This window comes from Geobacillus sp. LYN3 (assembly GCF_003064505.1).
Classification (GTDB): domain Bacteria; phylum Bacillota; class Bacilli; order Bacillales; family Anoxybacillaceae; genus Parageobacillus_B; species Parageobacillus_B toebii.
The window spans coordinates 1-48,437 of sequence record NZ_QCWL01000001.1; the positions used below are offsets into that span (position 1 = coordinate 1).

Sequence of the window (48,437 nt, forward strand, 5' to 3'; positions counted from 1 at the left end):
CTAGCCTAATTGGCTGCCGCGTTCGGCTGGTTGACAGCAGCCCTGCGGATGTTTTCCGCAGCCACGTTGTCGGCAGGGGCAGCGTACCCACAAGCTCGACAACAAAACTGATCCCTTGACGGTCTGTTTTCTTTGGCCACATGTCCGCAAACCGGACAGGTGCGGGAAGTATTTTTTGGATGAACTTATACCACCGGCACGCCAGCGATCGCCGCTTTATACTCAATAAACTTTCTCAACTGATAAAAAGACCAAGAAGAGTGTTGACGACGCTGTTGCTTTTTAACCGTTTTCTCGGTGCGTTGGCGGATGCCCTTTAAATCTTCAAGGGCAATGCCGCATCCGAGTGCCTTTGCCTTTTCAACAATCTTCTTGCTAATGCAGTGGTTCACATCACGGGCAAATAGTTTTTCCTTCTTGGAACGCTTTTTAAGCAGGCGTTTCGCTGACTTGGTGCCTTTCTTTTGGAGTTTGGCGCGAAGTTTCGCATGGCGGCGGCGCAGCCCGTTGACCTTCGAGCCGGAAAATACCTCACCGGTGCTATCGACGGCGATATTCATGATGCCAAGGTCCACACCGATAAATCCGTTTTCGGAATTGGGCTGGCCTTCGGGAACGTCCACCACGAGCAGTAAATAAAAAATACCGTTTTGAAGGACTAAATCGGCTTGACCCCGAACACGGTTGCCGCACAGCAAACCTTGATGGTAGCGGCTAATGACCATAGGGATTTCCATTCTTCCTTGCAAGGTAAGGATGGAAGCATACTCTAACCCTTTAAAGGACAGGATTCTTTCATCATACACGATGGCACCGGTTTCTTTAAAGTTATGCAAGGTTTTTTNATCGCATATTTATCAAAATTTGGGGGCTAGAAGTTCAATTTATCTCGAAGAATTTTTACTCCTCAGAGCTGAGTTTTTTTTATCCAAACGATAGCTTTCCGACACTTTGCCGATGGCACGAACGGTCATTTGGGCAGAGAGGCCAAATTTTTCCCTGACGTCATAGTAGCAAAGCCGCTGGATTTTCGTTTTGGAAAAGGTTCTGGAGCGAAAAGCAATCTCGCTAATATAGTTGCATGCTTGGTTAAACCGTTTCATTGTTTCCAGCAGCGCATGAAACTGTTCAAGAGTTGGCATTAATTTAATCTTGAGAGTGCAGAGCATTCTTGATTCACCTACCTTTCTAAATCCAGTGTACTTATGTTGAACGAAAAATTCAATATATACTAAAAATATAACCCCCGCCTTCCTTCCACAGCTAAAGCAGTGGGCTTCCGGCGGATGTTCTCGTGATTTTTATTAAAGGGCTTCTTCTTGATTCGTTTCAACGAAACGGATATTTCTTCAAAAAGAAAAAAAGGGACTTTTTTACAGCCCCCTGTGATGAAACAGTGCAAGTGCGCCTTTATTAAGCCTATTCGCTTGCCATTGGGAGAGCCGCCTTTATTCCTTCTGATTGCGGAGATCGTCCCGAACGGTTCTTTCCCATAGTTCAACCCCGGAATAATAAGCGGCACGGCTGATAAAATGCGCTGCAACTGGAGAGGTCATAAAAATGAAGACAATTGCTAATAAAAGACGGGAATTAAAATGACCTTCCTGGATGAAAAAATGAAAACACGTGCCAAGTAAAATAAACATAATCCCAAGTGTGGTGCTTTTACTGATAGCATGGCTTCTTGTATACACATCTGGCAGCCGAATCGCGCCGATAGCTGAAATTAACACTAAAATAGCACCAACAACCACGAAGAAAATAACAACTGCATCAGCGATCCCTTTCACGTTCGATGACCACACCTTTCTGTAAAAATTTTGCGAACGCCACCGTTCCAAGGAAAGCTAAAATACCAATTAACAAAATCACTTCAAGAAACGCACTCGTTTCTAATATGATGGAGAAAATCGCTACAATTCCTGCCAAACAAATTCCCATTGCATCAAGTGCAATCACTCGGTCAGCAACGCTCGGCCCTTTCACAACCCGATAAAGAAAACAAAACATGGCAATGGACAGGATAACGAGCGCAATATTAAAAATAACCGTCATTTGCTCACCTCCAGAATCGTCTTTTCAAACGATTCTTTTATTTGTTTAATCGTCTCCTCGACATTAGGAGCATCAAGTGCGTGGACATAGAGCGTATTACCGTCTTCCGACACATCTACAACGAGCGTTCCGGGAGTTAACGTAATTAAGTTAGATAGCACCGTGATTTCCCAGTCTTTTTTTACCTCAAGCGGCAGCGCGAAAATACACGGTTGAATATTCATTGACGGGGCTAATATCACTTTTAGGACAGCGATATTCGACAACAACAGTTCTTTCAAAAAGATAAGAATAAGCTTGCATATCACAAGAAAAGGGATGACATAGAAACGAGAGTGAAAATATCTTCTTAACATGAAAATAATCAGTAAACCAAGAATGTACCCGACAATGAAGGTGGAAGCATTAAACGAAGCGGAAAGAAACATCCAGACAAATGCTAATAAAACATTCAGCAATATTTGTAATGCCATTCGTCTCTACTCCTTTAACACCGACTCGATATAAATCGCTGGATCCGCTAGCACCGATATGGCTTGTGACACGAACGGACGAACAAATTCAATTCCGACTCCATATAAAACCGTCAATCCTAGCAACATAGCGATAGGAATATAAAGTGTGCGAATTTCTTTTGCTTCATATCCTTTTTGTTCGCCCCAACATCCATAAACAAAAATTTTCATAATAGAATAGAGCACGAACAAACTCGACAGCAAAATAACGAGAGCAGAAAGAAGCTGGCCGTCAGCAAAACTGGAGCGAACAATAAGCGCTTTTCCTATAAAGCCGCTGAACGGCGGGATGCCTGCAAGCGCGAGAGCAGAAAGAAACACCATCCATCCTAACAGCGGATAGGTTTTCATTAATCCACTAAATTGATTCAACTGATTCGTTCCCGTAACATACGCAATCGCTCCAATAATCAAAAACATCGTTGTTTTCATCACCATATCTTGCAGTAAATAAAAGACAGTACCTTCCAAACTTTCGTTCGTCATCAGTGAAATCCCAAACGTCATGACACCGACCGCCGCAATAATGTTATAAATAACGATTTGCCGCAAATCACGATAAGCAATTGCCCCGATGACTCCGACAACAATTGTTCCAATGGACAACCATGCTAAAATAGTGTGCGTATAACCTACATCATGATGAAAAATAAGAGTAAATGTACGTAAAATTGAATATACTCCTACTTTCGTAAGAAGGCCGCCGAAAAGAGCCAAAACAGCGGATGGCGGAGCGGAATACGACCCTGGAAGCCAGAAATAAAACGGGAAAATCGCTCCTTTTAACCCGAAAACGATAAGAAACAAAATAGCAATCACCGTTAAAATAGACTGATTTTCCACCTCGGCTACACGAACAGAAAGGTGGGCCATGTTTAACGTTCCAGTTACAGCGTATAAATATCCCACAGCAATAACGAATAGAGCGGATGAAAAAACATTGACGAGCATATACTTAATCGTTTCCCGCAACTGTATTTTCGTTCCTCCCAATACAAGAAGAACATACGAAGATATAAGCATCACTTCGTAAAAAACAAACAAGTTAAAAATATCTCCGGTTGTAAACGCACCATTAATACCAACAAGCAAAAAATAGAAGAACGAATAGTAATAAAATGATTCGCGGCTGCGGCCAATGGTGGCAAAAGAATAAAGCAAGCAGGCAAACGCAATGATGCTTGTCGTCAATACAAGCATGGCAGACAGCATATCCGATACAAGCGTAATACCGAATGGAGCAGGCCAGTTTCCGATATCCAACGTTTGTATTCCTTCCGTATGAACACGGCGTACTAGCATGATGCTAGCGAATATCATTCCTAATGCTCCAAAAACGGATATCGCTTTTTGAGCAGAAATATTCTTCGCGAAAAAAATTAGGACAATAGCAGTAACTAATGGAATGATTATTGGCAATATCAGTAAATTAATCATCTTCTTCCTTTCCCCTCATTTTTTCAATATTATCCGTTCCAATCTCTTGATATGAACGATAAGCGAGAACTAGAAAAAAGGCAGTTACACCAAAGCTGATCACAATCGCTGTCAAAATGAGCGCTTGTGGTATTGGATCCACATATTGTTTCGCCTGTTCTTCTAATAGAGGCGGGGCCCCAGCCTTTAATCCCCCCATTGTTAACAACAGTAAATGTGCTCCATGACTTAGTAAACCGGTTCCGATAATAATTCGGAGCAAACTTTTACTCAATATGAGATAAGTAGCCCCGGCAAACAAACAGCCAATGACAATGATCATGACAATTTCCATTAATCGCTCTCTCCTATCGTTTCAATAATGGTCATCGTAGTTCCGATAACGACAAGATATACGCCTAAGTCGAAAAGAACAGCGGTATGCAGCGATGTTTGGCCTAACAGCGGGAGATGAAAGTGATGGTGAGCATGGGTTAAAAAGGGGACATTAAAAACAAGTCCCCCTATTCCCGTACCGACAGCAAATAAAAGCCCAACACCGATTAAAATTTTATAATCAACCGGAATCATTGATCGAACTGTCTTTATATCAAACGTCAAAAGCAACAACACGATGGCGCCGGAAGTCATTAGCCCGGCAATAAATCCCCCGCCTGGATGATAATGCCCCGCAAAAAAGAGATGAATGGAAAATAAGATGATAATAAACGTCACGACACAGGTCAACGTCCGCAAAATAACGTCGTTCGTTTTCACTATTTCTCTCCTTTCGACATTCGTAGTTTGACCATCACGTAAATGCCCAAAGCTGCAATACCGAGCACACATATTTCAAACATCGTATCAAAACCCCGGAAATCAACTAAAATGACATTGACCATATTTTTTCCCGCGGCTTTTTCATACGTATTTTCCACATAATATTGGGCAATGGTGTCGAAATTTTTTTGGCTATAGGAAAGTAAAGCGATCAAGCTAACTATCACTCCGACCCCTATGGAAATGAGGGCATTTCCCAATCTAAAACGAATCCCTTTTTCATGACGGCTGAGCTGTGGCAGGTGATAAAAGCAAAGCAAAAATAGCGAGACGGAAATCGTTTCAATGACTAACTGCGTCAACGCTAAATCCGGTGCACGGAACAATACGAAGAAAAGAGTGACCGTATAGCCGACGGAACCAAGTGCAATAATGGCGGTTAAACGTGATTTAGCCATGATAGTAGTGATGGTTCCAGCGATGATAATTAGTGATAATACAAGTTCATGAGCCCCTACTGGTGCCAAATGATCAGTTGAAATATGCCATTTTCCTTTCACCAAGATGGAGAAAGCGAGCAACGCAATGAAAGCGGAGAGAATATACACAAAGTAAGTACGGATATAGCCTGTCATATAGCTTTCGGTTAACGTGTACGATCCTCTCTCCATTCCATCTACCATACGGTCATACAGATGATTAAGAGAAAGACGCTTCGGAAATTTTTGATATAGACTTTTCCATCTTGGAAATGTCTTGTACAACATTGTCCCAAGTACAATAACGCCAATCGTCATCCATAGCTCAATGGTCCATCCGTGCCAGTGGCTAATGTGCAGCGCCGATCCTTCCGTGCGAAATGGACCGGTTAAAATCGCATCAGCAGCTGGAGCGATGAGCGTATGTGACAACATGTTTGGGAAAAGTCCAAATACGATGACGAGAAGCGCGAGAACAACCGGAGCAATAAGCATTCCTAACGGCGCTTCGTGCGGTTTCTTCGGCAATTGTTCAGGCTGATAGGAGCCGAAAAACGTTCTGCCGAGTAACAAAAAGCTGTACAAGAACGTAAAAACGCTAGCAATCCATGCAATAACCGGGAATAAAATTCCCCATGTATCAAGCGAAAAAATGTCCGCCTGCAGCACCCGAACCATTGCCGTAAAAAACATTTCTTTGCTTAAAAATCCATTAAACGGTGGCATTCCCGCCATCGATAGCGCACCAATCAACGCAACTGTAAATGTGATTGGCATCACCGTCATTAAACCGCCGAGACGACGAACATCTCTCGTCCCTGTTTCATGGTCAACAATGCCTACGACCATAAACAAGCTTCCTTTAAACGTCGCATGGTTAATCAAATGGAACACTGCCGCCACCGTCGCGATTATATATATATTGTCATCAATAGTATCGTAATGAAACGAGAGCGCTCCAACACCAAGCAGCGACATGATTAAGCCGAGCTGGCTAACGGTAGAATACGCTAATATACCTTTGAGATCCGTCTGCCGTGGAGCGTGAAACGACGCCCAAAACAGTGTCAAAATTCCTATTCCGCCAACTAGCCAAATCCATAACGGCGATACGGCGAATATTGGCGTTAAGCGCGCAACTAAGTAAATCCCTGCTTTCACCATCGTTGCGGAATGCAAGTATGCACTTACTGGCGTTGGCGCTTCCATGGCATCAGGAAGCCAAATATAAAACGGAAACTGCGCAGATTTTGTAAAAGCCCCTAACAAAATTAGCAATAACGCCGGCACAAACAGCGAATGGCCTGCCAGCTCAGAAGATTGGGCAGCTAATTCGCGTATGCTATACGTTCCTCCCATGACGGACAGCAGCAAAAAGCCCCCAAGCAAGGCAAGTCCGCCAAAAATCGTAATCAACATCGATTTCTGCGCCCCGTAACGGGAGCGTTCACGCTCATTCCAATAGCCAATTAATAAGAAAGAAGAAAGCGAAGTTAATTCCCAAAACAAATACAGCACCATTAAATTATCGGAAAGAACGACGCCGAGCATCGCTCCCATAAATAAAAGCAAATATACATAAAAATGATGAAGCTTTTCTTTTTCTTTTGATAAATAATAAACCGAATATAAAATAACAAGGGAACCAATTCCTGTAATTAAGAGTGCGAATAATAAACCTAACCCGTCTACATAAGCAGTAAAATCCAATCCTAGAGAGGGAATCCAAGGTACGGTTTCTATTTGTGTGCCATATTTCTCTGTAATCGAAATATACTGAATAAAGTAGATAAATAAGATGATAGGCAAAGGCAAAATAAACAAACCGGTATGAATAGGGCGAACATACTTATACAGAAACGGAACAAAAATAGCTAATAAAAATGGAGATATAATTGCCCAATGCAACATCGACACCGCTTAATCCTCCTAACTTATATTACTTTAGCTGCCTCACCGCCATATTTTATATACAATAACCTTTTGCTAACTATTTGAAGTGAGGCCAATGCAGCAAACATGCCTATTTTAATTATAAGAAATAGTGAAATGTGCTTCTGACTACTATTCTGCCTTGCATGTTGTCGATATACACTACCATTCATCTTTCCCCATTCCATAAATGGTCGTTCGTTATCATGTCTATATTATTTACGTTTTTCCTTATGAATGAATTGCGTTTTATTTTATGATAACATTTGAATGTCTTTTTGTTCAATTCAGCTTGCTCTCATTGACTAAACCAGTGGGGGTTGTCCAACAGCGATACACGTTTCCCCTTTTTGCCCCTTCATGAAGCGACGCGATTTTCTCTTAACCATGTTATAATTGACGAAACAACTCCCATTTCATTGCTCTAAGGTTGGCAAAAAATAAAAAACTCTTCCATTTTTCATTCCGTTCTCCCGCAATGCACATATAGTAATATAGATTATTCACTAATAAGGGGGAACACCACCATGTTTTATGCCTCATTTCCCTTATCCTATCCGATAAGTCCGATAAGGCAGTATCCGCCTGTTAATCCAACTTTTGTATAAAGTCTCCATTGAGATGATTTGTTATGTGCATACTGAAAAAATATTATAGTTGACATAAAAAACATTGTTCGGTACGATTTTGTTAACCGATAAATAAAAGGAGGTTTACATATGAAAGAAACACGCCCAAAATGGCGAGCTATTGACTTAACATTAGTCGGCATGTTTGCAGCATTAATGGCAATTGGAGCAAATATTACGTCGTGGGCGCCATTTCTAGTTATCGGCGGTGTTCCGATTACATTACAAACGTTTTTTTGCGTGCTTGCTGGCGCAATTTTAGGGCGAAGATTGGGAGCAGTAGCAATGATTGTTTATATGCTCATTGGGCTATTCGGCGCTCCTGTGTTTGCACAGTTTGGCGGAGGATTTGGCAGCGTTGCCAGACCAACGTTTGGATTTATTATATCGTTCATTTTTGCTGCTTATGTAACAGGATGGATGATTGAACGGGGAAACGGAAATCCGTCCGTTGTTCGATTTATCGCTGCTACGCTCGCTGGTATGGCCATTAACTATCTGATCGGCACCAACTGGATGTATGTCGCTTATAAATTTTGGGCGGAAGCGCCTAAAGGATTTTCCTATGCTTTGGCATGGAGTTGGATGATCGTCCCGCTTCCAAAAGACATTATTTTATCCGTGATCGCTGGCATCCTTTCACCGCGAATTTATATGTCTGTCCGTAAATCCGCCTCATACCATCAACGCGTGGCATAGAGTAACGCTCCCATAAAAACTTTTCATAAAAAAAACGTGCATGTGAATACATGCACGTTTTTTAAAAAAACAATCTAAAGATTTGATAGACAAATCCAGCAATAAGTGCAGAAACAGGCAACGTAATAATCCATGTTAATACAATGCGCTGCGCCACACCCCATTTAACGCCTTTAACTCGTTGTGCCGCACCAACCCCCATGATTGCGGAAGAAATAACATGGGTCGTACTAACAGGCAAGTGAATCGTGGTGGCGCCAAAAATGATCAGAGCGGACGATAAATCTGCCGCCGCCCCGTTGATTGGGCGGATTTTCATAATTTTTCCCCCAACCGTTTTAATAATTTTCCATCCACCTACTGCGGTTCCAAGCCCCATGGCCGTCGCTGCAGAGATTCTAACCCATTCCGGAATATCTGTCGATGTATGATAATTTGCGGCAATAAGCGCCATCGTGATGATCCCCATCGTCTTTTGCGCATCGTTTGTTCCGTGCGTATACGCTTGAAGAGCAGCAGTTACGACTTGAAACATGCGAAATCCTTTCGTTGTACGCGTCAAGTTAGCGTTTTTAAAAATGGCACGAAACAGACTCATCATGATAAAACCAACTGCTAAAGCAAGAAATGGCGAGATAATAAGAGATTCTAAAATTTTGAAAAATCCTTTATAATGCAAAACATCAAACCCTGCTGCAGAAACAGCGGCACCCGCAATAGAACCGATTAACGCATGCGAAGAACTGCTTGGAATTCCGTAATACCACGTAATTAAATTCCACGCAATGGCTGCTGTCAATGCCGCTAAAATGACGACGGAACCGTTCTCGAGTGCGAATGGATCAACAATATCTTTCGTAATCGTTTTTGCAACACCAGTAAATGTCAATGCGCCAATAAAGTTCATTGTCGCCGCTAAAATAATCGCTTGTCGTGGCGCTAATGCTCTTGTTGATACCGATGTTGCAATGGCATTGGCAGTATCATGAAACCCGTTAATAAAATCAAATGCTAATGCAAAAACGACAATAAGAACAGTAAGCAAAAGTATCATATCCATAAAGACGATGTCCCCTTTTACGCATTACGCATGATGATTGTTTCAATCGTATTTGCCACATCCTCGCAGCTATCCGCAATTTCTTCTAACATTTCATACAGTTCTTTATATTGAATGATTTTAATCGGGTCTTTTTGCACTACAAATAAATTTTTGATCGAAGCACGTAAAATTTCATCGCATTTTGTCTCATAATCCTTAATTTTAATGGCATGTGTCCGCATATCGAGAAGCTTTTTATGAGACAACAGTTTAAGTGCATCGGCAATTTCAATCGTGCTTTGATAAATATTATTAAAAAATTGCACCATATGATCATCAATTTCCGTAAATGAAAACATTTCGAAGCGGGCGGAACATTGTTCTAGTCCATCTAATACATCATCCATCTTCATTGCTAATTGGTGAATGTCTTCGCGCTCAATTGGCGTAATAAACGTTTTATTTAATTCGACAACAAGCTCATGAATATAGGAGTCGCCCTTGCGTTCATATTCTTTCATCACACGCGCAAATTCTTTCAAATCGCTGACATTACGGATTTTATACTCGACAAAATATTGCGCCGCCTCTTTGACGTTTTCGGAAATCGTAAATAATAAATCAAAAAAGACATCTTTTTTTGGTGAAAAAATCATATGAAAACCTCCATTATTTAACGTATAGAAGTAGAATCACCGTGTTTTATTTTAGCAATAAATGTCGAATTTACAATGAACATATAAAAAATTTACACTAAATTTACATTACCTTAACATTTTATAAATATTTTTTAAGTATATCATTCCAAAAAGAAAACGAAGCCATACAAGTCGGCTTCGTTTTTCATATTATTCTTATTCGAATCGCTCCACCAACGTCGCAAGCGTGCGAACCATTACCCCAGTAGCTCCAGACGGTCCGAGATCATGCTCTTTCGAAGTAACGGATGTTCCCGCAATATCAAGATGAACCCACGGTGTATCTTCCGCAAATTCACCGAGAAACGCACCGCCCATAATCGCATGTCCTTCTCGTCCTGGTGAATTATTAAGGTCTGCAATTTTACTGCTGCGTACACGTTCCTTATCCTTTTCCGTAATTGGCAAGCGCCAAATAAACTCCCCTGTTTCCGCAGACGCTTCTAACACTTGCTCAAATAACGCTTCGTTATTGGTCATCGCACCCGTTGTATGAACGCCAAGCGCTACAATGACACCGCCCGTTAGCGTCGCGACATCAATTAAATAGCTGGCGCCATGATGTTTCGCATATGTAATGGCATCTGCTAAAATAAGACGGCCTTCTGCATCGGTATTTTTTACTTCAATCGTTTTTCCGCTCATCGATGTAATCACATCATCCGGTTTAAACGCTTCACCGCTGATCATGTTATCAGTAGCCGGAATGACTGCAACAACATTTTGTTCCGGCCGAAGCTCCCCGATAATTTCCATCGCGCCAAGCACTGCCGCCGCACCAGCCATATCTGTTTTCATATCGACCATGCTTTCACGTGGTTTAAGGGAGTAGCCGCCAGTATCAAACGTCACTCCTTTTCCGACAAGCCCGATGACGTTTTCCCACGTTTCTTTCCCTTGGTATTTGAGGACGATCATTTTTGGCGGATTTTTGGAGCCTTGGTTCACAGCGAGAAACGCTCCCATTCCGAGCTTTTCGATATCTTCTTTTTCAAGAATTTCACATTCAAACTCATATTTGTTTGCCAATTCCACCGCATAATTCGCTAAATCTGCCGCAGTTAATAAGTTGCTTGGAGTGTTGACCAACGTGCGCGCAGAATTCGTTGCCTTTCCGTATACAGAACCGACAAACACGCTTGCTTCGATTTCTGCTTGGTCCGCTTCTGTGTAAATCGTAATGGATTCGATCCGTTTTTCTGGTTCATTCTTTTTTTGTTTATATCCAGGAAATTCGTATGTCGCAAGGTAATAAGCTTCCGAAAGCGCATGTGCTGCATCATTCGCGTCAATATCTTTTGTGACAAACGTATCTAAAGCGATTGCCGCTTCCGTTCGTTTTGCTTGTTTTAATGTTTTAAACAGCTTGCCAAACGCTTCACGCAATAAGTCAAATGTCAACTCTTCTTCTTTTCCTAATCCGACAAAATAAAGTCGTTTTACTCCCGCTTGATTGAGAGTATGTACTTTGGAAATTTGCTTTTTCTTGGCGGAAATATCCCCTTCTTTCAACAAAACCGATACTTGTCCGCCAAGGCGGCGGTCACATTCGGCAATAATTCCGTCTAACGGCTGATTTTTTTCAAACATCCCAACCACTAGCACTTCATGCGTTGTATCAAGGGACAGCTGCTGTTTAATGGTAAACATCTCATCATCTCTCCTTACGATACGGTTTCTTTTTCCATTATATCGAAATACAATGACTATTTCGACATTCCAAACTCATCATAATTCCAGTAGATAATGTTGACAATCTTATCTTCTCCCCTTTTTTCAAAATATCACAAGGAAACAGCATACGCATGTGGAATGAAAAAAGAAGGGAGCATATTGTTCCCCAATGACAAATGGAAGGAGAAGTGCGATGAGACTTATTTCGCTTTGTCCAAGCAACACGGAATTGCTCGCTTATTTAGATATGCACGACCACCTTATTGCCGTAGACAATCATTCCGATTGGCCATCTTCCGTATGCCATCTCCCGAGAGTCGGTCCCGACTTAAATATCGATATGGAAAAGGTAGAAGCAATGAAACCGGATTTAGTGCTTGCTTCTTTAAGCGTTCCAGGTATGGAACGAAACGTACAAGAACTGCAGAAACGGAACATTCCCTACATCGTTTTTGCGCCAAATTCATTGCACGATATTGCAGATGATTTGCTCCGTCTCGGTGAAACACTTGGCCAAAAAGAAACGGCACAAGCCGTCGTTCGCCGCTATCACTCGTTTATAGAGAAATATCGCCAGCTGTCCGCGAATATTAAGCATCCTGCGCGGCTGTATTGGGAGTGGTGGCCAAGGCCGATTTTTACACCTGGTAAAACAAATTGGCTAACAGAAATTAGCCAACTAGCCGGGGCAACGAATATTTTTGCCGATATCGAGCAAGCAAACGTGCAAACCAACTGGGATGAAGTGATAAAGCGAAATCCTTCTCATATTTGCCTCGTCTGGGTTGGCGTGCAGACAAAAAAAATGAATAAAGATGCTGTCAAAAATAGACTTGATGCAGAGAAAGTGGACGCTATCCTTACAGAGAGAATTTACTTGCTCGAAGAATCGTTATATTGCCGTCCTTCTCCGCGGCTTTTGCTTGGTCTAAAAAAACTTGCCGCCTTGTTGCATCCGTCTGTTTTCCCACCTGATGACGGGATTGACCCATTGTTAACAAAATAAAGGGCGGTGCTTGTCCGCCCTTAACTTTTCGATTGTAAATACTGTTGCCTGAACACTTGCATTGTTTCGTCCTCATTTAGTCGTATTAACTCTTCTTCGGAAAGCGTCCCATCACCCTTTTTCACGATATACACTTGTACCTTCTTTTTACCCCAATATTTATATACATCCTCGACCGTATCATAATATAAATCAAGGCGATTTCCTTTAATCGCTCCTCCTTTATCGGCCACGACCCCATATCCATATCCAGGGATAAAAAGAATCGTACCGATCGGGAATATATTTAAATCCGCAGCAATGGTTGAATATAAGTCTCGTTTCACACGCACCCCGGAATAGGTAATCCCATATTCCGGATGATCTGGTGTTTTTCCTGTTGACTCTACTCCTGCCGTATATCCTGTCGCCACAACAACCATGGATGGATATTTTGACCAATCAATCGCTTCTTCAAGACGAAGCGGCTGATTAATGGCCTTTTTCGAGGAAATTTTCGGTTCATTCCGTTTCTCGTAATGCTTCCACTGTTTATCTATCGCAACATATTGTCCTTTATTCCATATGTCAAAAAAATGGTCATCTGTGTAGAAAAATGATGATGCATCATACAAACTGTTAGAAATCGTTTTCGCTTCGACACCTGAAATCGATTGTAATGTCGCTAGTAGCGCCATTACAAACAATAATGACATCGTTATTCTTCTTATTATATTTTTTAGAAGAACCATTTCCTCACTCCTCTCACATTTCTATTTATCTCCACAAAAAAATAGAAATATTCATTGTGAGAAAAGTGAGGCAAAAAAAAAAGACTTTCATATCACCATGAAAGCCTTAAAACATCTGGTATCCTTTCGCACGCAACGCGCGAATGACAAATCCAGCGCAAAGCGCACCGGCAAACCCGCTAGCTAAAATTAAAATATCCGCTGGAGCTAGCGACAATACTTTATGCTTTAACGCTGCAAAGGAAGCTGCTGGATCTGTAAAATATTGCGTCCACGGAATATCATCAATAATAAACATAAATACAATCGGGCACAAAATTGCCATAATCCAAGTCATACGCAACAACATATTTAATAAAAAGCCAATGCCGAAAAATAAAACAAAAAATAAAAGCATTGAAATTAGTACAACAGGCAAGCTCATTTGCATCCCTATTATCACCTCCAGTACACCCTTTTTAAGTGTACTGAATCGGATAAAGGGAGTCAATTTTCAGAAACGGCTTACTTCTTTTGTTCGGTTCCTTTTCCTGAACATCCATAACAAGTTTCCGATCCACCTAACAAAAGCTGTACGTATCCGTTTCCTTCGCAATATGGGCATACCGTTTGTTCTGTATGTTTCATATTTGCCCCTCCATTTTCCCTAATTTTCTGATAATATACCAAAATTTTTTTCAAAAGAAAAAGAGGGATTTTCCTCATTTATCGTGATGTAAACGGATACATCAGTGGCATGCTTCTGTTTTCTTCATATTCCTTAATCTTTCGAATTTTTGAAATATAAACTATATTTTGTGTATCCAAACGGTTCCCCGGGATTGAGTCCGTCATGAGCCGGAAAATAGTGAAATGGTTCTAATTGCAATAAATATCGCAATAACCGAGATGTATGTCGATCTTCTCTCAATCTTTGTTTGCTTAAAAATTCAGCCGCAAACAATTCATCGGTTTGCACAGTAATCGTATGCGAAAAACATTTACATTTGTACGAATACCGTCCATTTTTCGCTAAAAAAAGAAAAGGTTGCTTCAGTATATAAATATGATATAAATGTTGAAAAAGGGCAAACATTGAAGTTTGCCCGTCTATTAGAAGAACTTAAATTTTCCTTTTTTCATTACAAGCGAAGGACCGCCAATTAAATAAAGAGCACGATTGTCGATCATTTTTTTCATAAAGCTTGCTTTTGTTCCCCAAATTTTTTTGCCGAATACAACTCCAATCGCATCATCCTCGCCAAGCGAACAAACCGTTCCTTTAATATCTGGACGGAATGGCTGCAATTCTCCTTGCTGACGAATTAGCACAGCAAGGTTTTTCGCGCACACTTCGCCTTCTTGCATAGCAATTTGTGCCGTTGGCGGATATGGGCGATTTGTTTCTTCATTAATGATTAACGAACAGTCACCAACGACAAAAATATCTTCGTGTCCTGGAACGCGCAAGAATGGGTCCACTTTAATACGACCGCGCATCGCTTCAAAGCCAGACTCATCGATTACATGGCTTCCGCGTACACCAGCGGCCCATACGACTGTGCCTGCTTTAATCTCTTCGATGTCGTCTCCTTTCGCTACGATAATTCCTTCTGGTGTACATTCTTTAATGGCAGTGCCGATTTTAAATTCAACGCCTTTACGCTCTAATTGGTTAACCGCATATTCAACCAGTTCCGGATCAAAACCTGGAAGCGCTGTCGGCGCTGCCTCTACACAAATAATACGAACTTTATGCGGGTCAATATCATACTCGCGGCATAATTCAGGAACACGGTTTACTAATTCCCCTAAAAACTCAATACCTGTAAATCCAGCACCGCCAACAACAATCGTTAAACGCTCATCCCGCTTTTCTTCTTCTGTATTATACGTAGCAAATTGATACTCAATATGTTCGCGAATTTGCCGTGCAGCATTCACGTTTGAAATAGAAAAAGCGTATTCTTTTAATCCTTTAATTCCAAACGTCTCTGATTCAAATCCAAGAGCAATAACTAAATAATCATAGGTGAGTTCGCCATTTTTCATTAACACTTTCTTTTCATCAGGAACTATTTTGACAACCGTGTCTTTCACAAATTTCACTTTATTGCGATCAATCACATCGCTAATTGGATAACGAACTCGGTCATGATGCAATGTACCGGCTGATGCTTCGTGAAGCCATGTTGTTTCATAATGGTAGTCGTTTTTGTTCACGAGTGTAATGCTCGCCTCATTGATCCCAACAAGCTCTTGCAAACGTACTGTTGTCATTAAACCGCCATAACCAGCACCTAAAATGACGACATTTGGTTTTTTCAATTAAATCACTTCCATCCTTTTTAATTTTTTTGTAATTTTGTTTATAGATTTTGCCGCCATGCACATTTTTATCGGGCAAAGTTTGTGAAATTATTCACGTTAATCGTCAAAAAAATGTTAAACAATTGTCACAAAAAATTAACAATGCATCCACAAAACATATTAGCCCTTTTTTTCAATCTTTTCAAGCGTTTTTTATATTTTTATTAGCTACAAAAATCCCCATAAATAACAAATGGCTTTTATGGTATGATAAGATGGTGAGGGTAATTTTATTTGTGGGGGAGGAATCTTTGATAATGAAAGAAGACCAAAAAATATATGATGTTACCATTATAGGAGGCGGACCGGTCGGGCTGTTTGCCGCTTTTTACGGGGGATTAAGGCAGATGAGCGTAAAAATTATCGAAAGCTTGCCGCAATTAGGAGGACAACTGTCTGCTCTTTATCCTGAAAAATACATATATGATGTTGCTGGATTTCCTAAAGTACGTGCTCAAGAATTGATTGATCATTTAAAAGAACAAATGGAGAAATTTTCACCAACTGTTTGTCTTGATCAATCAGTGGAAATGTTAGAAAAATTGGAAGATGGAACATTTAAATTAACGACAAACAAAGAAATACATTATTCCAAAACTGTTGTTATTACCGCAGGAAACGGCGCCTTCCAGCCTCGACGCCTTGAATTAGAAAATGCAACGCAATATGAAGGAAAAAATTTATACTACTTCATTAATGATTTAAATCAATTTAAAGGGCAAAAAGTACTCGTTTGCGGCGGCGGAGATTCCGCTGTGGACTGGTCGCTTATGCTAGAACCAATCGCTGAAAAAGTGACGATTGTACATCGACGCGATAAATTCCGCGCTCATGAACATAGTGTGGAAACATTGATGAATTCCACAGTCAATGTGAAAACTCCATTTGTCCCTGTGGAATTAATTGGTGACGAAGACGGCATTCGCCAAGTTGTCATCGAGCATGTGAAAGACGGCTCTCGCGAAACGATCGAAATCGATGCACTGATTGTGAACTATGGCTTTATCTCTTCGCTTGGGCCAATTAAAAACTGGGGACTTGAAATTGAGAAAAACTCCATAAAGGTTAACTCCAAAATGGAAACAAATATTCCTGGCGTTTACGCTGCTGGCGATATATGCACATATGAAGGAAAAATAAAACTCATTGCTTGCGGATTCGGCGAAGCGCCGATCGCAATCAGCAGCGCAAAAACGTATATCGACCCAACAGCAAGAATGCAGCCGGCACACTCCACTTCATTATTCTAATTTGCTTTTATGTTCACAAAAATGAAAGGGATGCTTTATGTATAAAAAGCATCCCTTTGTTGCGCCCAGTTTGAACAGATTACTTCCATTTTCCTTCTGTTTGCGTGCCGTGATTTGTTCTCTTAACTGTACATTTTCCTGCGCTAATGCTTGCGAGCATCATTAGCACTGTTCCGGCGTGCCTGCATTCGTTGCTGTTCTAAACGATGAACCGCAACCGCATGTGGCAATCGCATTCGGATTGTTAATCGTAAAACCGCCACCCATTAACGATTGTTTATAGTCAATCACCGTTCCTTGTAAAATTGGCGCGCTTTCTTTATCGACTAGAATTTTAATTCCATGCTGTTCAAATTCATGATCGTCTTCATGACGCTCATGGTCGAATCCCATTCCATACGATAAACCGCTGCAGCCGCCGCCTTTCACTCCAATGCGAAGGTATGCTCCTTCCTCCTCATGTTCTTTCATCATATCTTTAATTTGAAACGCAGCTGCTTCTGTAAGTGTAATAATATCAGCCATTGCGATCCCTCCTTATGGATAGTATATCGCTTTCCATACATGTTTCTCAAATATTTAATAGTAATACACACCTGTACAAATCGTTTCCGCCGGTCCTGTCATCCGCACATTTCCCTCATCTGTCCATGTAATGATTAAATCCCCGCCTGCCAAATGGACGACCGTTTCTTTATTTCGCGCTGTTTTTCCATTTAATACGGAAGCAACAACAGCTGCACACGCCCCTGTACCGCAAGCTTGCGTCACTCCAGAGCCGCGCTCCCATACGCGAAAATGGAGTTCATGGTCGTTTACCACCTCGACGAATTCGACATTTACCCCTTCAGGAAACCGCTCGTCCTTTTCCACAATCGGACCAAGTGTCGTTACCGGCGCTGTTGTGATATCATCCACGTAAAAAATGACATGAGGGTTTCCCATCGAAACGGCTGTAATTTCATACTGTTTTCCATCGACTTCAAACGGTTCTGCAACGACTCGTTCCGCATCCAGACCAATCATCGGGATCTCGCTCCGCTTTAAACGCGGCTTTCCCATATCAATGGTAACGTTTGTAACGGCTCCATTTTCTACGGTAACCTCTGCCTTCACGAGTCCGGACAATGTTTCAATAAAAAAGGATCGGTCTTTTACCATTCCATGCTCATATGCATATTTTGCGACACAACGCAAGCCATTGCCGCAATTTTTCCCTTCAGAACCGTCGCTATTAAAAATCCGCATTTTTACCGGAGCTACTTCTGACGGGCAAATGAGAATCATGCCATCCGCTCCGATTCCGGTATTTACGTTGGATACTTTCACCGCTAAGGACGATAATAATGATTCTGGAATTGTTTCTTCAAACATATTTACATATATATAACTATTGCCGAGCCCATGCATTTTTGTAAACGAAAATTTATTCATTATTTCCTCCTTGAAATAAAAAATTTTTTATACATAAGTATAAATCGAAAATAAACGGGACACAATGAGAATATCCCCCGTTTTTTCATAATATACACCTTAAAGAGGATGTCTGATGGGACATCCTCGTTTTTTATGTCACAGCGAGTACATACTATACATATAATATTCCAAGAATGATCGAAGTGCGGTAAAAATAGTTAATAAAAACAGCGGCTAATCGATATAGCCGCTTCCTTTCGTTCAAAACATCGGATTTTCCTCTAAATAACGATAAATATTTTCTACTAGCTGTTCAGGAGTATCTCCGGTTACGATTTCGCCATTGACTAAAGCGAAAAGAGTTTCCGCACATCGAGTGCAGTAGCTTAAACAGCTGTATTCTATAATATCCAAATTAGGATCCTTTTCTAGTATTTCTAACGCTTTTTGCGATCCGCTCGCTAAATTGCTGATGCAAAACTCAATCATTGGCTGAATCATCGTTTTCTCACCTTCCTACTGTTTTTCATCGTAACGGTTTTTTTTAGAAACGTCAATTCAGACACTTCGTTTGCCATTATATCTTCTTCCTTTGTCAATGCTTTCCGAAAAATTGTTGTTATTTTGCCACAATTTCGTTATACTTTTTTATGGCATTTTGCGTTTTATAAAACGATAAAAGGGGTATTTTACAATGAGACACCTTGTGCTGCTCGGTGGAGGATACGGAAATATGCGAATTTTGCTTCGCCTCCTCCCAAACCATTTACCAGAAGATGTTCACATTACACTCGTCGACCGTATTCCATATCATTGTTTAAAAACAGAGTATTATGCACTCGCAGCAGGAACGATTAGCGATCATCATATTCGCGTTCCATTTCCAGAACATCCGCGTCTTACCTACCGTTTCGGTGAGGTCGTAAACATTGATCTCAACCATCAAAACGTACAATTGCAAGATGGAAGCAGTATCCAGTATGATGATTTAGTGATTGGATTAGGATGTGAAGATAAATACCACGGCGTCCCAGGCGCTGAAACATTTACACATAGCATTCAATCGATTGAGAAAGCGCGAGCGGCATACGAAGCATTAAATAATTTACCGCCTGGCGCTATTGTCGGAATTGTCGGTGCGGGACTAAGCGGCGTTGAATTAGCAAGTGAATTAGCCGAAAGCCGCCCTGATTTGCACATCAAACTGTTTGACCGCGGAGAACGAATTTTGCCAATGTTTCCAAAACGGCTCAGCAACTATGTGGAAAGTTGGTTTAAACAACACGATATTGAAATCGTTCGCGGTTCTAACATTACAAAAGTAGAAGAACATACTCTTTATAATCACGATCATCCGGTTCATTGCGATGTCATTGTATGGACAGCGGGAATACAGCCAAACCGTGTCGTCAGAAACTTGCCAGTAGAGAAAGACAAACAAGGCCGTGTTATTTTAACGAAACAACATCACATTCCTGGATATGAAAATGTATACGTAGTTGGTGATTGCGCAAGTTTGCCGCACTCTCCAAGCGCGCAGCTTGCAGAAGGGCAAGCGGAGCAAATCGTTCAAGTATTACAAAAACGTTGGAAAGGAGAAGAGCCACCGAGCGAATTCCCGCCAATTAAATTAAAAGGTATTCTCGGGTCGCTCGGCAGAAAACATGGATTCGGCCTTCTCGCTGATCGTCCAATCACCGGGAGAGTCCCTAGATTGTTAAAATCAGGAGTATTATGGATGTATAAATATCACAACGGTTATTAATGAAAAAAGGGAGATCTTCGTTCCAAGATCCCCCTTTTTATCATCGATAACCATACTTCTCCATTTCTGCATAAATCGCCTTTAGCTTTGGGTTTCCTTCTCCGACAATGGCACCCTCAATCACAATAACAGGGTAAAATAAATCTTCTTCGATCACTTTTTTGGCAAACGCCTTTTTCTCCTCATCATCTTCTGGTGGGTTAAAAATATCAATATACGTAATGGAAAACGGCTGGTCTGGATATTTCCGTTTAATAGCTGCTTCTAGCCATTCATATGTTTCTTTGGAAGATGGCAATTGCACACAAGATGGACAAATCACATCGGCACCATATACGCATATTTCTACTTGCTTCAGCGTCATATATTTCCACCTTTCATATCATAAAAACAAAATTTATTATTAGATTTTTTTCTTTATCATGATTATAATAAACTTAAAGAAAGGAGTCGATAAAAATGACGGATCAAGAAATCAAAGAACAAGTGCAAGAAGTTTTGGATAAACTGCGCCCGTTTTTGCTTCGTGACGGCGGGGACTGCGAATTAATCGACGTTGAAGACGGTGTTGTCAAATTACGCTTGCTCGGTGCATGCGGAAGCTGCCCAAGCTCAACGATTACATTAAAAGCCGGAATTGAACGCGCACTCTTAGAGGAAGTACCAGGCGTTGTCGAAGTAGAACAAGTATTCTAATCACGAGGTTCATGCCAAAAATAACAGCGGTTTCCCAATGGAAACCGCTGTTATTTTTCAAGCGCCAGCTTATATACTTGACTGCCTTTTTGTGCCACCTTCAGGGATTCTACCGCACAATCTGGAAAGTGCGGAAGCAATTTTTCTTTTAAGCTTTCTCCTTTTCCAGGTTCGGCAAAAGCAAGAACGGTAGGACCCGCCCCGCTTAATGCCACCCCAAACGCTCCGTATCGCGCAGCCAACGTCTCTACAAGCGATAGCTGCGGGACAAGTTCTTTACGATAAGGCTGATGAAATAAATCAGCTGCCATCATTTTTCCGGCAAGTTCCCAATTTTTCGTTAATAACGCCGCGACTAATACGTTGCTGACCGCACTTGCCTCGACGGCCTCTTGGCGCGCCAGCAGCTGTGGCAAAACGCTGCGGGCTTTTTTTGTTTCTAGCTCATACGAAGGGATGACAGCGACTAAATCGAATTGCACGTTTGGGACATGAACGATATTTGTCTCTTCTTGGCGATGACTGCCAATGACAAGCCCTCCATATAAAGAAGCGCCGACATTATCCGGATGCCCTTCATAACAGCTGGCCAACCTCATTTTTTGCTCTAAAGTCAGCGACAGACCTGCAAGCTCATTGACCAGCTCAATTCCCGCTACCACTGCTGCTGCACTGCTTCCTAAGCCGCGCGTAAATGGAATATCACTATATACATCGACCGCACAGCTCGGCAACGTACGCCCGTATGTTTGAGCGACTTGCGCCGCCACTTGATAAATTAAATTGTCTGTTCCCGGCGGAATTGCTTCCACTTCAGGAGATCGGGGAATAAATTTCCATTCATCTGCCAACCTGACTTCTAACGTCAAATAACGGGATACTGCGAGACCAATCGAATCAAAACCAGGTCCTAAATTCGCCGTGCTTGCTGGGACGACGATTTTTAACATCCCATCTTCTTTCATTGATGGACAACTCCTTGAATATGCTCAAACACAATCGCCTCATCATTCGGAAGTACGGTTGGTTTAATTTCCGCTGTTTCCATCGCAATTGCCGGATCTTTCAGCCCATTTCCTGTCAACACCGCCACAACGGTGCTTCCCTTTCTAATTTCATTCCGCTTCCGTTGCTTGATCACTCCCGCAATGGATGCGCAAGAAGCAGGTTCAGCAAAAATTCCTTCCTCCCGCGCAAGCAGTTTATACGCTTCTAAAATTTCCGCATCCGATACTTCATCGATTTTTCCATTTGATTCCGTTGCCGCTTGCACCGCTTTTTCCCAGCTTGCCGGATTGCCAATACGAATCGCTGTCGCGATCGTTTCCGGATGCTCAATCACTTGATTGCGGACAATCGCCGCCGCTCCCTCCGCCTCGAATCCGCGCATTTGCGGAAGACCAGTTTGTTTCGCCGCATGATACTCTTTAAATCCCTTCCAATAAGCGGTAATATTCCCGGCATTGCCGACCGGAATCGCAAGCACATCCGGCGCTTTGCCAAGCTGGTCGCAAACCTCGAATGCTGCTGTTTTCTGCCCCTCGATACGATATGGATTTACCGAGTTGACAAGGGTAATCGGGGCGATATCGCTAAGGCGGCGCACCATTTTTAACGCTTCATCAAAGTTTCCCTCAATCGCAAAAATTTCTGCTCCGTACATAACTGCCTGGGCTAGTTTTCCCATTGCAATTTTGCCATTCGGAATCACGACAATACAGCGCAACCCTGCTCTTGCCGCGTAAGCCGCAGCAGAAGCGGACGTATTGCCTGTCGAAGCGCAAATAATCGTATGGCTGCCCGCTTCTTTCGCCTTTGCGACCGCCATCACCATGCCACGGTCTTTAAACGATCCCGTCGGATTTGCGCCTTCCACTTTTACGTACAATTCCACATCAAGCTTTTCCGATAGCCGTGGCAGCGGAATAAGCGGTGTATTTCCTTCGTTTAAAGAAAGCATCGGGGTATTTTCATTGATTGGCAAAAATTCACCGTACGCCTGCAACAGCCCTTTCCATGTCATTATTTTCCCTCTCCTTCAACGCGATACGAGCTCTTTACCTCATGAACAATTTCTAAATCACGCAATTGCTGTAAAATGTCCTCGTAATCTTTTTGTGACGCACGATGAGTAACGATTACGATTTCCGCAAGCCCATCTTCTTTTAAAGGCAATTGTAAAATTTTTTCGAAGCTAACACCGCGTTCAGAAAATAGTGCCGTAATTTTCGCAAACGCACCAACTTGATCTTTCACATGAATACGCAAAAAGTATTTCGAAAAAATTTCTGATGCGGATTTTAGCTGCTTTTCGTACTGCGGCGCAACGGCATTGCATCCGTTTACTCCCAATCTCATATTTTTCATGACGGCCACTAAATCAGAAACAACAGCAGTCGCTGTTGGCAAACTTCCCGCTCCAGGCCCATAAAACATCGTCTCGCCGACTGCTTCGCCATACACATATACCGCGTTGTATTCATCATTAACGGACGCAAGCGGATGGGAATCAGGAAGCAATGTCGGCTGGACGCTTACTTCTACTTTGTTTCCATCACGCTTAGCAATGCCGATTAATTTCATCGTGTAACCGAGACGTTTGCTGTAGTTAAGGTCTTCTTCCGTAATCGATGTTATTCCTTTTACTTGAACATCATCTAAATCAATGTTCATGGAAAATCCGAGACGGGCTAAAATAGCCATTTTTCTTGCTGCGTCTAATCCTTCTACATCCGCGGTTGGATCTGCTTCCGCATATCCAAGCGCTTGTGCTTCTGCCAATACTTCTTCATAGGATGCACCGTATTTACACATTTTTGTTAAAATATAGTTTGTTGTTCCATTTACAATCCCCATCATTTTCGTAATGCGGTCCGAAGCAAGACCATCAACAAGGCTGCGCAAAATCGGAATTCCTCCAGCAACACTTGCTTCATAAAATAAATCACAGTGATTTTCCACTGCCACTGCCAACAACTCTGACCCATACAATGCCATTAAATCTTTATTTGCCGTCACCACATGCTTGCCTTGCCGCAATGCGCGAAGCAAATATTGACGAGTTTCCTCGATTCCCCCCATTACTTCGATAATGACATCGATTTCTGGATCATCAATGACGTCTGTAACATTTGTTGTCAACAACGATGGTTCCACGCGCACGTCCCGTTTTTTATATATATCTCTTACAAGAATTTTTTTGATTTGCACCGGACAACCTACTTGATGCATCAGCCGTTCTTGATGATTTTCAATAATTTTTACAACACCGCTCCCAACAGTACCTAATCCTAATAAACCAACTAAGATTGGCTTTTCCATATTCCCCCGCCTTTCTGTATCTCCTGAATAAACATTTGTTTTTCTATAGTAGACATTATAAAAGATATTGCTTTGTTTTACAATGACTAAAATGACTAATTTTTATAATAAATATTGAAAACGTTTAATATCAAGTAAATTCGGATAATTTTTTACAAAAAATAGGCAGCCCTGCTTCATAGGACCGCTTTATCGTGAATTCCACTCTTTGTTTACAAGCGTTTCAGGCTGTTTTCCTTGCAACACGGCAATAATATTTCGGCTAGCTAATTCCATCATCTTTGTACGTGTTTCTCCCGTTGCACTTCCAATGTGCGGCAATGCAACAACGTTTTTTAATGTCAATAACGGATGGGAAGCGTCAATCGGTTCATGTTCAAATACATCTAATCCTGCTCCGGCAATTTCTCCGCTTACAAGCGCATCATATAAAGCTTGTTCATCAACGACCGCCCCTCTTGACGCATTGATAAATATCGCGGATTGTTTCATTTTGCGAAATGCTTCCCTGTTAAACATATGACGTGTCTCATTGGTTAACGGCGTTAAGCAAACAACAAAATCAGCGGTTGCCAATAACTCTTGAAACGAGCAATATGTCGCGCCAAGCTGCTTTTCTGCTTCTATGTTGCGGGAACGATTGTGGTACAAAATATTCATATCAAAACCGGCTGCCCGTTTTGCAACAGCCTGCCCGATTTTCCCCATGCCGACAATACCGATCGTTTTGTGATGGACATCCACACCAGCTAATAAAAATGGACTCCAGCTTTTCCATTTTCCTTCTTTGATAAATTGCGCTGCCTCCACTATACGGCGGGCGGTTGCCAACAACAAGGCAAACGTTAAGTCAGCGGTAGTATCTGTTAGTACATCAGGAGTATTGCAAACAGCAATTCCATATTTTGTCGCGGCCGGGACATCGATATTGTCAAATCCGACCCCCATGTTTGCAACGACTTTTAACGATTTTCCCGCTTTTAATACCTCTTGATCGATGACATCCGATACCATTGTTAATAACGCATCTGCTTTTTTCGCCTCATTGATTAACACATCGCGAGAAACTGGTATATCGTCATGCGGCCACATCGCTACTTCGGCGATATCTTTGATCGGAGCGATAATATCATCGGGAAGCTTTCTTGTAATAAACACATATGGTCGACCCATAACGCCCACCTTCTTTTATGTATTTTTTTCTATCTTATCATAATTGCGCCATTATCATAAAAAAAAACGATGATTCCGTGATCACCGCTATTATGATACGTGAGAAAACCAATCAATTTTCGGAAGATGAAGCTGGCGGTTCGATAGTCCGACAATATCCACAAATGACGCGAGAAATTGTTCATGCTCTCGGGAATGGTTGACAATATGACGTAACGTTTGTTCATATGCTTGTTTTTCTCTCTCTCCTTCTGATATATAATACCCTTCCACACATTCAAAATAATGAAGCGGGAAAAGAAGCCGTGCATAAATTAAGCGCCAGGCAAATGCCGATAACGGGGTGACCTGTTCATAGTCTCGAAAAAATTGCCGGATTCTTTCCACAGAAGCATTTTGTCTTTTTGTGTATATTTGCCGAACCCACTCCGCCAAATCTCTTGCACAATGATCATATACCCAATCCGTCGCTAACTTATGCTCCTTTCCCTCTATCCACTTTGCATCCGGCAACCGTTCATGGCAAAAAGTTGCATAGTCAATACCGACAGGCTCCTCATCTAACTCCGTATCCGCTACATATTGAATCGCATTTTCCGCCAAGCCAAGATAATATGGAAATGATTCAATAAAAAGACGATCAAACATAGTAGTAATTCCCATCTCTATTTTTCTTCTCCAAAATTGCTCCATCTGATCAAGGCGTGTTCCCCAAAATTCTTTCCATTGGCCTATCCGCCGACAATGAATAATCGAAATAGGACAAGTGCGGCCACGCTGATGAAATTTCGCTAATTCCCGACCAATCGAGATATTTCTTGCATATGGCGGAATGGACGTACGAACCATAACAATGGGCTGTCTGGCGTTGTAAGCAACCAGCTCTCCTGACTTGGTTGGAACAAACGATGCGACAGTGACATCTCCTTTCGATATCAAATAATGGCTCATTTTCTGCAATTCCTTTATTTCCGCTTCCGTACGCCCATGTACAGGAATAACGGTATAATATTGATTTTTGTATAGAAATGTATAATATCGTCCAATTTTCCCCATTCTTTCTGCCGAAATTTCGTATTCATGACGAATAAATTCTTGCATCACTTCTCTCCCTCCTTATAAAAGCAATATATGAATTCATTTGCAAAAAAATCTGTTTTTTCCCATATTTGCAAGCATCAAAGTTTACAGAAACGGCACATTTATGCCATGATAAACATATATAATAAAAAATAACTCCTTAAAGAAACAGGTGACGCCCATGAAAGAACCAATTATGAACAATCTTGAACAAACCGCCCGCCAATGGCTGGAAGAACGCGGGGTTACAATCAAAGACATCGCTGAACTTGTATATTATTTACAATCGAAATACCATCCAAATTTGAAATTAGAAGAATGTATTGAAAATGTGAACCGCGTGATTGCCAAGCGTGAAGTACAAAACGCGATACTCACTGGCATCCAGCTTGATAAATTAGCAGAAGAAGGCAAATTAGATGAGCCGTTGCAGTCTATTATTCAGCGTGACGAAGGTTTATATGGAGTGGACGAGATTTTAGCGCTTTCGATCGTAAACGTATACGGCTCCATCGGTTTCACCAATTATGGATATATTGATAAACAAAAGCCAGGCATTTTGAAATACTTAAATGATAAATCAACAGGAAAGTGCAATACGTTTTTAGACGATATTGTCGGCGCTATTGCTGCCGCTGCCTCAAGCCGCTTAGCCCATCGAGCGGCGAATGTGGAGTAAGCGGCGCTTTAGCGAAAAGAAAAAACGCCGCTCTAGCGAAGAGCGGCGTTTTTTAAATGCGATCCATCCATTCTTTTAGTGAATCCGCCGTATATGTTGGCTGCTTTTCATATCGTTGCAACAGTTCTTTTGTCGTTACTCCCGTATGGACAAGAAGCGTGTCCATTCCCGCATTCATTCCCGCCATAATATCGGTATCGTAGTAATCGCCGATCATTAATGTTTCCTCTCTCGGCACTCCCAACACTTTTAGCGCTTGTTCCATAATAATTTTTTCCGGTTTTCCAATAAAAATAGGCTGCACTTGGGTCGACACAGCAACAACAGCCGTGAGAGAACCGTTTCCCGGCAACAATCCTCGTTCTGTCGGAATCGCAATATCGGCATTTGTCGAAATAAACGTTGCGCCATTGCGAACGGCTAAACAAGCGATGGCAAGTTTTTCATATGTAATGCTTCTGTCAATTCCCATCACGACAAATTCAGCGTCTTCTTTCGCAAAAGTAAATCCTTTTTCTTCAAGAGCTGTGCGAATTCCTTCTTCGCCAATCACATAAACAGAAGCATCCGGTTTTTTTTCAAAAATATAGTTTGCTGTCGCTTGGCTTGTTGTAAACACATGTTCTTCTGTTGCTGGAACGCCGAATGACTGCAATTTCTCCGCCACTTGTGCCGGTGTGCGCGAGGAGTTATTCGTGACAAATAAATACGGAATGCCTTTTCGATACAGCTCTTTTACAAAATCACGAGCTTCCGCGATACATTCTGTTCCTCGATACATTGTTCCGTCTAAATCGATCAAATATCCTTTATACTTTTTCAACATCTTCACCTCTTTATTGATCATCACGTAACAAACTTATAAAAAGAAATGAAAAATGTCAAAAAGCAAACACGCCCCAATACCCTCCCGACTGTATTCCATTTAGAAGCGAGGGGGGCTTTACAAAGAAGTCTCCACGCAGAAGGAGGATATGTATTTCTACCCGATAAATGGAGTGGAAGTCTCCTTGGTACAAGTTAACATTGGAGACGTGTTTGCTAAACGATCCATCAATTGCGGAACGCGGACACGGGACCAAGCTCGTTTTCTAAATACGTGCGAATAGCGGATGGATATGCTTGCAGAGCTGGAAAATGTTTTTGCACTTCCTCAAGCAATTTTGCGTGGTCGACATTCGTATAATGATGAACAAGCATTTTCCGATAGCCAATGATCGCTTTTAATCCTTTTGCATCATCCGCTGTTATAACCCGTTCATCCGTTAAAATATCGATAATATCTTCGTAACTGCCTGGGTCTCTCATAATAAAACCATCGATCATCGCATTTCCGACATCTAAAATTGCTTCAATCACTAAATGAACAATACGCTCAAGAACAAGTTGAGACAATTCATCATCCCACGATGGCTTTTGTTTATAAATATGTAACAGCTTTTCCATATAACGTAATGTTTCTTCGATTTTATTGCGATCTACAAAGTACATCATTATTCCTCCTAGTATTTGTTTTTTTTATTGTACCATAATTATACGAATACGAGACATTTCACATATCGTTTGTTATGATGGAAGTACGCACATTTCTTACTGGAGGGCGGAGTTTATGAACGAGCGTTTTTACTTATATGACGATACGGTCAATACGAAAACGCGTTTTGTCAGTTTTTTAGGAGAACGGCAACGATTTGATTTAGCCATTATCCAAACAGATCGTTTTTACGGAAAATATTTAGTCCTTGATTTGCAAAGCAACCGTTTTGCAATTATTGGACAAGACGATTTAGAAGAACCGGGATATTTGGAACATGCTTACCGCTTGAGTGAAGAAGATGCCAACGATTTACGATCATTTTTATATGAATGCATTTCATAGCTGCCTTCTCATTAGGGGACATTATAAATAATCCCCATCCTGAGGAAGGTGAAACAAATGCAGGAGAAGGAAAAGTATAGCGATTTTTCCACCGTGGAAAAACAGAAAAATTTTTTAACGGCCGAAGAATTTCCAGAAGGACCGTACGGTTCTCCGCGCCGCGCAGACGAACCAGTGCAAAACAAAAGCACCCCGTGGAAAAAGGGACAGCGTTACAAGTACAATCGGAGAAAGCCCATGCAGGGTGTAGCCCGTCTTTAGACATGGGATGAACCGATTGCTTTGACGTAGTCAAAGATGGTATACTACTCTTATAGAGAAGAAAAATCCAACGTCTTGAATCGGGCGCACAGGGCGATAAGCACCAGTGAGGTGTTTGCCCATGAAAGTCTTGTGGAATTAGAGTCAGTATCCATGCGAAGGTATGGAAGAAGCTCTATAGTACACAAGAACCCCGTGGCTTTAGCCATCGGGAGGTTCAGTATAGTGCTTTTAACTACGAATACAAATCATTCCACCAAGACATTCCAAGACAAGACCCTGGCGCGCATCCGCCGCACGATGACCCGCGGGAAAATGAACAATTCCCATACGGTCAAGCATAATAGTTGCGGCTATCCTCATAAAAAGGATAGCCGCGTTTTGTTTTATCGTTTTACCTTACGAAGCACAAAATACGCACAACCAAAATTGCAATATTCATACAAATACTCTGATAATGTGCTAATTTTCGTATCATATGTTGCTTTTTGGTTATGATCATCAAAAAATCCGCGCAAACGAAGTTGGTTGTATCCCCAGTCTCCCACAATATAGTCATACTTACTTAAAATATCTGCATATCGCGCACGAAACGCCTCTTCATTAAACGCATTTTTCACGTTTTCCACTAATTCATAACATATATTGTTAATGCATATCATCCTTTTCACCTTGCCTTTCCACTTTCATCATAAACGATGAAACGTTCCCAATCAATTACTGTTATCAAAGTTCATAAAGAGGAACATCCTGAAGGTGAAGGGGGTGTTTGCAATGAGAAAAACATTGCTTACGGTCACATTAGGTACAGCTGTAACATTAGCAGGCTGTGCGCAAATGGGACAAGATAACAATACCGATGTATATAAACGAAGCGGTAATACGATGAACGTCACCGATCGCAACGATTTATATAATGAAAGAGGAGTGCCAAACGGCAACGATGCACGAATGAACAATTTTGGCTATGTCCGCCATCAACAAAGCCCTGTTCGCGGTGATGCAAACTTATATAACAATATGCCAACGTTCAATCGCGAGCGCGCGGCTGATTTAATCAGCAAGCTTTGTACACAACTGCCGAACGTTAAGGATGTCGCCACATTAGTAACAGACGAAGAAGTATTGATCGTTTATGATACAGATACAAAAAATCGTCAGGAAACAGCAGACCAAGTAAAAAAGACAGCTCTTTCTGTCGTTCCGCGCTATTATCATGTCTATGTGGCTGATGATCCAAGCCTCATGAAAGATATCGAGCGCTTTGGACGTTTAGATTCCAACAGCCGAAATATCGATCAAATTATCGATGCAACGATTCAAAGAATGCTGAAATATCCGCAAGGCCGCAAACTAAGTGACGGGGAAAACGAAAATGGGGAAATGATTAACGAAACAAACGACCGTCTCGATCGTGATTTCCATGATGGTACGCCAAAGCCTGCAAAAATGAACCGATAACCTGAGAACAGAAAAACGGTCTGTCTTCATCTCGATGAAGGCAAGACCGTTTTTTACACACGTTTTACGCTTTCATCTGCCGTGCTGCCGAAGCCGCATTTACTTGTTCGTCTGCATGATAAGAAGAGCGAACGAGCGGACCAGCTTCGCAATGAGTAAATCCTTTGCTTAATGCGATTTCTTTTAATTCTCTAAATTCGTCTGGATGGTAATATTTCACTACTTTCAAATGCTTTTTCGTTGGCTGTAAATATTGGCCGATCGTTAAAATATCCACATGATTGGCGCGCAAATCATCCATTGCCTCAATAATTTCTTCTTTTGTTTCCCCAAGGCCGACCATAATACTCGACTTGGTTGGAATGTCCGGCTGCAATTCTTTCGCGCGGCGCAAAAATTCAAGCGAGCGCTCATATGTCGCGCGTGCGCGCACTCTTGGCGTTAATCGGCGAACCGTTTCAATATTATGGTTTAAAATATCTGGACGTGCATCCATTAATGTTTTTAAGTTCTCATATACTCCACCCATATCGGAAGGAAGCACTTCAATCGTCGTAAATGGATTTTTGCGACGGATGGCACGGACCGTTTCCGCAAATACAGCCGCTCCTCCATCTTTCAGGTCATCGCGAGCGACAGCAGTGACAACAACGTGTTTTAAGTTCATAAGGCGAACCGATTCGGCAACACGTTCCGGCTCTTGCCAATCTAGTTCCGTCGGTAATCCTGTTTTTACCGCGCAAAAGCGGCACGCACGAGTACATACGTTCCCTAAGATCATAAATGTTGCCGTTCTTCGTACCGCCCAACATTCATGAATGTTTGGGCATTTTGCTTCTTCGCATACGGTATGTAACCGGTTTTCACGCATCAATTTCTTTAAGCCAGTATAATTTTCATTTGTATTCAGCTTTATTTTTAACCATTCCGGTTTGCGAAGGTGCTCTTCATTTGTTGCCATTGTTCTCACTCCAATAGTTTTATTTATATTTTTCATTATAAAAAAAAAAGCAAATAAACACAAAGAAATTAGTCACACCTCACTTTCCGCATTTTAACATTTATGAAATAAGCGAATCTCCTCAAACTAAATAAAGGAGATGAATGGAAAGGGGTAGAAGTATGTGTACCGATTTATATTTGGCATTGTAATGATGATAATTATATTCACGACACCAAAAATCATATTTGGCCAAGAAAAATTCGATGAAGAAGAGATTTATCAGAAACGAATGGAGTTATACAAAAAAGCAGAAGCAGCCTCGCTGATCCCTTGGTATTATTTTGCGGCGATTGATCAATATGAACGGAACGTCCGTCAAGTGCGCCGTGATTTGCCTAAACCTACCGGCGTACTTGGCATCTATATCAAACCGGAAATTTGGGCGGGGCCTTTAAATAAAAACCCTCATGATACCAATCCGTTTACGATTTCGCAATTTGGCGGTTTTGGTATGGATGGAAACGGAGACGGTGTCGCCGATCCGACAGATGATGAAGATGTTATTTTTGCTATGGCACGCTTTCTTCAATCGTATGGAATCGATCATAAACATATAAAAATGGCCCTTTGGGACTATTATCAGCGAAGCAAAACGGTTGATTTAATTTTAGGCAAAGTAAAAATTTACAAAAAGTATCAGACGTTAAAGTTAGATGATCATGTATTCCCGCTTCCGCTTCATGCAAATTACAGCTATCGGGATACATGGGGTGACAAAAGAGGTTGGGGAGGACGCCGCATTCATGAAGGTACGGATATTTTTGCAAGCTACGGTGTCCCTGTACGATCGACTTGCTATGGAATCGTGGAATTAAAAGGATGGAATAACTATGGAGGATGGCGTGTAGGTATTCGTGATATTAATAACACTTATCACTATTTTGCTCATTTAAATGGATTTTCCCCTAACTTACGTGAAGGACAAATCGTGGAACCAGGAACCATTATCGGCTCGGTCGGCAGTTCGGGCTACGGCCCGCCAGGGACGGCTGGAAAATTTCCACCGCATCTTCATTATGGAATGTACAAAGATAACGGATATACGGAATGGTCTTTCGATCCATATCCTCACCTGAAGGCGTGGGAACGTGCGGAAAAACAAAAGAAAAAATAAGGAGGTCGGAATGAAACACCGACCTCCTTTTCCTCTACATACCACTATCCGTTTTGTCTTGCTTTTCTTACCGCATGAATAATGCTTGCCGCTAAACCTCCCCAAATGACGACGATACCAACAACCATCATGACAACCGCACTTGTTTCCATCTATCTTAAACCCCCTTGCTTTCCGTCTGGTGCGTTTCTCTGACAGTAGAACCGTGCCATTGCTTGAATGAAAGCAAGATTCCGATTGCAATGACAGCAAGCGCGACAACCCAGCCGAACGACGTAACAAACCAAGTTTCGTATCCTGAGTAATTTTCTTTAATATTTGTCCGAATGTTATCCACCATCATATATCCTAACACAAGCGGCGTGATGACGCTTAAGCAAACTTTCCACCAGGCACCGAGCATAATATCGGAAACGCTGTTCGCATGCTCTTGCAAGTTATTAAGCTCGCGCACAACCCAAGCAATTACAACAACCTCAACAAGTCCCGCCAACGCAATGCCAAAGTTGTTAATAAAGTAATCAACGACATCTAACAAATATAAACCGCCATGCGACGCAAAGAAAAGAGATAATAACGCCGCAACGCCTCCTCCAAACAATACCGATTTCGTACGGGAAACACCAAACTTTTCCTGAATCCCGGCAATATACGTTTCGCAAATCGAAATGAGAGATGTTAGTCCCGCAAGCGTTAACGATAAGAAAAAGAGAACACCGAAAAAGGCATTAAGCGTCGGAAACTCGTTAATAATTTTCGGAAACACTACAAATGCTAATCCGACACCGCTGCTTACCACTTTATCCACCGTTACCCCTTGTTGTTGCGCTAAAAAGCCAAGAGCACTAAATACTCCAATTCCAGCCAACAATTCAAATCCAGAGTTTGCAAATCCCGTAATAAACGCGTTATTTGTTAAATCTGATTTTTGTGGAAGATAACTGGCATACGTGACCATAATAGCAAAAGCAATGGATAAGCTAAAGAAAATTTGTCCATACGCGGCAATCCAAACTTTTCCGCTCATAATTTGGTCCCAATCCGGTTTAAAGAACACGTTTAATCCTTCTAATGCCCCATCAAGCGTAACCGCGCGAATAACAATGATAAGGAAAAGAACAACAAGCGTTGGCAAGAAAATTTTGTTTGCTAATTCAATTCCTTTTTTAACGCCTTTATAGAGCACACCTAACGTAACAATCCAGACAATCACCAGCGGAATAAGTACATTAAGCGAAATTCCTCCTAATTGACCCGGTTTATCCGCTAAATGCAAATAATTTTTAAAAAGAAAACTTTCTGTATCTTCTCCCCACTTTAAATTAAAGGAAAATACCGTATAAGATAATGCCCATGCAATAACAACGGAATAATACGTAGAAATAACAAACGAAATAAGCACTTGCCACCAGCCAATCCACTCCGCGTTTTTATGAATGCGGGAAAGCGATAGGGGCGCAGAACCGCGGTATTTATGACCGATGGCAAATTCCATCACTAACAACGGAATCCCTGCAGTAAGCAAAGCGAATAAATACGGGAAAAAGAATGCTCCGCCGCCATTTTCATAAGCGACCCCAGGGAAACGCCAAATGTTTCCGAGCCCGATCGCAGAGCCAGCTGCTGCTAAAATAAACCCTGCGCGCGTTCCCCATTGCTGTCGATTCTCCATTTACAGCCCCCCATTTTTTGTAAAATAATATAATTTTTTATTTTCTGATTTATCCGTCTTTTATAAGTATAGTATACTTCCTATTAGTCGAGAAGTCAAAGCAATATTAGACTTCTATGTTTGTTATTTCCATGTAGGAAAAAACAATGGCAACTTGTCCTATATTACAAAACTTTTTTCTTCTTTACATAAAATAAGTGACGCCCATGATATGACATGCTTATTACGCCGTAACCCGAGCCGGCGAACATATAAAAAATCTTCACCGACCCGGCAGGCGACCGAAAAACGTTAAGCTAATGAGAAGGCACTTTAAAAGATGGGTTGACATTGCCGCCATTATTATAAAATTGTGGAACCTCTCCTTGAATCACATGCATCGCAATCGGAATTTTTGTTGAGACGGTTGCAGCTTTTGCTGAAAACGGGATTACTACTTGAATATCTACGGAAACGTGAATATCCACTTCAATTAACACGTTATTAATCCCAAACGGCTTAATTTCTTTTGTTACATCCGATAATACATTACCAATAATTTGAAATTGGACAGGAACATGCGGCCCGAGATTGCCAAGGAGTGAATTATTGGTGACTTGGCCAATTGGAATATAATAAATAATTCCGCTATTTTTCCTTTTTTCCGGTTTGGCGTCAGGAAGTTCGAGTTCTTCAATCTTTCCTTCCGTTGCCGCTTTTAAACTTTGCATTACATAGTCGTCCGTATTTGCTAAAATTCGATTTACAATGACTGCATTAAAATCCACCGAAGCAATTTTACCATTTTCATCTTTCTGTACTGTAATTAAATCACTCATTTCCGGATTGTCTTTTAAAAACTGTTGTTCAATTGCATTATTAATGACTAAATTGGCAATTCGTTTCGTTTCCTTTTCAGCAATTTCCATTAAAACTGGTTCGATCCTTTTATTCACAATCCAAAGACTGAGAGCTGTGGAAAACATAAAGAAAACAAATGTCAATAAAAATACATATCGAAAGGGAAGCGGGCCTCTTCTCGGAAAGCGTGCGGGAAATCTAGGCAAAATAAAATCCCTCCTTTACAAGCTATATGTATGCTTGAAAGGAGGGAGATAACGCAAATTGTTATATAATTTTTTACCGCATCTTCAACAAAGCATCTTTTCCTTTCATACCGACCGTAATTCCCAGCTCTTCAGCAGCTACTGTCACCGATTCTAAAGGCGCTTCAAGCAGTTGTTCAATCGTGCGGACCCCGACCGCCCTTCCAGCGACAATTCCGCGGTCGCGCAGCTTCTCATTCAATAGCGCCACATCGAGCGCGCCGCACATAATGTACCCTTTTTCACTTGCTACGGCAAGCAAATTCGTCTTCGGTAATTGAACGGAAATAGCAATAAATGGATAATGATCGATCGTAATAGGAGTTACGTTGATCATGATAAAGCCACACTCCTTTCCCTACTTTAATGTATGAAATAGGGAAGGAAATGTGCTTATTTTTGGTTTGCTAATTTCCATGCCAAAACATCCCGTAAAAATTCCGGCATGTAATATTCTTTTTTCGGAGCTCGTCGGATTTGCGGATAAAAATGTCCGATCGCAAACATATCAATCGTCGCCACATCATATAGTTGATCTGGATTTAATGGCTTGCCGTTAATCATAATGTGGCGAATATGTTCGGATCCATCTTTACTCGTTTCTGTTTCCAGTTCGATTCCATCATATACCATTTGCCCCATCACCTTGCCGCGAAAACCAAATCCTTTAAATTCTAAGTATTTCATTCTTTCTGTATTTGCTTGTAAAATAATTTCCTTTAATTCTGCGCCCCGAAGCTGCACTTTACACGGGTTGATCGGATGCGGACAAATACGGTGTAAATCTTTTTTTGTTACTACTCCTTTGTAAAGCGGCTCTAACAGGACGCCTGCATTTACCATACCAATTTCTGCTTCACACCATTCTTTTAGTGCTGAAGCAAGCAGCTTGGCAAACGGAGATGGAGAAAACCATTGTAACGGCAAGTCTTCTTTCAGCTCTGCAACTTGTTCCGCTTCCAATTTTGCTAAACTTTGCTGTTCTAATAACGATAAGGTGCGCTTCGTTTTCTCCAAATCCGGCAGACTTTTTACATCCACAACGGTAGCTAATGCTTTATATGTATGATCACTTTCCCCGATTTCTAACTTCACTACTCCAATAAACTTTCCATATTTCCCGGCTCCACACAATAATGTTTGATTAATCCTTTTTCCCTCTGGAAATAAATGATGGGTATGCCCTCCGAGGATAATATCAATTTCTGGTATCGTCTGAGCAATTTTTTCGTCCTCGTTGATTCCCAAATGCGATAATAAAATGACAAGATCCGCTTGTTTTTTCACTTCTGCCGCAATGTTTTCCAACATCTCAAGAGGCGGCGTCACTTTCCATCCTAATAACTCGTAAGATTTAGCGAAATAAGCCGTTAGTCCAATCACGCCAACACGAAACGTATCAGAAATAGGAATAATATAGTACGGATGCGCCCAAGAAGGACGTGTCCCGTCTTTCTTAAATAAATTGGCGACAATGACTGGAAAGCGGGCGTTTTCGTATAATGTGTCTAGTTCCTTATGGTCAAGAGTAATTCCTTCATTATTGCCAATCGTTACCGCATCATAATGAAGTTCATTTAATAAATCAACATTTGCTTTTCCCCTTGTTGCTTCCGTAATCGGATGAAAGCGATCAATAAAATCCCCAATATCAAACAACAACATCGTTTCATTGTTTTTTTCATGCTTTTGTCTTTGTTCACATAAAAAATAGGAAATTTTCGGCCAATATTCAAAATGGCTATGCACATCGTTCGTATGGTATACATATACTGTCCGTTTCAACGAGCCTCCCCCTTTATGAAAAGCTTTCGTAAATAAGACGGATTCCTAAAAGAACAAGCACTAGGCGCAAGAAGATGACCACTGTTTTACTGCGAAGCCGTTTATTAATGAAAGCACCTGTTTTCGCTCCAAACCAAACACCCGGAATTAGAGCAAGCGCAAATAGCCATTGTACATTCCCCATAAAAATATGTGTAAGCGAGCTGACAAGTGACGACAAAAAGATCATAAACATCGAAGTCGCTACCGCAACATGAGGCGGAAAGAAAAATAAAATCATCATCGCCGGCACCATTAATGAACCGCCGCCAATACCAAAAATCCCCCCAAAAAAACCAACGATGAAAGAGATGACAATAGCTACGATCGGGTTGTATCCATATGTCACCGTTTCCCCTTCATTCGTTGTGTAAGTGCGGGTAATTTTAAATGTTTTTCGTTGTGAACGTACTGAAGCATTTTTGCTGAAAGATAAAAAAAACGATACAGCGATTAAAAAAAGCCCAAAATAGAAAGAAAAATGCTCAAGGCTCAACTTATTATTCATCCACGCGCCAATGATCGCTCCAGGGCCGCTTCCGATAAAAAATAAAAGGCCGCTTTGATAATCAACCATTTTTTCTTTCATATAGGATAATGTTGATGATAGTCCGTTAAAAATAATGACGACGAGCGAAGTGCCGACAGCCGCTTGCGGGGTGACATGCGGCAACCAATGTGTAGCGCCTAAAAACAGCAAAGATGGCACGATGATCACTCCGCCGCCTAAACCGACTAAACTTCCGATCGTTCCCGCTAAAAAGCCGACAATGACTAGCAGCACATACTCCATATTCTCATCTCCAATAACTAAAATAAATCAAGCTGGCGTGGCGCTAAATCCGTATATTCAATGCCAAGCAAACGGATCAATTGCTTCGCATTATCCGCAGCATCCCCGCCGGAATTGTTGTTAAACAATACGTAAATATCCTTTGTCTTCGTTTTTAATGTTTCAATATGCGCCACCCATTCGCGCAATTCGTCTTCCCGATACCGATATAAATATCTTACGGCCCGCCAATTTTCTCCGCTTGTCGCTTTATTCCACCCATATACATTACGCCCATGCAAACGAATGAGCGTTTTTTCTGCATTTGTAGGATATAACACGGTCGGAATGGAACCTTCCCCAGCTTGCGGCTCATCGCAAATGCTATGAATCCATCCTTCTTCTGTCATAAACTGTAATGTTTTCGCATAAAAGCGGGGGGAAAACCATGAACGATGGCGAAACTCAAGCGCTACCGGAACTTCTTTCATTTGCGCCTTGCACCAACGCAAATACATTACATGCTCACGGCGGCAATCAAACCATGGCGGAAATTGAAACAACACCATCGCTAGCTTTCCTGACTGGATAAACGGCTCAATCGAGTCTAAAAAAGCAGCAAACATCTCTTCCTTGCTCGAATACGGAATCGGGCCCCGCTCATGTCCCGTCATTCCTTGGTACGCTTTCACGACAAAGCGGAACGAATTCGGTGTTTCATGAATCCATTTCTCGACATTTTGGCGCGGCTGAATCGCATAAAAATACGAATCCACTTCTACAGTGGGAAAATGTGCGGCGTATTCTTGCAGCTTATCTTTCGCTGCAAGACCAGGAGGATATAAGCTATCGTGATCTCCCCAACCTGTTAATCCGATATAAATCATACACCAATCACCTAACTTCATCATATCACAACTGTAAAAAATTTGAGAACAATGGAGAATACGTATAGCAAAAAGTAGAGAAATACATAAAAATGTGAAAACCATCCATTCACCATAGGCAAATGGATGGTTTTTAAAAAACGATCAACCGATCGAGCCTTCCATCTCGAATTTGATAAGCCGGTTCATTTCCACCGCATATTCCATTGGAAGCTCTCTTGTAAATGGCTCGATAAAGCCCATGACAATCATTTCTGTCGCTTCTTGTTCAGAGATGCCGCGGCTCATCAGATAGAACAATTGCTCCTCGGATACTTTTGACACTTTCGCTTCATGCTCGAGCGAAATGTTGTCATTTAAAATTTCATTATACGGGATCGTGTCGGATGAAGATTGGTTATCCATAATGAGCGTATCGCATTCAATATTCGAACGCGATCCTGACGCTTTGCGGCCAAAGTGAACGATACCGCGATAAGTCACTTTTCCGCCTTGTTTAGAAATCGACTTCGATACGATGGTCGATGATGTGTTTGGTGCAAGGTGAATCATTTTTGCACCAGCGTCTTGATGCTGTCCTTTTCCGGCAAGCGCAATCGATAATGTCAAGCCGCGTGCACCTTCTCCTTTTAAAACAACTGCTGGATATTTCATCGTTAATTTGGAACCAATGTTTCCGTCGATCCATTCCATCGTTGCGTTTTCTTCACAAACCGCGCGTTTCGTTACAAGGTTAAACACGTTGTTCGACCAGTTTTGAATGGTCGTATAACGGCAGTACGCATCTTTTTTGACGATAATTTCAACAACGGCACTATGAAGCGAAGCGGTTGTATAAATTGGCGCGGTACATCCTTCTACGTAATGAACGTGTGCCCCTTCATCAACAATAATTAACGTGCGTTCAAATTGTCCCATGTTTTCCGAGTTAATGCGGAAATATGCCTGCAACGGCGTTTCTACTTTCACGCCTTTTGGCACATAGATGAACGAACCGCCCGACCACACCGCTGAGTTTAACGCAGCAAATTTATTGTCCGTAGGCGGCACAACTTTTGCAAAATACTCACGGAAAAGGTCTTCGTTTTCTTTCAACGCAGAGTCCGTATCTTTAAAGATAACACCAAGTTTCTCCAAATCTTCTTTCATATTATGGTAAACAACTTCTGATTCGTACTGTGCCGATACTCCTGCTAAATATTTTTGTTCCGCCTCAGGAATTCCGAGCTTATCAAATGTCGCTTTAATTTCTGCCGGTACTTCATCCCAAGAACGGCCCGATTTTTCCGTCGGTTTTACGTAGTACGTAATTTCATCAAAATCTAAACTCGATAAATCGCCACCCCATTGTGGCATTGGTTTGCTGTAGAAAATATCTAACGCTTTTAAACGGAATTCAAGCATCCATTGCGGCTCATTTTTCATGCGGGAAATTTCTTCGACCACTTCCCGTGTCAACCCGCGTTTTGCGCGGAATACCGATACGTCTTTATCGACGAAACCATACTTATATTCGCCGATTTCTGGCGCTTTTTTCGCCATGCGGTTTCACCCTCCTTTTTTCTTCTTGCCATTAATGACGTTGGTGCAACCCTTTTTCCATTGCTTTCCATGCCAATGTCGCACATTTAATACGGGCCGGAAACTTCGAAACGCCTTGAAGTGCCACAATATCACCTAAATCAACAGAGTCATCATGTTCTTTCCCCTGCATCATATCGGAAAATATATTGGCTAGCTTCAACGCTTCTTCCACCGTTTTTCCTTTGATCGCCTGCGTCATCATCGAGGCTGATGACATCGAAATGGAGCAGCCTTCTCCCTCAAACTTCACATCCACAATTTTCCCGTCTTCGACTTTCATCGTTAGATGAATACGGTCACCACAAGTCGGATTATTCATATCAATATCTACACTGTTTCCCTCTAAAACACCACGATTTCTTGGATTTTTATAATGATCCATAATCACTTGTCGATAAAGCTGATCTAAAGGATTATTAGAAGACATGACCAAAATACTCCTTTGTTTTCTGTAATGCGACTACGAGTTGATCGATTTCTTCCTTTGTATTATAGAGGTAAAAACTTGCACGCGCTGTAGCTGTTACGTTTAACCATTTCATTAACGGTTGGGCGCAATGGTGACCGGCGCGGACGGCGATCCCTTCCGCGTCAAGGACGGTTGCCACATCATGCGGATGAACTCCTTCTATGTTAAACGTCACTAATCCTCCGCGATGTTTTGGACCATAAATCGTGATCCCTTCTATCGCGGACAACTGTTCTAAAGCGTACTGGGCAAGTTCCTGCTCATGTGCAGCGATATTATCTAATCCGATTTCTTCAAGGAAGTCGATTGCCGCTCCTAAACCGATGGCTCCCGCAATAATTGGAGTACCGCCCTCGAATTTCCACGGAAGCTCTTTCCATGTCGATTCGTACAGGCCGACGAAATCAATCATTTCGCCGCCAAACTCTACCGGTTCCATCTTCTCTAATAATTCCCTTTTACCATATAATACGCCAATTCCTGTCGGACCGCACATTTTATGCCCAGAAAACGCCAAAAAATCACAATCTAGATCTTGAACATCGATTTTCATATGAGGAGCGCTCTGCGCGGCGTCCACTACGATGACAGCGCCATGTTTGTGGGCGATTTTTGCAATTTCTTTTACTGGGTTAATCGTTCCTAAAACGTTGGAAACATGTACAATAGCGACAATTTTTGTATTGGATGTGACCGCCGCTTCTACATCTTTTAGGTCGATCGTTCCATCTGGCTGAAGCGGAATATACTTTAATGTGGCTCCCGTATGTTTAGCGACTTGCTGCCATGGAATAATATTGCTATGGTGCTCCATGTACGTGATGACAATTTCATCGCCTTCTTGTAAATTAGCGCGGCCATAGCTCGCTGCAACCATATTTAACGCCGTTGTCGTTCCTCTTGTAAAAATGATTTCTTGTGTGGACTTCGCATTAATAAACCGTCGTACCTTTTCACGTGCTCCTTCATATGCGTCCGTCGCTTTCGTACCAAGCGTATGCACGCCGCGATGGACATTTGAATTGTACTGGCGATAATAGTGATCAATCGCTTCAATGACGGGAAGAGGTTTCTGTGATGTCGCAGCATTGTCAAGATATATAAGCGGCTTCCCGTTTACTTCTTGGTCCAAAATCGGAAACAGCTGCCGAACCTCTTTCGTATTCATGACTGCACTTTCCTTTCAATTACTTCAATAAGTTGTTTTTTCACACTTTCAATCGGAATAGCCTCTACAACAGGAGCTAAAAATCCATGAATGATAAGACGTTCTGCCTCATGTTTCGGAATACCGCGGCTCATTAAATAATATAGCTGCGTAGGATCAATGCGGCCGACCGATGCAGCATGTCCTGCCATTACATCGTCTTCGTCAATTAATAAAATAGGGTTCGCATCTCCACGCGCTTTTTCACTTAGCATTAGAACACGCGATTCTTGCTGCGCGTTCGATTTAGAAGCACCATGTTCAATTTTTCCAATTCCGTTAAAAATCGAAGTCGCGCTGTCTCTCACAACACCGTGTTTTAAAATGTAACCTTCCGTATGTTTACCATAATGAACAACGCTTGTCGTAAAGTTTTGCACTTGCTCTCCTCGACCGACAACGACCGTTTTCGTATCGCCGAAAGAACCGTCACCTATTAAGCGGGTAATGTTTTCAGAAACTGTATCTCCATCGTTCATTAAACCGAGCGCCCACTCAATGCGGCCATCACGGGCAGCGATACCACGGCGGTTTACATAGGTTGTAATACCTTTTGCCAAGTTATCGACCGCTGCAAAAAACACACGAGCATTCGTGTTGGCAAACACTTCGGCGACAATATTGACAACTGCTTTGCTAGTTTCTTTTACGGAAATATAGTTTTCCACATAAACAACCCGGCTATTATCTTCCGCTACAACGATGACATGATTAAATAATGCGATATCATCATTTTCTTGAATATAAACAGCTTGAAGAGGAACATCCACTACAACATTTTTCGGCACATATACGAACACACCGCCGTTAAGTAGCGCAGCATGCAACGCCGTTAAACGATGCTCGTCAATTTTCACGCCATCTTTCATCAAATATTTTTGCAACAAATCCCCATGCTCACGTGCTGCTGTGAAAATATCAGTGAAAATGACGCCTTTTGCTTTCAACTCATCCGATAGAGATAAATATGCTGGTGTATGGTCGCGTTGGACATATAAGTTTTTCGTTCCCTCTCCTGCTTCAATAAGCGCCTTTACTGCTTCAGGCAATTCATCTAATGAAGCAAACGGCGCGCTTTCCACTACATGATTAGCAAATTGTGTGAAATTCCATTTGTCAATTTTTGTTTTATCCGGCTTTGGCAGCGGCAACTCTTCTGCTTTAGCAAGAGCTTGTAAGCGAAGCTGTAAAAGCCAGTCCGGTTCGCCGCGTCCGCTGGAAAATGAGCGCACATATTGTTGGTCGAATGGTATTTTTGTTCCTGTCGTCATAATATAATACTCCTCCTAACGCTTACGCTTCTTGCTCAACCGTTTCATCTTCAATGCCAAGTTCTTTTTTAATCCAATCGTATCCTTCCGCTTCAAGACGTTGTGCCAACTCCGGACCACCGGATTTTACGATACGCCCTTGCATCATGACATGCACATAATCCGGTGTGATGTAGTTTAGTAAACGCTGATAGTGCGTAATGATCAAACAGCCGAATTCGCTGCTGCGCATTTCATTAATTCCTTTTGAAACAATTTTTAATGCATCAATATCAAGACCGGAGTCGATCTCGTCCAAAATCGCGATTTTCGGTTCAAGCATCATTAATTGAAGAATTTCGTTGCGTTTTTTCTCTCCGCCGGAGAATCCTTCATTTAGATAGCGATGCGCCATATCTGGGTTCATTTCTAGAAACGCCATTTTTTCATCCAGCTTGCGGATAAATTTCATTAGCGAGATTTCATTGCCTTCGCCAAGCCGGGCATTGATAGCGGCGCGAAGGAAATCGGCGTTCGTTATGCCGCTAATTTCGCTTGGATATTGCATCGCCAAAAATAAACCGGCGCGTGCACGTTCATCCACTTCCATCTCCAACACGTTTTGCCCGTCTAATGTAATGCTTCCTTTTGTTACTTCATATTTTGGATGTCCCATAATCGCCGACGATAACGTTGATTTTCCCGTTCCGTTCGGACCCATAATCGCGTGAATTTCTCCGCCTTTTACTTCTAAATTCACACCTTTTAAAATTTCTTTTCCTTCAACGGATACGTGAAGATCTTTAATTGTTAACACTGCCATGAAGAATACCTCCAATTTTCACTAAAAATTGTGTATATCATTGACTTGCTTGTCTTTCCATTCTCATTTTATTCTCATTACAATCTTATAACAAATGAAAAGTATTAGCAACCTTTTGAAGAGAATATCACTATGTTCATAGTGAAAAATATTTTGATCAAGATTGTTTTATAAAAATAACGGAAGCGGACCGCTTCCGTTATTTTATTGCGCTGCTGGAATGACAGCACCTTTATATTTTTCTTTAATAAAGTCTTGAATTTCTTTCGACTGTAACACTTCGACAAGTGTTTTAATTTCTTTGCGGTTTTCATCGCCTTTGCGTACAGCGATAATATTGACATATGGGTTATCTTTCGGCGACTCAACAGCAATTGGATCTTTCGCAGGATCTAATCCCGCGTCAAGCGCATAGTTGGCGTTGATGAGCACAGCATCGCCTTCGCCGTTTTTATAAATTTGCGGCAGCAATCCTGCTTCCACATCTGCTTCAAATTTTAAATGTTTTGGATTTTCCACAATGTCTTTGACCGTAGCTTTTGTTTTATCGATACCTTCTTTTAATTTAATTAACCCTTTTTCTTGCAGCATCGATAAAATGCGACCATGGTCTGCAACCGAGTTGCTCATGATGATCGTCGCACCGTCTGGCAATTCTTCGAGGCTTTTATATTTTTTCGAGTAAAGACCGATTGGCTCAATATGAATGCCGCCAGCGTTGACAAAGTCATATCCATGTTCTTTTTTCTGTGCTTCTAAATATGGAATGTGTTGGAAATAGTTGGCGTCAATTTCTTTATCTGCTAACGCTTTGTTTGGTAAAACATAATCTTGGAATTTAACAATTTTTAAGTCAATGCCTTTTTCTTTTAAAATCGGTTGTGCTTTTTCTAAAATTTCTGCATGCGGGACATTGGAAGCTCCAACCACTAATTTTGTTAATTTCCCTTCTTTTTTGCCACCATCAGCGTTGTTATTGCCTCCACATGCTGCCAAAGCCAACACAAGAACGACGGCAAATAACGCACTAATCCATTTTTTCATATTGATCTTCCCCCTTTTATCGTTTATCTATTTTGGAAGTGACAAAGTCACCGATAAACTGAATGACAAAGACAATCACCAAAACTAGAACGGTGGCGACAAACGTCACATCATTATGGCTGCGCTGAAATCCTTCAAGATACGCTAAGTTGCCAAGGCCGCCGGCGCCAACGACCCCTGCCATCGCTGTATATCCAACTAAAGCAATTGCAGTGACGGTAATTCCAGATACAAGAGCAGGCAATGACTCTGGAAGAAGCACTTTCCAAATAATCGTGGCCGTTGTCGCTCCCATCGCTTTGGCCGCTTCGATGACACCTTTATCAATTTCGCGAAGCGCAATTTCCACCATTCTCGCGTAAAATGGCGCCGCTCCAATAATGAGTGCTGGCAATGCCGCATTTGCGCCAAGAATCGTTCCGACAACGAATTTCGTAAACGGGATTAACAAAATAATTAATATGATAAATGGGATGGAACGAAAAATGTTAACGATAGCGGCGATGATCATATTCGCCAGGCGGTTTTCCCATAAGTTGCCCTTTGACGTTAAAAATAAAAGCAGTCCAAGAATCGTTCCTAATATAAATGTTGCAACGACAGAAATTCCTGTCATATAAAGCGTTTCAACGGTCGCTGCCCAAATCATATCCCACTCTACATTTGGTAAGAGGTTAGCGAGCATCCGTAATCACCTCCACCGCCACTTGCTGCTTTCGAATATAATCGATCGCGCGGGCAACTTCCTCTTTCTCTCCATCCATATGAACAAACAGCACACCGTAAGCGCCTTGATGAGTTTGCGAAATTTTTCCTTGAAGAATATTCGCATCAACTTGAAATTGGCGAACAACGTTAGCAATCAGCGGCTGTTCCGTAACCTCTCCAACAAACGTCAATTGAAAAACCGTTCCTTTTGGATATTTATCGAGTAAATGCGCAATCGTTTCTTTCGTTTCCTCCGGTTCGATGACCTGCTGTACAAATCGTTTCGTAATCTCCTGCTTTGGCTGCCGGAACACTTGCAGCACTTCTCCTTGTTCGACAATTTTTCCGTTTTCCATCACTGCAACGCGGTTGCAAATTTTACGAATCACGTGCATTTCATGGGTAATTAATACAATTGTCAATCCTAAACGCTTATTAATATCCACCAAAAGTTCCAAAATGGAATCGGTTGTCTGCGGGTCTAGCGCGGATGTCGCCTCATCGCACAATAGCACTTTTGGATTGTTCGCCAAAGCGCGCGCGATGCCGACGCGCTGCTTTTGCCCGCCGCTAAGCTGTGACGGATAGGCGTTTTCTCTTCCTTGCAAACCTACAAGCTGAATCAACTCGTCTACTCGTTTTTTCCGCTGTTCTTTCGGTACACCGGCAATTTCTAATGGAAACGCAATGTTTTCGCGAACCGTTCTTGACCATAATAAATTAAAATGCTGAAAAATCATTCCGATTTCCTGACGGGCCTTTCGCAATTCCTTTCCTTTAATATTAGCAATATCCCGTCCAGCGACAATGACTTTCCCTTTGGTCGGTTTTTCCAATCCGTTAAGGAGACGGATTAACGAACTTTTTCCCGCCCCGCTATATCCGATGATTCCGAAAATTTCGCCTTCTTTAATTTGCAAAGAGACATTATCCACTGCTGTTACAGATCCATTGGCCGCTTCATATATTTTTGTCACGTTTTCTAATGTAATCATGCACATTTCCACCTTCCCTCATGTAAAAGACAACTCGCCGCAAAAAGAAAGCCTTTCTGCTCAAGAGAACAGAAAGGCAATGATTACCGTTCTGTCTCTTATCTCTCAAAGCAGACGCTTTGTGTGAATTGGCACCATTTCAGCGAGTACGCTGACGGTTGCCGGGCTTCATTGGGCACATCCCTCCACCTCTCTTGATAAGAGCACAAAAAACACTTTATTCAATTAAAATCTCTCAATAATTACGAATGTGATTTTATCACTATATGTCGAATAGTGTCAATGGAAATGTTATGGTCATTATGGAAAATGGCATGATTATCATTTTTTGTGATTATGAGACGGAAACATCAGATGTAATTCCGGTAGCAGCCGCAATGGCCTGTTCTAAATCTTCGATTAAGTCATCGATATTTTCGATGCCGACAGATAGACGAACTAAATCTTCTGTCACTCCAGATGATTTTAGTTCTTCTTCGTTTAGCTGTTGATGTGTGGTGCTTGCAGGATGGATAATTAAACTTTTCGCATCGCCAACGTTGGCAACATGCGACCATAATTTTACACTGTTGATCAATTTCGCTCCTGCCTCTCTGCCGCCTTTTACGCCAAATACAACGATGGAACCCGCTCCTTTTGGCAAATATTTTTTCGCTAGTTCTTTTGCTGGATGACTGTCATGTTCTGGATAAAGCACCCACTCTATTGCTGGATGACGATCTAAATACTCGACGATTTTTCTTGTATTCGCAATATGTTCTTTCATACGTACATGCAATGTTTCAAGACCAAGCTGAATTTGAAAGGCATTAAATGGGCTAATCGCTGGACCTAAATCGCGAAGCAGCTGCACGCGAGCTTTGACAATGTATGCAGCAGGTCCAAACGCCTCAGCATACACAAGGTTGTGATAGCTTGGATCAGGAGTAGTGAACTACCCCCACTTAATTTTCTAGCGAAAATTTGAAGTGGGGGCTTCCAAAGAAGTTTGACTGCTTTAAGCAATCCTTATTC

General features: G+C 41.7%; 50 protein-coding genes, 5 pseudogenes and 1 riboswitch. Of the genes and pseudogenes, 10 read left to right on the plus strand and 45 right to left on the minus strand.

Annotated elements, in window-relative coordinates; genetic code table 11:
* Positions 1-5: 5 nt before the first annotated feature.
* The 8 genes and pseudogenes from DCC82_RS18630 to DCC82_RS00040 form a co-directional block, all read right to left on the minus strand.
* Positions 6-1,169: pseudogene (locus DCC82_RS18630) on the minus strand (RNA-guided endonuclease InsQ/TnpB family protein).
* A gap of 279 nt (positions 1,170-1,448) precedes the next feature.
* The gene (mnhG, locus tag DCC82_RS00010) at positions 1,449-1,790 is read right to left on the minus strand and encodes a monovalent cation/H(+) antiporter subunit G (protein WP_015864943.1); all 342 of its coding nucleotides are present in this window, start codon (positions 1,788-1,790) and stop codon (positions 1,449-1,451) included.
* Positions 1,774-2,055 (minus strand): Na(+)/H(+) antiporter subunit F1, encoded by a 282-nt coding sequence (locus tag DCC82_RS00015; RefSeq protein ID WP_015864944.1) that lies wholly within the window; start codon positions 2,053-2,055, stop codon positions 1,774-1,776. Before DCC82_RS00015 ends, mnhG begins: the two co-directional genes overlap by 17 nt.
* Entirely contained in the window at positions 2,052-2,528 is a 477-nt protein-coding gene (locus DCC82_RS00020) for a Na+/H+ antiporter subunit E (protein WP_015864945.1), read from the minus strand. The genes DCC82_RS00015 and DCC82_RS00020 overlap by 4 nt, the downstream gene beginning before the upstream one ends.
* 6 nt (positions 2,529-2,534) lie before the next feature.
* A complete protein-coding gene (locus DCC82_RS00025; RefSeq protein ID WP_015864946.1) occupies positions 2,535-4,007 on the minus strand; it encodes a Na+/H+ antiporter subunit D in 1,473 nt (490 codons plus the stop codon).
* Positions 4,000-4,341 (minus strand): Na(+)/H(+) antiporter subunit C, encoded by a 342-nt coding sequence (locus tag DCC82_RS00030; protein ID WP_015864947.1) that lies wholly within the window; start codon positions 4,339-4,341, stop codon positions 4,000-4,002. The genes DCC82_RS00025 and DCC82_RS00030 overlap by 8 nt, the downstream gene beginning before the upstream one ends.
* On the minus strand, positions 4,341-4,763 hold the full coding sequence (locus DCC82_RS00035; protein ID WP_015864948.1) for a Na(+)/H(+) antiporter subunit B: 423 nt from the start codon (positions 4,761-4,763) through the stop codon (positions 4,341-4,343). Before DCC82_RS00035 ends, DCC82_RS00030 begins: the two co-directional genes overlap by 1 nt.
* Complete coding sequence (locus DCC82_RS00040; RefSeq protein WP_015864949.1) at positions 4,763-7,162, minus strand: Na+/H+ antiporter subunit A; 2,400 nt, start codon at positions 7,160-7,162, stop codon at positions 4,763-4,765. Before DCC82_RS00040 ends, DCC82_RS00035 begins: the two co-directional genes overlap by 1 nt.
* 734 nt (positions 7,163-7,896) lie before the next feature.
* Here DCC82_RS00040 and DCC82_RS00045 point away from each other — a divergent pair.
* Positions 7,897-8,505 (plus strand): biotin transporter BioY, encoded by a 609-nt coding sequence (locus tag DCC82_RS00045; RefSeq protein WP_097353798.1) that lies wholly within the window; start codon positions 7,897-7,899, stop codon positions 8,503-8,505.
* 61 nt (positions 8,506-8,566) lie between these two features.
* Here the strand turns inward: DCC82_RS00045 and DCC82_RS00050 are convergent, their stop codons facing one another.
* From DCC82_RS00050 to DCC82_RS00060, 3 genes are all read right to left on the minus strand, one after another.
* Positions 8,567-9,565 carry an inorganic phosphate transporter gene (locus DCC82_RS00050; RefSeq protein ID WP_097353799.1) on the minus strand — a complete coding sequence of 333 codons (999 nt, stop codon included), beginning with the start codon at positions 9,563-9,565 and terminating at the stop codon, positions 8,567-8,569.
* Between the two features lie 17 nt (positions 9,566-9,582).
* Positions 9,583-10,203, minus strand: coding sequence for a DUF47 domain-containing protein (locus DCC82_RS00055; RefSeq protein ID WP_015864952.1), 621 nt, complete (start codon positions 10,201-10,203; stop codon positions 9,583-9,585).
* Positions 10,204-10,401: 198 nt separating this feature from the next.
* The gene (locus DCC82_RS00060) at positions 10,402-11,895 is read right to left on the minus strand and encodes a leucyl aminopeptidase (protein WP_097353800.1); all 1,494 of its coding nucleotides are present in this window, start codon (positions 11,893-11,895) and stop codon (positions 10,402-10,404) included.
* A 217-nt stretch (positions 11,896-12,112) separates the two neighbouring features.
* On the opposite strand from DCC82_RS00060, the gene DCC82_RS00065 reads away from it, so the two are divergent.
* Positions 12,113-12,925 carry a cobalamin-binding protein gene (locus tag DCC82_RS00065; RefSeq protein WP_097353801.1) on the plus strand — a complete coding sequence of 271 codons (813 nt, stop codon included), beginning with the start codon at positions 12,113-12,115 and terminating at the stop codon, positions 12,923-12,925.
* Positions 12,926-12,945: 20 nt separating this feature from the next.
* On the opposite strand, the gene DCC82_RS00070 is transcribed toward DCC82_RS00065, so the two are convergent.
* From DCC82_RS00070 to DCC82_RS00085, 5 genes and pseudogenes are all read right to left on the minus strand, one after another.
* Positions 12,946-13,656 (minus strand): 3D domain-containing protein, encoded by a 711-nt coding sequence (locus DCC82_RS00070; protein WP_097353802.1) that lies wholly within the window; start codon positions 13,654-13,656, stop codon positions 12,946-12,948.
* Between the two features lie 106 nt (positions 13,657-13,762).
* Entirely contained in the window at positions 13,763-14,086 is a 324-nt protein-coding gene (locus tag DCC82_RS00075) for a YuiB family protein (protein WP_097353803.1), read from the minus strand.
* A gap of 74 nt (positions 14,087-14,160) precedes the next feature.
* Entirely contained in the window at positions 14,161-14,283 is a 123-nt protein-coding gene (locus DCC82_RS17395) for a YuiA family protein (RefSeq protein WP_015864957.1), read from the minus strand.
* A 133-nt stretch (positions 14,284-14,416) separates the two neighbouring features.
* Positions 14,417-14,629: pseudogene (locus DCC82_RS17810) on the minus strand (NUDIX hydrolase); the annotation flags it as partial.
* 119 nt (positions 14,630-14,748) lie between these two features.
* Positions 14,749-15,963, minus strand: coding sequence for an NAD(P)/FAD-dependent oxidoreductase (locus tag DCC82_RS00085; protein WP_097353804.1), 1,215 nt, complete (start codon positions 15,961-15,963; stop codon positions 14,749-14,751).
* Positions 15,964-16,262: 299 nt separating this feature from the next.
* On the opposite strand from DCC82_RS00085, the gene DCC82_RS00090 reads away from it, so the two are divergent.
* Positions 16,263-17,255: an NAD(P)/FAD-dependent oxidoreductase gene (locus DCC82_RS00090; RefSeq protein WP_015864959.1), complete on the plus strand. Its 993-nt coding sequence runs from the start codon at positions 16,263-16,265 to the stop codon at positions 17,253-17,255.
* Positions 17,256-17,417: 162 nt separating this feature from the next.
* Here DCC82_RS00090 and DCC82_RS00095 read toward each other — a convergent pair whose 3' ends face one another.
* The 3 genes from DCC82_RS00095 to DCC82_RS00105 all read right to left on the minus strand — a co-directional run bounded on the left by DCC82_RS00095 (position 17,418) and on the right by DCC82_RS00105 (position 19,172).
* Complete coding sequence (locus DCC82_RS00095) at positions 17,418-17,780, minus strand: HesB/IscA family protein (protein WP_015864960.1); 363 nt, start codon at positions 17,778-17,780, stop codon at positions 17,418-17,420.
* A gap of 54 nt (positions 17,781-17,834) precedes the next feature.
* Positions 17,835-18,689 carry a diaminopimelate epimerase gene (gene dapF / locus DCC82_RS00100; protein WP_015864961.1) on the minus strand — a complete coding sequence of 285 codons (855 nt, stop codon included), beginning with the start codon at positions 18,687-18,689 and terminating at the stop codon, positions 17,835-17,837.
* Positions 18,690-18,932: 243 nt separating this feature from the next.
* Positions 18,933-19,172, minus strand: a complete 240-nt coding sequence (locus DCC82_RS00105; RefSeq protein ID WP_015864962.1) for a YuzB family protein — start codon at positions 19,170-19,172, stop codon at positions 18,933-18,935.
* A gap of 193 nt (positions 19,173-19,365) precedes the next feature.
* Here DCC82_RS00105 and DCC82_RS00110 point away from each other — a divergent pair, with 193 nt between their 5' ends.
* The gene (locus DCC82_RS00110; RefSeq protein ID WP_097353805.1) at positions 19,366-20,436 is read left to right on the plus strand and encodes an NAD(P)/FAD-dependent oxidoreductase; all 1,071 of its coding nucleotides are present in this window, start codon (positions 19,366-19,368) and stop codon (positions 20,434-20,436) included.
* A gap of 40 nt (positions 20,437-20,476) precedes the next feature.
* Here the strand turns inward: DCC82_RS00110 and DCC82_RS00115 are convergent, their stop codons facing one another.
* A complete protein-coding gene (locus tag DCC82_RS00115; RefSeq protein WP_015864964.1) occupies positions 20,477-20,800 on the minus strand; it encodes a YuzD family protein in 324 nt (107 codons plus the stop codon).
* Between the two features lie 30 nt (positions 20,801-20,830).
* Between DCC82_RS00115 and DCC82_RS00120 the strand changes: the two are divergent.
* Positions 20,831-21,132: pseudogene (locus DCC82_RS00120) on the plus strand (NifU family protein); the annotation flags it as partial.
* A gap of 50 nt (positions 21,133-21,182) precedes the next feature.
* Here DCC82_RS00120 and thrB read toward each other — a convergent pair.
* The 5 genes from thrB to yutH all read right to left on the minus strand — a co-directional run bounded on the left by thrB (position 21,183) and on the right by yutH (position 26,727).
* Positions 21,183-22,097, minus strand: coding sequence for a homoserine kinase (gene thrB, locus DCC82_RS00125; protein ID WP_097353806.1), 915 nt, complete (start codon positions 22,095-22,097; stop codon positions 21,183-21,185).
* Positions 22,094-23,155, minus strand: a complete 1,062-nt coding sequence (thrC, locus tag DCC82_RS00130; RefSeq protein WP_015864967.1) for a threonine synthase — start codon at positions 23,153-23,155, stop codon at positions 22,094-22,096. Before thrC ends, thrB begins: the two co-directional genes overlap by 4 nt.
* Positions 23,155-24,453 carry a homoserine dehydrogenase gene (locus tag DCC82_RS00135; RefSeq protein ID WP_062678091.1) on the minus strand — a complete coding sequence of 433 codons (1,299 nt, stop codon included), beginning with the start codon at positions 24,451-24,453 and terminating at the stop codon, positions 23,155-23,157. Before DCC82_RS00135 ends, thrC begins: the two co-directional genes overlap by 1 nt.
* Before the next feature lie 189 nt (positions 24,454-24,642).
* Positions 24,643-25,626, minus strand: coding sequence for a 2-hydroxyacid dehydrogenase (locus DCC82_RS00140; protein ID WP_015864969.1), 984 nt, complete (start codon positions 25,624-25,626; stop codon positions 24,643-24,645).
* A 90-nt stretch (positions 25,627-25,716) separates the two neighbouring features.
* Positions 25,717-26,727, minus strand: a complete 1,011-nt coding sequence (gene yutH, locus DCC82_RS00145) for a spore coat putative kinase YutH (RefSeq protein WP_015864970.1) — start codon at positions 26,725-26,727, stop codon at positions 25,717-25,719.
* Between the two features lie 160 nt (positions 26,728-26,887).
* Here yutH and DCC82_RS00150 point away from each other — a divergent pair, with 160 nt between their 5' ends.
* Positions 26,888-27,385 (plus strand): phosphatidylglycerophosphatase A family protein, encoded by a 498-nt coding sequence (locus DCC82_RS00150; RefSeq protein WP_015864971.1) that lies wholly within the window; start codon positions 26,888-26,890, stop codon positions 27,383-27,385.
* Positions 27,386-27,437: 52 nt separating this feature from the next.
* Here the strand turns inward: DCC82_RS00150 and DCC82_RS00155 are convergent, their stop codons facing one another.
* Positions 27,438-28,208 carry a TIGR01457 family HAD-type hydrolase gene (locus DCC82_RS00155; RefSeq protein ID WP_041269973.1) on the minus strand — a complete coding sequence of 257 codons (771 nt, stop codon included), beginning with the start codon at positions 28,206-28,208 and terminating at the stop codon, positions 27,438-27,440.
* A 230-nt stretch (positions 28,209-28,438) separates the two neighbouring features.
* Entirely contained in the window at positions 28,439-28,876 is a 438-nt protein-coding gene (hepT, locus tag DCC82_RS00160; protein WP_015864973.1) for a type VII toxin-antitoxin system HepT family RNase toxin, read from the minus strand.
* A gap of 118 nt (positions 28,877-28,994) precedes the next feature.
* Between hepT and DCC82_RS00165 the strand changes: the two genes are divergently transcribed.
* Together DCC82_RS00165 and DCC82_RS00170 are read left to right on the plus strand one after the other, a co-directional pair.
* Complete coding sequence (locus tag DCC82_RS00165; RefSeq protein ID WP_015864974.1) at positions 28,995-29,264, plus strand: DUF3055 domain-containing protein; 270 nt, start codon at positions 28,995-28,997, stop codon at positions 29,262-29,264.
* A gap of 57 nt (positions 29,265-29,321) precedes the next feature.
* Positions 29,322-29,480 (plus strand): annotated as a pseudogene (locus DCC82_RS00170) (cytosolic protein); the annotation flags it as partial.
* A gap of 431 nt (positions 29,481-29,911) precedes the next feature.
* Here DCC82_RS00170 and DCC82_RS00180 read toward each other — a convergent pair.
* The gene (locus DCC82_RS00180; RefSeq protein ID WP_015864975.1) at positions 29,912-30,187 is read right to left on the minus strand and encodes a YutD family protein; all 276 of its coding nucleotides are present in this window, start codon (positions 30,185-30,187) and stop codon (positions 29,912-29,914) included.
* A 112-nt stretch (positions 30,188-30,299) separates the two neighbouring features.
* On the opposite strand from DCC82_RS00180, the gene DCC82_RS00185 reads away from it, so the two are divergent.
* A complete protein-coding gene (locus tag DCC82_RS00185; RefSeq protein WP_015864976.1) occupies positions 30,300-30,986 on the plus strand; it encodes a YhcN/YlaJ family sporulation lipoprotein in 687 nt (228 codons plus the stop codon).
* A 64-nt stretch (positions 30,987-31,050) separates the two neighbouring features.
* Here the strand turns inward: DCC82_RS00185 and lipA are convergent, their stop codons facing one another.
* Positions 31,051-31,947, minus strand: coding sequence for a lipoyl synthase (lipA, locus tag DCC82_RS00190; protein WP_015864977.1), 897 nt, complete (start codon positions 31,945-31,947; stop codon positions 31,051-31,053).
* Between the two features lie 193 nt (positions 31,948-32,140).
* On the opposite strand from lipA, the gene DCC82_RS00195 reads away from it, so the two are divergent.
* Complete coding sequence (locus DCC82_RS00195) at positions 32,141-33,103, plus strand: M23 family metallopeptidase (protein ID WP_223812248.1); 963 nt, start codon at positions 32,141-32,143, stop codon at positions 33,101-33,103.
* Between the two features lie 44 nt (positions 33,104-33,147).
* On the opposite strand, the gene DCC82_RS00200 is transcribed toward DCC82_RS00195, so the two are convergent.
* The 16 genes and pseudogenes from DCC82_RS00200 to DCC82_RS00275 all read right to left on the minus strand — a co-directional run.
* Positions 33,148-33,255: a methionine/alanine import family NSS transporter small subunit gene (locus DCC82_RS00200; RefSeq protein ID WP_015864979.1), complete on the minus strand. Its 108-nt coding sequence runs from the start codon at positions 33,253-33,255 to the stop codon at positions 33,148-33,150.
* Positions 33,256-33,260: 5 nt separating this feature from the next.
* Positions 33,261-34,775, minus strand: coding sequence for a sodium-dependent transporter (locus tag DCC82_RS00205; RefSeq protein WP_081189137.1), 1,515 nt, complete (start codon positions 34,773-34,775; stop codon positions 33,261-33,263).
* A 296-nt stretch (positions 34,776-35,071) separates the two neighbouring features.
* Positions 35,072-35,821: a sporulation protein YunB gene (yunB, locus tag DCC82_RS00210; protein WP_015864981.1), complete on the minus strand. Its 750-nt coding sequence runs from the start codon at positions 35,819-35,821 to the stop codon at positions 35,072-35,074.
* Between the two features lie 73 nt (positions 35,822-35,894).
* Positions 35,895-36,197 carry a YunC family protein gene (locus DCC82_RS00215; protein WP_015864982.1) on the minus strand — a complete coding sequence of 101 codons (303 nt, stop codon included), beginning with the start codon at positions 36,195-36,197 and terminating at the stop codon, positions 35,895-35,897.
* Between the two features lie 56 nt (positions 36,198-36,253).
* On the minus strand, positions 36,254-37,645 hold the full coding sequence (locus tag DCC82_RS00220) for a bifunctional metallophosphatase/5'-nucleotidase (protein ID WP_097353807.1): 1,392 nt from the start codon (positions 37,643-37,645) through the stop codon (positions 36,254-36,256).
* Positions 37,646-37,658: 13 nt separating this feature from the next.
* Positions 37,659-38,477: a sulfite exporter TauE/SafE family protein gene (locus DCC82_RS00225; protein WP_062755813.1), complete on the minus strand. Its 819-nt coding sequence runs from the start codon at positions 38,475-38,477 to the stop codon at positions 37,659-37,661.
* A 17-nt stretch (positions 38,478-38,494) separates the two neighbouring features.
* Positions 38,495-39,343: a DUF72 domain-containing protein gene (locus DCC82_RS00230; RefSeq protein WP_062755811.1), complete on the minus strand. Its 849-nt coding sequence runs from the start codon at positions 39,341-39,343 to the stop codon at positions 38,495-38,497.
* Between the two features lie 144 nt (positions 39,344-39,487).
* The gene (sufB, locus tag DCC82_RS00235) at positions 39,488-40,885 is read right to left on the minus strand and encodes a Fe-S cluster assembly protein SufB (protein ID WP_015864989.1); all 1,398 of its coding nucleotides are present in this window, start codon (positions 40,883-40,885) and stop codon (positions 39,488-39,490) included.
* Positions 40,886-40,916: 31 nt separating this feature from the next.
* Entirely contained in the window at positions 40,917-41,354 is a 438-nt protein-coding gene (gene sufU / locus DCC82_RS00240) for a Fe-S cluster assembly sulfur transfer protein SufU (RefSeq protein ID WP_015864990.1), read from the minus strand.
* On the minus strand, positions 41,344-42,564 hold the full coding sequence (locus DCC82_RS00245) for a cysteine desulfurase (RefSeq protein WP_015864991.1): 1,221 nt from the start codon (positions 42,562-42,564) through the stop codon (positions 41,344-41,346). The genes sufU and DCC82_RS00245 overlap by 11 nt, the downstream gene beginning before the upstream one ends.
* The gene (sufD, locus tag DCC82_RS00250; RefSeq protein ID WP_015864992.1) at positions 42,561-43,874 is read right to left on the minus strand and encodes a Fe-S cluster assembly protein SufD; all 1,314 of its coding nucleotides are present in this window, start codon (positions 43,872-43,874) and stop codon (positions 42,561-42,563) included. The genes DCC82_RS00245 and sufD overlap by 4 nt, the downstream gene beginning before the upstream one ends.
* Before the next feature lie 22 nt (positions 43,875-43,896).
* Positions 43,897-44,676 (minus strand): Fe-S cluster assembly ATPase SufC, encoded by a 780-nt coding sequence (gene sufC / locus DCC82_RS00255; RefSeq protein ID WP_015864993.1) that lies wholly within the window; start codon positions 44,674-44,676, stop codon positions 43,897-43,899.
* A gap of 204 nt (positions 44,677-44,880) precedes the next feature.
* Positions 44,881-45,720, minus strand: a complete 840-nt coding sequence (locus tag DCC82_RS00260; RefSeq protein ID WP_097353808.1) for a MetQ/NlpA family ABC transporter substrate-binding protein — start codon at positions 45,718-45,720, stop codon at positions 44,881-44,883.
* A 16-nt stretch (positions 45,721-45,736) separates the two neighbouring features.
* Complete coding sequence (locus DCC82_RS00265) at positions 45,737-46,405, minus strand: methionine ABC transporter permease (RefSeq protein ID WP_015864995.1); 669 nt, start codon at positions 46,403-46,405, stop codon at positions 45,737-45,739.
* Positions 46,395-47,423 (minus strand): methionine ABC transporter ATP-binding protein, encoded by a 1,029-nt coding sequence (locus tag DCC82_RS00270; RefSeq protein ID WP_015864996.1) that lies wholly within the window; start codon positions 47,421-47,423, stop codon positions 46,395-46,397. Before DCC82_RS00270 ends, DCC82_RS00265 begins: the two co-directional genes overlap by 11 nt.
* A 95-nt stretch (positions 47,424-47,518) precedes the next feature.
* Positions 47,519-47,627, minus strand: a riboswitch (SAM riboswitch).
* A 130-nt stretch (positions 47,628-47,757) separates the two neighbouring features.
* Positions 47,758-48,357 (minus strand): annotated as a pseudogene (locus tag DCC82_RS00275) (PLP-dependent transferase); the annotation flags it as partial.
* Positions 48,358-48,437 lie beyond the last annotated feature (80 nt).

Excerpts from the sequence above, each read along its gene's own strand:
- DCC82_RS00015 (WP_015864944.1), bottom strand. The coding sequence starts at position 2,055 with ATGACGGTTATTTTTAATATTGCGCTCGTTATCCTGTCCATTGCCATG.
- DCC82_RS00020 (WP_015864945.1), bottom strand. The coding sequence starts at position 2,528 with ATGGCATTACAAATATTGCTGAATGTTTTATTAGCATTTGTCTGGATG.
- DCC82_RS00025 (WP_015864946.1), bottom strand. The coding sequence starts at position 4,007 with ATGATTAATTTACTGATATTGCCAATAATCATTCCATTAGTTACTGCT.
- DCC82_RS00030 (WP_015864947.1), bottom strand. The coding sequence starts at position 4,341 with ATGGAAATTGTCATGATCATTGTCATTGGCTGTTTGTTTGCCGGGGCT.
- DCC82_RS00045 (WP_097353798.1), top strand. The coding sequence starts at position 7,897 with ATGAAAGAAACACGCCCAAAATGGCGAGCTATTGACTTAACATTAGTC.
- DCC82_RS00050 (WP_097353799.1), bottom strand. The coding sequence starts at position 9,565 with ATGGATATGATACTTTTGCTTACTGTTCTTATTGTCGTTTTTGCATTA.
- DCC82_RS00055 (WP_015864952.1), bottom strand. The coding sequence starts at position 10,203 with ATGATTTTTTCACCAAAAAAAGATGTCTTTTTTGATTTATTATTTACG.
- DCC82_RS00060 (WP_097353800.1), bottom strand. The coding sequence starts at position 11,895 with ATGTTTACCATTAAACAGCAGCTGTCCCTTGATACAACGCATGAAGTG.
- DCC82_RS00065 (WP_097353801.1), top strand. The coding sequence starts at position 12,113 with ATGAGACTTATTTCGCTTTGTCCAAGCAACACGGAATTGCTCGCTTAT.
- DCC82_RS00070 (WP_097353802.1), bottom strand. The coding sequence starts at position 13,656 with ATGGTTCTTCTAAAAAATATAATAAGAAGAATAACGATGTCATTATTG.
- DCC82_RS00075 (WP_097353803.1), bottom strand. The coding sequence starts at position 14,086 with ATGCAAATGAGCTTGCCTGTTGTACTAATTTCAATGCTTTTATTTTTT.
- DCC82_RS17395 (WP_015864957.1), bottom strand. The coding sequence starts at position 14,283 with ATGAAACATACAGAACAAACGGTATGCCCATATTGCGAAGGAAACGGA.
- DCC82_RS00090 (WP_015864959.1), top strand. The coding sequence starts at position 16,263 with ATGAAAGAAGACCAAAAAATATATGATGTTACCATTATAGGAGGCGGA.
- DCC82_RS00095 (WP_015864960.1), bottom strand. The coding sequence starts at position 17,780 with ATGGCTGATATTATTACACTTACAGAAGCAGCTGCGTTTCAAATTAAA.
- dapF (WP_015864961.1), bottom strand. The coding sequence starts at position 18,689 with ATGAATAAATTTTCGTTTACAAAAATGCATGGGCTCGGCAATAGTTAT.
- DCC82_RS00105 (WP_015864962.1), bottom strand. The coding sequence starts at position 19,172 with ATGATTCAGCCAATGATTGAGTTTTGCATCAGCAATTTAGCGAGCGGA.
- DCC82_RS00110 (WP_097353805.1), top strand. The coding sequence starts at position 19,366 with ATGAGACACCTTGTGCTGCTCGGTGGAGGATACGGAAATATGCGAATT.
- DCC82_RS00115 (WP_015864964.1), bottom strand. The coding sequence starts at position 20,800 with ATGACGCTGAAGCAAGTAGAAATATGCGTATATGGTGCCGATGTGATT.
- thrB (WP_097353806.1), bottom strand. The coding sequence starts at position 22,097 with ATGAAAGAAGATGGGATGTTAAAAATCGTCGTCCCAGCAAGCACGGCG.
- thrC (WP_015864967.1), bottom strand. The coding sequence starts at position 23,155 with ATGACATGGAAAGGGCTGTTGCAGGCGTACGGTGAATTTTTGCCAATC.
- DCC82_RS00135 (WP_062678091.1), bottom strand. The coding sequence starts at position 24,453 with ATGGAAAAGCCAATCTTAGTTGGTTTATTAGGATTAGGTACTGTTGGG.
- DCC82_RS00140 (WP_015864969.1), bottom strand. The coding sequence starts at position 25,626 with ATGGGTCGACCATATGTGTTTATTACAAGAAAGCTTCCCGATGATATT.
- yutH (WP_015864970.1), bottom strand. The coding sequence starts at position 26,727 with ATGCAAGAATTTATTCGTCATGAATACGAAATTTCGGCAGAAAGAATG.
- DCC82_RS00150 (WP_015864971.1), top strand. The coding sequence starts at position 26,888 with ATGAAAGAACCAATTATGAACAATCTTGAACAAACCGCCCGCCAATGG.
- hepT (WP_015864973.1), bottom strand. The coding sequence starts at position 28,876 with ATGTACTTTGTAGATCGCAATAAAATCGAAGAAACATTACGTTATATG.
- DCC82_RS00165 (WP_015864974.1), top strand. The coding sequence starts at position 28,995 with ATGAACGAGCGTTTTTACTTATATGACGATACGGTCAATACGAAAACG.
- DCC82_RS00180 (WP_015864975.1), bottom strand. The coding sequence starts at position 30,187 with ATGATATGCATTAACAATATATGTTATGAATTAGTGGAAAACGTGAAA.
- DCC82_RS00185 (WP_015864976.1), top strand. The coding sequence starts at position 30,300 with ATGAGAAAAACATTGCTTACGGTCACATTAGGTACAGCTGTAACATTA.
- lipA (WP_015864977.1), bottom strand. The coding sequence starts at position 31,947 with ATGGCAACAAATGAAGAGCACCTTCGCAAACCGGAATGGTTAAAAATA.
- DCC82_RS00195 (WP_223812248.1), top strand. The coding sequence starts at position 32,141 with ATGATAATTATATTCACGACACCAAAAATCATATTTGGCCAAGAAAAA.
- DCC82_RS00200 (WP_015864979.1), bottom strand. The coding sequence starts at position 33,255 with ATGGAAACAAGTGCGGTTGTCATGATGGTTGTTGGTATCGTCGTCATT.
- DCC82_RS00205 (WP_081189137.1), bottom strand. The coding sequence starts at position 34,775 with ATGGAGAATCGACAGCAATGGGGAACGCGCGCAGGGTTTATTTTAGCA.
- DCC82_RS00215 (WP_015864982.1), bottom strand. The coding sequence starts at position 36,197 with ATGATCAACGTAACTCCTATTACGATCGATCATTATCCATTTATTGCT.
- DCC82_RS00225 (WP_062755813.1), bottom strand. The coding sequence starts at position 38,477 with ATGGAGTATGTGCTGCTAGTCATTGTCGGCTTTTTAGCGGGAACGATC.
- DCC82_RS00230 (WP_062755811.1), bottom strand. The coding sequence starts at position 39,343 with ATGATTTATATCGGATTAACAGGTTGGGGAGATCACGATAGCTTATAT.
- sufB (WP_015864989.1), bottom strand. The coding sequence starts at position 40,885 with ATGGCGAAAAAAGCGCCAGAAATCGGCGAATATAAGTATGGTTTCGTC.
- sufU (WP_015864990.1), bottom strand. The coding sequence starts at position 41,354 with ATGTCTTCTAATAATCCTTTAGATCAGCTTTATCGACAAGTGATTATG.
- DCC82_RS00245 (WP_015864991.1), bottom strand. The coding sequence starts at position 42,564 with ATGAATACGAAAGAGGTTCGGCAGCTGTTTCCGATTTTGGACCAAGAA.
- sufD (WP_015864992.1), bottom strand. The coding sequence starts at position 43,874 with ATGACGACAGGAACAAAAATACCATTCGACCAACAATATGTGCGCTCA.
- sufC (WP_015864993.1), bottom strand. The coding sequence starts at position 44,676 with ATGGCAGTGTTAACAATTAAAGATCTTCACGTATCCGTTGAAGGAAAA.
- DCC82_RS00260 (WP_097353808.1), bottom strand. The coding sequence starts at position 45,720 with ATGAAAAAATGGATTAGTGCGTTATTTGCCGTCGTTCTTGTGTTGGCT.
- DCC82_RS00265 (WP_015864995.1), bottom strand. The coding sequence starts at position 46,405 with ATGCTCGCTAACCTCTTACCAAATGTAGAGTGGGATATGATTTGGGCA.
- DCC82_RS00270 (WP_015864996.1), bottom strand. The coding sequence starts at position 47,423 with ATGATTACATTAGAAAACGTGACAAAAATATATGAAGCGGCCAATGGA.